Annotated in this window: 51 protein-coding genes (2 of these 51 cut by a window edge); 37 read left to right on the top strand and 14 right to left on the bottom strand. The window is 60.7% G+C overall.

Going from position 1 to position 57,671, the window contains the following annotated elements; genetic code table 11:
- From ACQKEN_RS05155 to ACQKEN_RS05145, 3 genes are all read right to left on the bottom strand, one after another.
- Positions 1-643 carry the 5' portion of a putative RNA methyltransferase gene (locus tag ACQKEN_RS05155; protein ID WP_427684133.1) on the bottom strand. 167 nt of this gene lie to the left of the window's left edge, so the window shows 643 of its 810 coding nt (coding positions 1-643); the start codon lies at positions 641-643; its stop codon lies beyond the left edge, outside the window.
- Positions 643-1,794 (bottom strand): succinyl-diaminopimelate desuccinylase, encoded by a 1,152-nt coding sequence (dapE, locus tag ACQKEN_RS05150; RefSeq protein WP_122622951.1) that lies wholly within the window; start codon positions 1,792-1,794, stop codon positions 643-645. Before dapE ends, ACQKEN_RS05155 begins: the two co-directional genes overlap by 1 nt.
- 103 nt (positions 1,795-1,897) lie before the next feature.
- Positions 1,898-4,486, bottom strand: coding sequence for a glycosyltransferase family 2 protein (locus tag ACQKEN_RS05145; RefSeq protein ID WP_427684131.1), 2,589 nt, complete (start codon positions 4,484-4,486; stop codon positions 1,898-1,900).
- 232 nt (positions 4,487-4,718) lie between these two features.
- Between ACQKEN_RS05145 and tcdA the strand changes: the two genes are divergently transcribed.
- On the top strand, positions 4,719-5,537 hold the full coding sequence (gene tcdA / locus ACQKEN_RS05140) for a tRNA cyclic N6-threonylcarbamoyladenosine(37) synthase TcdA (RefSeq protein ID WP_427684129.1): 819 nt from the start codon (positions 4,719-4,721) through the stop codon (positions 5,535-5,537).
- Between the two features lie 417 nt (positions 5,538-5,954).
- Here tcdA and ACQKEN_RS05135 read toward each other — a convergent pair whose 3' ends face one another.
- From ACQKEN_RS05135 to ACQKEN_RS05120, 4 genes are all read right to left on the bottom strand, one after another.
- Positions 5,955-6,359 carry a SufE family protein gene (locus tag ACQKEN_RS05135; RefSeq protein ID WP_427684127.1) on the bottom strand — a complete coding sequence of 135 codons (405 nt, stop codon included), beginning with the start codon at positions 6,357-6,359 and terminating at the stop codon, positions 5,955-5,957.
- A complete protein-coding gene (locus ACQKEN_RS05130; RefSeq protein WP_427684125.1) occupies positions 6,356-7,561 on the bottom strand; it encodes an aminotransferase class V-fold PLP-dependent enzyme in 1,206 nt (401 codons plus the stop codon). Before ACQKEN_RS05130 ends, ACQKEN_RS05135 begins: the two co-directional genes overlap by 4 nt.
- Positions 7,562-7,626: 65 nt before the next feature.
- Positions 7,627-8,661 (bottom strand): 2,3,4,5-tetrahydropyridine-2,6-dicarboxylate N-succinyltransferase, encoded by a 1,035-nt coding sequence (dapD, locus tag ACQKEN_RS05125; RefSeq protein ID WP_237259165.1) that lies wholly within the window; start codon positions 8,659-8,661, stop codon positions 7,627-7,629.
- A gap of 31 nt (positions 8,662-8,692) precedes the next feature.
- Positions 8,693-9,055 (bottom strand): ArsC family reductase, encoded by a 363-nt coding sequence (locus ACQKEN_RS05120; protein WP_427684123.1) that lies wholly within the window; start codon positions 9,053-9,055, stop codon positions 8,693-8,695.
- A gap of 253 nt (positions 9,056-9,308) precedes the next feature.
- On the opposite strand from ACQKEN_RS05120, the gene ACQKEN_RS05115 reads away from it, so the two are divergent.
- Complete coding sequence (locus ACQKEN_RS05115) at positions 9,309-10,955, top strand: Na+/H+ antiporter (RefSeq protein ID WP_427684121.1); 1,647 nt, start codon at positions 9,309-9,311, stop codon at positions 10,953-10,955.
- A 41-nt stretch (positions 10,956-10,996) separates the two neighbouring features.
- Here ACQKEN_RS05115 and dapC read toward each other — a convergent pair whose 3' ends face one another.
- From dapC to map, 3 genes are all read right to left on the bottom strand, one after another.
- The gene (dapC, locus tag ACQKEN_RS05110) at positions 10,997-12,193 is read right to left on the bottom strand and encodes a succinyldiaminopimelate transaminase (protein WP_427684119.1); all 1,197 of its coding nucleotides are present in this window, start codon (positions 12,191-12,193) and stop codon (positions 10,997-10,999) included.
- Between the two features lie 95 nt (positions 12,194-12,288).
- Complete coding sequence (locus tag ACQKEN_RS05105) at positions 12,289-14,988, bottom strand: [protein-PII] uridylyltransferase (protein WP_427684117.1); 2,700 nt, start codon at positions 14,986-14,988, stop codon at positions 12,289-12,291.
- Positions 14,989-15,072: 84 nt separating this feature from the next.
- Positions 15,073-15,855 carry a type I methionyl aminopeptidase gene (gene map, locus ACQKEN_RS05100; protein WP_427684115.1) on the bottom strand — a complete coding sequence of 261 codons (783 nt, stop codon included), beginning with the start codon at positions 15,853-15,855 and terminating at the stop codon, positions 15,073-15,075.
- Positions 15,856-16,194: 339 nt separating this feature from the next.
- On the opposite strand from map, the gene rpsB reads away from it, so the two are divergent.
- From rpsB to ispD, 23 genes are all read left to right on the top strand, one after another.
- Positions 16,195-16,935 (top strand): 30S ribosomal protein S2, encoded by a 741-nt coding sequence (gene rpsB, locus ACQKEN_RS05095; protein ID WP_037014262.1) that lies wholly within the window; start codon positions 16,195-16,197, stop codon positions 16,933-16,935.
- Positions 16,936-17,122: 187 nt separating this feature from the next.
- Positions 17,123-17,986, top strand: coding sequence for a translation elongation factor Ts (gene tsf, locus ACQKEN_RS05090; protein ID WP_122537362.1), 864 nt, complete (start codon positions 17,123-17,125; stop codon positions 17,984-17,986).
- A gap of 223 nt (positions 17,987-18,209) precedes the next feature.
- Positions 18,210-18,953 (top strand): UMP kinase, encoded by a 744-nt coding sequence (pyrH, locus tag ACQKEN_RS05085; protein WP_037014256.1) that lies wholly within the window; start codon positions 18,210-18,212, stop codon positions 18,951-18,953.
- Complete coding sequence (gene frr / locus ACQKEN_RS05080; RefSeq protein WP_065989845.1) at positions 18,950-19,507, top strand: ribosome recycling factor; 558 nt, start codon at positions 18,950-18,952, stop codon at positions 19,505-19,507. Before pyrH ends, frr begins: the two co-directional genes overlap by 4 nt.
- Before the next feature lie 16 nt (positions 19,508-19,523).
- Positions 19,524-20,279, top strand: a complete 756-nt coding sequence (uppS, locus tag ACQKEN_RS05075) for a polyprenyl diphosphate synthase (protein WP_427684111.1) — start codon at positions 19,524-19,526, stop codon at positions 20,277-20,279.
- On the top strand, positions 20,279-21,097 hold the full coding sequence (locus ACQKEN_RS05070; protein ID WP_427684110.1) for a phosphatidate cytidylyltransferase: 819 nt from the start codon (positions 20,279-20,281) through the stop codon (positions 21,095-21,097). Before uppS ends, ACQKEN_RS05070 begins: the two co-directional genes overlap by 1 nt.
- Positions 21,094-22,284, top strand: coding sequence for a 1-deoxy-D-xylulose-5-phosphate reductoisomerase (gene ispC / locus ACQKEN_RS05065; RefSeq protein WP_427684108.1), 1,191 nt, complete (start codon positions 21,094-21,096; stop codon positions 22,282-22,284). Before ACQKEN_RS05070 ends, ispC begins: the two co-directional genes overlap by 4 nt.
- Before the next feature lie 87 nt (positions 22,285-22,371).
- On the top strand, positions 22,372-23,724 hold the full coding sequence (gene rseP / locus ACQKEN_RS05060) for an RIP metalloprotease RseP (protein WP_427684107.1): 1,353 nt from the start codon (positions 22,372-22,374) through the stop codon (positions 23,722-23,724).
- 75 nt (positions 23,725-23,799) lie between these two features.
- Positions 23,800-26,178, top strand: coding sequence for an outer membrane protein assembly factor BamA (gene bamA / locus ACQKEN_RS05055; protein WP_427684106.1), 2,379 nt, complete (start codon positions 23,800-23,802; stop codon positions 26,176-26,178).
- Positions 26,179-26,224: 46 nt separating this feature from the next.
- On the top strand, positions 26,225-26,728 hold the full coding sequence (locus tag ACQKEN_RS05050) for an OmpH family outer membrane protein (protein WP_037014235.1): 504 nt from the start codon (positions 26,225-26,227) through the stop codon (positions 26,726-26,728).
- A gap of 4 nt (positions 26,729-26,732) precedes the next feature.
- The gene (lpxD, locus tag ACQKEN_RS05045; protein WP_346630081.1) at positions 26,733-27,788 is read left to right on the top strand and encodes a UDP-3-O-(3-hydroxymyristoyl)glucosamine N-acyltransferase; all 1,056 of its coding nucleotides are present in this window, start codon (positions 26,733-26,735) and stop codon (positions 27,786-27,788) included.
- A gap of 112 nt (positions 27,789-27,900) precedes the next feature.
- A complete protein-coding gene (gene fabZ, locus ACQKEN_RS05040) occupies positions 27,901-28,341 on the top strand; it encodes a 3-hydroxyacyl-ACP dehydratase FabZ (RefSeq protein WP_427684105.1) in 441 nt (146 codons plus the stop codon).
- Positions 28,338-29,114, top strand: coding sequence for an acyl-ACP--UDP-N-acetylglucosamine O-acyltransferase (gene lpxA, locus ACQKEN_RS05035; RefSeq protein ID WP_427684104.1), 777 nt, complete (start codon positions 28,338-28,340; stop codon positions 29,112-29,114). The genes fabZ and lpxA overlap by 4 nt, the downstream gene beginning before the upstream one ends.
- A 2-nt stretch (positions 29,115-29,116) precedes the next feature.
- On the top strand, positions 29,117-30,253 hold the full coding sequence (gene lpxB, locus ACQKEN_RS05030; RefSeq protein WP_427684102.1) for a lipid-A-disaccharide synthase: 1,137 nt from the start codon (positions 29,117-29,119) through the stop codon (positions 30,251-30,253).
- 11 nt (positions 30,254-30,264) lie between these two features.
- On the top strand, positions 30,265-30,906 hold the full coding sequence (gene rnhB / locus ACQKEN_RS05025; protein ID WP_427684100.1) for a ribonuclease HII: 642 nt from the start codon (positions 30,265-30,267) through the stop codon (positions 30,904-30,906).
- 71 nt (positions 30,907-30,977) lie between these two features.
- Positions 30,978-34,499 (top strand): DNA polymerase III subunit alpha, encoded by a 3,522-nt coding sequence (gene dnaE / locus ACQKEN_RS05020; protein ID WP_427684098.1) that lies wholly within the window; start codon positions 30,978-30,980, stop codon positions 34,497-34,499.
- 127 nt (positions 34,500-34,626) lie between these two features.
- Positions 34,627-35,574 carry an acetyl-CoA carboxylase carboxyltransferase subunit alpha gene (locus ACQKEN_RS05015; protein ID WP_065989826.1) on the top strand — a complete coding sequence of 316 codons (948 nt, stop codon included), beginning with the start codon at positions 34,627-34,629 and terminating at the stop codon, positions 35,572-35,574.
- An 80-nt stretch (positions 35,575-35,654) separates the two neighbouring features.
- Entirely contained in the window at positions 35,655-36,992 is a 1,338-nt protein-coding gene (tilS, locus tag ACQKEN_RS05010; protein WP_427684097.1) for a tRNA lysidine(34) synthetase TilS, read from the top strand.
- 272 nt (positions 36,993-37,264) lie between these two features.
- On the top strand, positions 37,265-38,896 hold the full coding sequence (locus ACQKEN_RS05005; RefSeq protein ID WP_037014220.1) for a CTP synthase: 1,632 nt from the start codon (positions 37,265-37,267) through the stop codon (positions 38,894-38,896).
- A 14-nt stretch (positions 38,897-38,910) separates the two neighbouring features.
- Entirely contained in the window at positions 38,911-39,756 is an 846-nt protein-coding gene (gene kdsA / locus ACQKEN_RS05000) for a 3-deoxy-8-phosphooctulonate synthase (RefSeq protein ID WP_122622970.1), read from the top strand.
- Positions 39,757-39,926: 170 nt separating this feature from the next.
- Positions 39,927-41,213, top strand: coding sequence for a phosphopyruvate hydratase (gene eno, locus ACQKEN_RS04995; protein ID WP_074891281.1), 1,287 nt, complete (start codon positions 39,927-39,929; stop codon positions 41,211-41,213).
- 159 nt (positions 41,214-41,372) lie between these two features.
- On the top strand, positions 41,373-41,651 hold the full coding sequence (gene ftsB / locus ACQKEN_RS04990; RefSeq protein ID WP_037014212.1) for a cell division protein FtsB: 279 nt from the start codon (positions 41,373-41,375) through the stop codon (positions 41,649-41,651).
- A 10-nt stretch (positions 41,652-41,661) separates the two neighbouring features.
- Entirely contained in the window at positions 41,662-42,372 is a 711-nt protein-coding gene (gene ispD / locus ACQKEN_RS04985) for a 2-C-methyl-D-erythritol 4-phosphate cytidylyltransferase (RefSeq protein WP_427684094.1), read from the top strand.
- Positions 42,373-42,498: 126 nt separating this feature from the next.
- Here ispD and ACQKEN_RS04980 read toward each other — a convergent pair whose 3' ends face one another.
- A complete protein-coding gene (locus ACQKEN_RS04980) occupies positions 42,499-43,404 on the bottom strand; it encodes a LysR substrate-binding domain-containing protein (protein WP_427684255.1) in 906 nt (301 codons plus the stop codon).
- A gap of 109 nt (positions 43,405-43,513) precedes the next feature.
- Here ACQKEN_RS04980 and ACQKEN_RS04975 point away from each other — a divergent pair, with 109 nt between their 5' ends.
- From ACQKEN_RS04975 to rpoS, 8 genes are all read left to right on the top strand, one after another.
- Positions 43,514-44,626, top strand: a complete 1,113-nt coding sequence (locus tag ACQKEN_RS04975; protein WP_122537380.1) for an S-(hydroxymethyl)glutathione dehydrogenase/class III alcohol dehydrogenase — start codon at positions 43,514-43,516, stop codon at positions 44,624-44,626.
- Positions 44,627-44,715: 89 nt separating this feature from the next.
- The gene (gene fghA, locus ACQKEN_RS04970; RefSeq protein WP_427684253.1) at positions 44,716-45,567 is read left to right on the top strand and encodes an S-formylglutathione hydrolase; all 852 of its coding nucleotides are present in this window, start codon (positions 44,716-44,718) and stop codon (positions 45,565-45,567) included.
- Between the two features lie 106 nt (positions 45,568-45,673).
- Complete coding sequence (gene ispF / locus ACQKEN_RS04965; protein WP_122622973.1) at positions 45,674-46,147, top strand: 2-C-methyl-D-erythritol 2,4-cyclodiphosphate synthase; 474 nt, start codon at positions 45,674-45,676, stop codon at positions 46,145-46,147.
- The gene (gene truD, locus ACQKEN_RS04960) at positions 46,144-47,202 is read left to right on the top strand and encodes a tRNA pseudouridine(13) synthase TruD (RefSeq protein ID WP_427684092.1); all 1,059 of its coding nucleotides are present in this window, start codon (positions 46,144-46,146) and stop codon (positions 47,200-47,202) included. The genes ispF and truD overlap by 4 nt, the downstream gene beginning before the upstream one ends.
- Positions 47,190-47,939 carry a 5'/3'-nucleotidase SurE gene (surE, locus tag ACQKEN_RS04955; RefSeq protein ID WP_427684090.1) on the top strand — a complete coding sequence of 250 codons (750 nt, stop codon included), beginning with the start codon at positions 47,190-47,192 and terminating at the stop codon, positions 47,937-47,939. The genes truD and surE overlap by 13 nt, the downstream gene beginning before the upstream one ends.
- 41 nt (positions 47,940-47,980) lie before the next feature.
- Positions 47,981-48,616 carry a protein-L-isoaspartate(D-aspartate) O-methyltransferase gene (locus ACQKEN_RS04950; protein ID WP_172610991.1) on the top strand — a complete coding sequence of 212 codons (636 nt, stop codon included), beginning with the start codon at positions 47,981-47,983 and terminating at the stop codon, positions 48,614-48,616.
- A gap of 178 nt (positions 48,617-48,794) precedes the next feature.
- Positions 48,795-49,688 carry a peptidoglycan DD-metalloendopeptidase family protein gene (locus ACQKEN_RS04945; RefSeq protein ID WP_427684089.1) on the top strand — a complete coding sequence of 298 codons (894 nt, stop codon included), beginning with the start codon at positions 48,795-48,797 and terminating at the stop codon, positions 49,686-49,688.
- 103 nt (positions 49,689-49,791) lie between these two features.
- A complete protein-coding gene (gene rpoS / locus ACQKEN_RS04940; protein WP_065989798.1) occupies positions 49,792-50,796 on the top strand; it encodes an RNA polymerase sigma factor RpoS in 1,005 nt (334 codons plus the stop codon).
- A 557-nt stretch (positions 50,797-51,353) separates the two neighbouring features.
- On the opposite strand, the gene fdxA is transcribed toward rpoS, so the two are convergent.
- Both fdxA and mutS read right to left on the bottom strand, forming a co-directional pair.
- Positions 51,354-51,677: a ferredoxin FdxA gene (fdxA, locus tag ACQKEN_RS04935; protein WP_427684086.1), complete on the bottom strand. Its 324-nt coding sequence runs from the start codon at positions 51,675-51,677 to the stop codon at positions 51,354-51,356.
- Between the two features lie 239 nt (positions 51,678-51,916).
- Complete coding sequence (mutS, locus tag ACQKEN_RS04930) at positions 51,917-54,484, bottom strand: DNA mismatch repair protein MutS (protein ID WP_427684251.1); 2,568 nt, start codon at positions 54,482-54,484, stop codon at positions 51,917-51,919.
- Positions 54,485-54,744: 260 nt separating this feature from the next.
- Here mutS and ACQKEN_RS04925 point away from each other — a divergent pair, with 260 nt between their 5' ends.
- The 4 genes from ACQKEN_RS04925 to recX all read left to right on the top strand — a co-directional run bounded on the left by ACQKEN_RS04925 (position 54,745) and on the right by recX (position 57,106).
- Positions 54,745-54,876: a hypothetical protein gene (locus tag ACQKEN_RS04925; RefSeq protein WP_427684084.1), complete on the top strand. Its 132-nt coding sequence runs from the start codon at positions 54,745-54,747 to the stop codon at positions 54,874-54,876.
- A gap of 88 nt (positions 54,877-54,964) precedes the next feature.
- A complete protein-coding gene (locus tag ACQKEN_RS04920; protein WP_427684249.1) occupies positions 54,965-55,480 on the top strand; it encodes a CinA family protein in 516 nt (171 codons plus the stop codon).
- An 85-nt stretch (positions 55,481-55,565) separates the two neighbouring features.
- Positions 55,566-56,630, top strand: a complete 1,065-nt coding sequence (gene recA, locus ACQKEN_RS04915) for a recombinase RecA (protein WP_065989790.1) — start codon at positions 55,566-55,568, stop codon at positions 56,628-56,630.
- 8 nt (positions 56,631-56,638) lie between these two features.
- Positions 56,639-57,106: a recombination regulator RecX gene (gene recX, locus ACQKEN_RS04910; protein ID WP_074891258.1), complete on the top strand. Its 468-nt coding sequence runs from the start codon at positions 56,639-56,641 to the stop codon at positions 57,104-57,106.
- Positions 57,107-57,154: 48 nt separating this feature from the next.
- Here the strand turns inward: recX and ACQKEN_RS04905 are convergent, their stop codons facing one another.
- A protein-coding gene (locus ACQKEN_RS04905; RefSeq protein WP_427684083.1) for an LOG family protein crosses the window boundary here: on the bottom strand, positions 57,155-57,671 show its final stretch. Its footprint extends 599 nt past the window's final position; 517 of the gene's 1,116 nt are visible here — the last part of the coding sequence; the start codon falls outside the window, past its right edge; its stop codon occupies positions 57,155-57,157.

Here is a 57,671-nt window from a genome sequence, read left to right as displayed (position 1 = left end):
GGGTTTCGCTGTGCTGCAGACTCATGCCTTCCGGCACCAGCGCCAGGTGTTTGTCATCGCTGTAATCGCGGACCTCGTCGTACAGGCGCTGGCGCAATTCCATCAGGTGGTCATTGGTCGGTCCCACACGCATCAGGCCGCCACCCGGCGACAGCAGGCGCTTGGCCTCGGCCCAGTCCAGCGGGCTGAACACGCTGGCGATGAACTGCATGCTCGCCTCCGGCAGTGGCACGCGCGCCATGCTGGCAATCAACCAGGTGATGTTCGGATCACGCTTGCAGGCGCGCTTCACCGCTTCGCGGGAGATGTCCAGCGCATAGCCGTCGGCGTTGGGCAGACCCTGGGCGATCTGTGCGGTGTAATAACCCTCGCCGCAACCGATGTCGACCCAGTGCGCGGGGGCGCGCTCGGCGGCCAGTTCGGCCAGACGCTTGGCGACCGGCGCGTAATGCCCGGCGTTGAGAAAGTCGCGCCGCGCCTCGACCATGGCCTGATTGTCGCCAGGGTCGCGGCTGTTCTTGTGCTGCACGGGCAGCAGATTCAGATACCCCTGACGGGCGCGGTCGAAGCGGTGCCCGGCCGGGCACACGACGCCGTTATCCGCTGAATCGAGCGGGACGGAGCAGATCGGGCAGGTCAGCATCAGGCGAGCAACTTGACCAGGGTCTGGTAGTAGATCTCGGTCAGCACGTCGAGATCGCTGGCGAGGATGCGTTCGTTGACCTGATGAATCGTCGCATTGACCGGCCCCAGTTCGACCACCTGGGTGCCGAGGGTGGCGATGAAGCGACCGTCCGACGTACCGCCGCTGGTCGACGCACGGGTGTCGCGACCGGTGACGTGTTTGATGCTCGCGGACACCGCGTCCAGCAGCGCGCCCGGTTCGGTGAGGAACGGCAGGCCGGACAGCGCCCATTCCACGTGCCAATCCAGGTCATGCTTGTCGAGAATAGTGGCCACGCGTTGCTTGAGGCCTTCGACGGTGGATTCAGTGGAGAAGCGGAAATTGAACACCGCCACCAGATCCCCCGGGATCACGTTGGTGGCGCCGGTGCCGGAATTCAGGTTGGAAATCTGGAAGCTGGTCGGCGGAAAGAAATCATTGCCGTGGTCCCAGTGTTCGGTGGCCAGCTCAGCCAGTGCAGGCGCTGCCAGATGAATAGGGTTCTTCGCCAGATGCGGGTAGGCGACGTGGCCCTGAATGCCTTTGACGGTCAGGGTTGCGCCCAGTGAACCGCGACGGCCGTTCTTGACCACATCGCCGACCAGCGTCGTGCTCGACGGTTCGCCAACGATGCACCAGTCGAGCCGCTCATTGCGTGCCGCCAGGCGCTCGACCACCGCTTTGGTGCCATGGTGGGCCGGGCCTTCTTCGTCGCTGGTGATCAGGTAGGCAATCTTGCCTTTATGGTTGGGGTGATCGGCAACGAAGCGCTCGGTGGCAACGATCATCGACGCCAGACTGCCTTTCATGTCCGCCGCGCCACGGCCGCAGAGCATGCCGTCTTCGTCGATCAGCGCGCTGAACGGATCATTCTGCCAGGCCTGAACCGGCCCGGTCGGCACCACGTCGGTGTGGCCGGCGAAGCACAGCACCGGACCGTCCTGGCTGCCGTGGGTCGCCCAGAAGTTATCCACATCCTGAATACGCATGGGCTCCAGGGCAAAACCGGCATCGCTCAGGCGTTTCATCATCACGGCCTGGCAGTCGGCGTCCAGTGGCGTAACGGATGGGCGACGGATCAGGTCGCAGGCGAGTTGCAGCGTGGGCGAGAGGTCGGCTGGGGCTGTCATGAAAAGTCCGAGATATTGAGTGAAGGCAAGGCGATAAACCGGCGAATAGCTTAAAGCAAAACGGCGACCCGAAGGCCGCCGTTTAGTACAGCGCCCCATTGTTTCAGGCGGTAGCGGCTTCGTCTGCCGGTTTCGGTTTTGGCAGTGAAGACAGAAACGCCATGATCAGCGCCGCCAGATACGGCAGCGATTGCACCAGCAGCATGATGACCCAAAAGCGCATGTCGTTGCTCGGCAGACCCTGCACCAGACAGATGCCCAACGCAGCGCCCCACAGCATCAGCATGATGAACAGCTCTTCACGGGCCTCGGAAATCGCCACCAGCAAGCCATGGCTTTCGGCGTTTTTCGGGGTGCGGAAGAACGGAATGCTGGTGGTGAAGAAACCGTACAGCACCGCTTTGGCGATGGTGTGAGACAGCGCCAGCCCCGCAAGCGCCGCATAGAACGCGTCCGTGAGATTCACGCCCACGGCGCGGCGGTAAAGGAAGATGATCTTGCCGACCTTGAAGAAGAACAGCGCCAGCGGCGGGATCGCGAAAATCAGCAGCGGCGGGTCAACACGGTTGGGCACGATGATCATCGCCGACGACCAGAGCAGTGCGCCGACCGTGAAGAAGATGTTCATGCCATCGGCGACCCACGGCAGCCAGCCCGCGAGGAAGTGATAACGTTGGCCGCGGGTCAGCTCGGTGTCCTTGCCACGCAGCAGGCTGGCGGCGTGACGCTTGATGATCTGAATCGCGCCATAGGCCCAGCGGAAACGCTGCTTTTTGAAGTCGATGAAGGTGTCGGGCATCAGGCCCTTGCCGAAGCTGTTATGGGCGTACGCCGCCGAATAGCCTTTTTCGAACACGCGCAGGCCCAGCTCCGCGTCTTCGCAGATGCACCAGTCTGCCCAGCCAAGCTCTTCAAGCACCGAGCGACGGGTCATGGTCATGGTGCCGTGCTGAATGATCGCGTCGCGGTCGTTGCGGGTGACCATGCCGATGTAGAAGAAGCCTTTGTATTCGGAGTAGCAGAGCTTCTTGAACGCGCTTTCGTGTTGATCGCGGTAGTCCTGCGGCGACTGCACCACGGCGATTTTCGGATCGGCGAAGTGCGGCACCATGTGCTTGAGCCAGTTGCGGTCGACGCAGTAGTCCGAGTCGATCACGGCAATCACTTCGGCGTCCGGCGCGGTGTGCGGGATCAGGTAGTTCAGGGCGCCGCCCTTGAACCCGGCCAGCGGTGCGACGTGGAAAAACTTGAAGCGTGGGCCGAGCATTTCGCAATGGGCTTTGACGGGCTCCCACACGGCGGGGTCCTTGGTGTTGTTGTCGATCAGCAACACCTCGAAATCCGGGTAATCCAGCGCGGCCAGTGCGTTGAGGGTCTGTTTGACCATCTCCGGCGGCTCGTTGTAGCAGGGCACGTGAATAGACACTTTCGGTCTGTAGGCCGAGTCCCCTTCAACGGGCAGGAATTCGCGGCGGCGCTTGTGCGTCCACACCGCTTCGGCCAGTTCGTGGGCCTCGGTCAGCAGCACAATGAAGACGCCGAACGCGCCCAGCGCCAGTAAAAATCCGACCAGCAGACTGAACCAAGTGCTGTATTGCTGGCTGTAGTCGTAGCCGATCCAGACCAGCACCGAGCCGCACAGGAAGGCGATAAAGGTCAGGAATGTCCGGCCACGCTGACGCAGCGCCGAGCCATCAATCAGCAGTAAGGCGAGGGCAAGCATCGCCAGTACGGCCGAGCCGATCGCCAGCACGCGCCACTGCGGGATCGCCACGACCGGGCCTTCGAAATTGAATTTCTGCTGGCGGGCGGCGTTGTACACGCCCCAGTACGCGCCGACCGAGCCTTCGTCGCTGGCTTTCCACGGCTGATCGAAGGCCTCGATCACGAAGTAGTTGAAGCCTTGACGGTTGAGCTTGTTGACCAGCGTGCGCAGGTAGACCGCCTGATCCGCCTGGGTGGCGTCTGCACCGCCGCGCATGTGGCCATTGCTCGGCCAGCCGACTTCAGAGAGCAGCAGCGGTTTTTTCGGGAACATGCGTTTCAGTTCGCGGGCGCGGTCGAGCACGTACTGCCCGGCTTTATCCATCGGGATGTATTCCCAGTACGGCAGGATGTGCGCGGCGATCAGGTCAACGTGCTTGGCCAGTTCCGGGTACTTCTCCCAGATATGCCATTGCTCGGACGTGGTCACCGGGACTTTCACGGCAGCACGCACGCGGTCGAGCGCCGCCATCAGGTCTTTGGGTTTGATCTCTTCGCGGTACAGCGCTTCGTTGCCGACCACCACGCGAACCACACTGCGCGTCGTGTTCGCCAGCTCGATCGCCGTGGTGATTTCGCGCTCGTTGCGCTCCAGGTCCGGGCTGATCCAGATGCCGAGGGTCACCCGCAGGCCGAACTCCTCGGCCAGCTTGGGGATGTCCTTGAGGGTGCCGTCCACCGAGTAGATACGGATGTTGTCCGTTTGCTTGCTCATCAGCTCCAGGTCCTGACGCATTTCTTCGTCGGACGGGTAGAGATCTTTTTGTGGATTCTGCCCCAGCCGGAAAGGCGAATAGGAGAAGCCGGAGATCTGCTCAGGCCAGTTGGGGGCGGTCACGGGGCGGTTGATCAGCGCCCAGAAGCCGGTGAACAGCGCGGCAATCGCCACGACGACAACGAGGTTGAGTCCAAATTTACGGGATGACATAGATGCTTCTGGTTCCAAGAGGGGAACGGGGAGGAGTGACAGGGTACAGCGGGTCGAAACTTTGGCAACCGACACGTGTTGAAGTTCTGTTCGGCGGGGCCTGCAGGGCTTCGACTGTGCGCTGCGGGCAAGCCGTGAAAGACGCGACTTTCAGACCAAATGTCTGCAACTCGGCGCTTTGCGAATGGCCGTCAGGCCCTATAATGCGCGCCGGTTTTTTGGGGTATTGGTCATGAGCACAGAAGATCCGCGTTTCGCTGGCGTCGCCCGCCTGTACGGCACCGAGGGCCTGGAACGCCTGCGCGCGGCCCACGTGGCGGTGGTCGGCATCGGCGGCGTGGGTTCATGGGCGGCGGAAGCCATGGCGCGCTGTGGCGTGGGCGAGATTTCGCTGTTTGATCTGGACGACGTCTGCGTCAGCAACAGCAACCGCCAGTTGCACGCCCTGAGCAGCACCGTTGGCCGCGCCAAGGTCGAGGTCATGGCCGACCGCCTGCGGGAGATCAATCCCGATTGCGTCGTTCATGCCGTCGCCGACTTCGTCACCCGCGACACCATGGCCGAATACATCACGCCGGACATCGACTGCGTGCTCGACTGCATCGACAGCGTCAACGCCAAGGCCGCGCTGATCGCCTGGTGCAAACGGCGAAAGATCCAGATCATCACCACCGGCGGCGCGGGCGGGCAGATCGACCCGACCTTGATTCAGGTCTGCGACCTCAACCGCACGTTCAACGACCCGCTGGCGTCCAAGGTGCGTTCGACCCTGCGCCGCGACTACGGTTTTTCCCGTACGGTCACTCGCCATTACAGCGTGCCGTGCGTGTTCTCCACCGAGCAACTGCGCTATCCCAAGCCGGACGGCAGCATTTGCCTGCAGAAAAGCTTCGTCGGCGATGGGGTGAAGCTGGACTGCGCAGGGGGTTTTGGCGCGGTGATGATGGTGACGGCCACGTTCGGGATGGTCGCGGCGACCAAGGCCGTAGACAAAATCGTCGCAGGCGTGCGACGGCCGTCGGAGCGTGCCAAAGCACAGTCAACGGACTGACGGCAGAGGATGTGGGAGCATGCTTGCTCACGAAGACGGTAGTTCAACCGCTGAATATTTAGCGGATGTGCCGGCCTCTTCGCGGGCAAGCGCGCTCCTACAGGTCTTTCGTCCAGCGCGGATTTTCGGTGGACCATGATCAACTGTAGGAGCGCGCTTGCCCGCGAATGCGATCTGCCTGTGCCATCAATCCCAACAGACCCACCCCGTTCGCGGGCAAGCTCGCTCCTACACTGTCTCTCGGCAACGCACACAATCTTCGGGCTGCACAAAGTCCGTAGGAGCCGGCTTGCTGGCGAACGCGTCGGATCTGAAAAGAAGATGTCAACTGACGTCGCCTTCGCGAGCAAGTTGGAGCGACAGCCCGGTCACTCCCACAAGGTCGGCGGTTCATGCGCGATGGTTTGAAGGCTGATCTCAGCCGGCTAACTGCCGCATCTTCTGCAACACCGCATTCAACCCATTGCTGCGTGACGGCGACAGCTGACGGCTCAATCCCAACTGCGTGAACCACTCCACCAGATCCACCTGCTGCAGCGCTTGCGACGACAGGCCGTTGACCCGGGCCAGCAGCAACGCCACCAGCCCCCGAATCAACCGCGCATCGCTGGCGGCGCGGAACTGCCAGTGCCCGTCGATCACGTCGCCCACCAGCCAGACCTTGCTCTCGCAGCCGTCCACCAGATGCTCGTCGGTTTTTTCTTCGTCGCTCATGGGTGGTAAGCGGTCGCCCCATTGCATCAACAGTCGTGCGCGCTGCTCCCAGCTCAATGACCCGTTGAAGGTCTCCAGTGCGGTGTGCGCATCGGTCGGCAGGCTCATCGCAACAACTCCAGGGCCTGATCCAGTGCAGTGAAAAACCGCTCCAGGTCCTCGGAATCGTTGTACAGCCCCAGCGACACACGGATTGCGCCGGAGAGGCCCAAACCACTGATCAACGGGATGGCGCAGTGGTGGCCGGCGCGAACGGCAACGCCTTGCTCGGTCAGCAGGTGCGCAAGATCGGCGTTGTGTACGCCCTCGACCACAAAACTCACCAGCGCCACATGGGGATCGCCCAGCACCTGCACGCCGTCGCGCAGCACCAGCCCGGCGCGCAGCCGCTCGTGCAGGCGCGCTTCGTATTCGGTGACGGCGGACTGATTGAGGCCGTTGAGGTAATCCAGCGTGGCGCCGAGGCCGATCACCGCGCTGATGGGCGGCGTGCCCGCTTCGAAGCCCAGTGGCGCAGGGCGGAACGTGGCCGTCTGGTAACCGGTCTGCAGGACCATTTCGCCGCCGAACTGCCAGTGCTGCAACTGCGCCAATGCGTCATGTCGCCCGAACAGCACGCCCACGCCATCAGGGCCGTACAGCTTGTGGCTGGAAAACACGTAGAAGTCGCAGCCGATGTCCTGCACATCGTGTCGGCCATGGACGACACCTTGGGCGCCATCAATCACCGTCAGTGCGCCCTGCGCCTGGGCCAGCGCGACGAGTTGCCGGACCGGTTGCCAGGTGCCGAGTACGTTGGACAACTGACTGACCGCCAGCAAACGGGTGCGTGGCGTGATCAGTTTGGCGGCGGCCTCAACATCAATCACGCCGGCCTCGGTGACGGGCAGCACCACCAGCTTCAGGTCGCGACGCAGGGCCAGTTGCTGCCAGGGCAACAAATTGGCGTGATGCTCCAGCGCACTGATGACAATCTCGTCGCCGGCCTGAAATACGTGATCCAGGCCATAGGCGAGCAGGTTGAACGCGGACGTGGCGCCGTGGCTGAAAACGATCTGCCCGGACGCGCCGGCATTCAGCCATTCGCCGGCCTTGCGCCGGGTGTCCTCGAAGGCCTGGGTCGCCATGGCCCCCGGCAGGTGCTGGGCGCGATGCACATTCGCCGCGCCATTAGCGTAGTAATGCACCGTGGCGTCGATCAGGGCTTGGGGTTTTTGTGCAGTAGCGGCGCTGTCCAGGTAGGTCTGGCCTTGCCGCTGCAGGGCGTCGATGGCCGGAAAGTCAGCGCGCCAGGGAGAAATGAGGGGCATATCAGTCACGCTCTTTGGGGCGGGTTCGGCGCCCCGTGGGACACCGAACCCGCACGCAGCATCGATCAGTTGTGAGCGTGCAGCGCTTCGTTCAGCTCGATGGCCGACTTGTGGGATTTGCATTCCACGGCGCCGGTCTGCGAGTTGCGACGGAACAACAGGTCCGGTTGACCGGCCAGTTCACGGGCCTTCACAACCTTGACCAGCTCGTTCTTGTCATCCAGCAGCGCCACTTTGGTGCCCGCCGTGACGTACAGACCGGCTTCCACGGTGTTGCGGTCGCCCAACGGAATGCCGATGCCGGCGTTCGCACCGATCAGGCAGCCTTCGCCGACCTTGATCACCATGTTGCCGCCGCCCGACAGCGTGCCCATGGTCGAACAGCCGCCGCCCAGGTCCGAACCCTTGCCGACGAACACGCCAGCCGACACACGGCCTTCGATCATGCCCGGGCCTTCGGTGCCGCCGTTGAAGTTGACGAAACCTTCGTGCATCACGGTGGTGCCTTCGCCGATGTAGGCGCCCAGGCGCACGCGCGCGGTGTCAGCGATACGCACACCGGCCGGCACCACGTAGTCAGTCATCTTCGGGAATTTGTCGACCGAGAAGACTTCCAGCAGATGGCCTTTCAGGCGGGCTTCCAGCTGACGCTCGGCCAGCTCGCCCAGGTCAATGGCGCCCTGGCTGGTCCACGCGACGTTCGGCAGCAGCGGGAACACACCGGCCAGACTCAAGCCGTGGGGCTTGACCAGACGATGGGAGAGCAAATGCAGCTTGAGGTAAGCCTCGGGAGTGGAGGTCAGCGCGGCGTCTTCGGCCAGCAACGTGGCAACCAGAGGCTTGTGGCTTTCGGCCAGTCGGGTCAACAGCGCGGCCTGAGTGTCGTCGATGCCTTTGAGGGCATTGGCCAGACGCGAGGACAGATCGGTGTTGAAGGCGATGGCCTGATTGCCACCGGTGTAACCCAGGATCGGTGCGACGGCGGCGACGATTTCAGCCGACGGGTTGAGCAGCGGCAGGGCGTAGAAAACTTCCAGCCAGGTGCCTTGACGGTTTTGTGTGCCAACGCCAAAGGCCAGGCTGAACAGAGAAGTGGACATGCAGATACCTCGTTATTTAGGGCTATCTCAATCAGGCGATAGCCGCAGCGTACAGTTCGGGTTTGAAGCCAATCAGGGTTTTGTCGCCAAGATCCAGCACCGGGCGCTTGATCATCGAGGGCTGAGCGAGCATCAGCTCAATGGCCTTTTCCTGATCGAGGTCGGCTTTTTGCGCCTCGTCCAGCTTGCGAAAGGTCGTGCCGGCGCGGTTGAGTACCGTCTGCCAGCCGTGCTCGTTGCACCAACGTGTCAGGTGGGCGCGGTCGATGCCCTGGGTCTTGTAATCGTGGAAATCGTAATTCACCGATTTTTCATCGAGCCAGGTGCGCGCCTTCTTCATCGTGTCGCACGCCTTAATGCCAAACAGGTGCAACGCTTGGTTTTCCTTGGCCATGAGCCTGCTCCCTTTGGGACGGTTGAAAAAAACGGTGGAGGATTATGCCACGTACACGCCGGGTAAGCGCGGCGGGCCGACGCTTTGTCTATTTGAGGTAGGTTTACGGGCGATGAACGCTGGCGACGCCGGCCGACCACGACTGATGTATCAGAACCCCATGACCGTCGCAGCCGCTAAGATGAGCACTTTGCAGCGCGCATCGGGTCTGTTGCCGATGTCAGTCATGAGTCAAAGCTTGGGGAAACACGCAATGCAAACAGCCTATACCGTCCTTATCTTGTTGACGCTGGTAGGTGTCTCGCGATTGCTGGCCCGGTTGATTCCGCTGCCGTTGCCGCTGGTTCAGATCGCCGCGGGCGCCTTGCTGGCCTGGCCGACGCTGGGCCTCCACGTGGCGCTCGACCCTGAGCTGTTCCTGTTTCTGTTCCTGCCGCCGCTGCTGTTTTCCGATGGTTGGCGGATGCCCAAGCGCGATCTGTGGCGCTACCGCGGCGCGATCCTGACCCTCGCGGTCGGGCTGGTGATTTTTACGGTGATCGGCGCCGGTTACTTCATCCACTGGCTGCTGCCTTCCATTCCCTTGCCCGTCGCCTTTGCGTTGGCGGCCGTGCTGTCGCCGACTGACGCCGTGGCGGTCTCGGCTATCGCTCAGGACCGGTTGCCCGCGCCGATCATGCGTATGCTTCAGGGCGAAGCGTTGATGAATGACGCGACCGGGCTGGTCACTTTCAAGTTCGCGCTGGCAGCCGCCATCACCGGGGCGTTTTCCCTGACCGATGCCAGCCTGAATTTCGTGCTGGTCGCCTGTGGTGGTCTGGCCGTGGGCGTCGCGCTGAGTTGGGTGGTGGGGCGTCTGCGCAGTTGGATGATCACCCGGGGCTGGGATGATCCAGCGACCCACGTCGTCTTCATGTTGCTGCTGCCGTTCGCCGCTTACGTGCTGGCCGAGCGCCTGGAGCTGTCCGGAATTCTGTCGGCGGTGGCGGCAGGGATGATGCAAAGCTGGGTCGATCTGCTGCCGCGCCAGACCAGCACCCGATTGCTGAATCGCAGCGTGTGGACCCTGTTGGAATTTGCGTTCAACGGCCTGATCTTCCTGCTGCTGGGCTTGCAGTTGCCGGACATCATCACCGCCGTTACCCACCACGAAGCCACCCTGTGGCCGACCCTGTTGTGGCGTTGCCTTGATGTGCTGGCGATTTTCGTCGTGCTGGCGGTGTTGCGTTACATCTGGGTGCAGAGCGTCTGGCGGCTGATGATCCAGATTCGGCGCTGGCGCGGCAGGGGCGACGGCACACTGGATCTGTCGACCCGTTCGTCATTACTGCTGACCGTGGGCGGGGTGCGCGGTGCTGTCACGCTCGCGGGTACGTTGTCGGTGCCGATACTGATCAGCGCCGGCGTCGACTTTCCCGAGCGTGACTTGCTGATTTTCATTGCGGCAGGAGTGATCCTGCTGTCCTTGGTGTCGGCGAGCATTGGCTTGCCGCTGCTCCTGCGTGGGCAGGTCAGTGAGCCGGACATGCGCATGAAGCGCGAAGTGCGAGACGCCTGGAAGCACACGGCTCAGGCGGCCATTCAGACACTGGAGAACGAGGCGATCCCGGCAGCGACGGATTCGCCTGACGCCGCGCAGGCGGTGCTCGCCATGGAAGTGAAGGCGAGGATCATGTCCGAATACCGCCAGCGTCTGGATATATTCAATGACACCGCCGAGGCTCAAGCTTTGGCGTTCCAGATGGATCAACTGGAGAAACGCATGCGCCTTAACGCCCTGCGTGCTCAGCGCCTGAAGCTGTACGACCTGCACCGCCATCACCAGATCGGCGATGACGTGCTGCGGCTAGTGCTGGCAGAACTCGATTTGAACGAAGCCAATCTGGGTCTGGCGCACTGAGGCTGGAGGCTGGCCTCAGTGCGTAGAGTGTCAGCGAGAAATCAGCGGCTCGTCACAAAATCCCGAATGCGCTGCGCGGCTTCGATGCACTCGGCCAGCGGTGCAACCAGTGCCATGCGCACGCGGCCGGCGCCGGGATTGAAGCCGTCGACGTCGCGGGACAGGTACGAGCCGGGTACCACGGTCACGTGTTCAGTGACGAACAGGTCCCGGCAGAACTTCGCGTCATCAGTGCCGACGCTTGGCCATAGATAGAAGCCGCCGTCCGGGTGTTGCACGTCCATGACCGGGCTGAGAATTTCCAGCACGGCGTCAAACTTTTCCCGGTACAGCGTGCGGTTGGCGCACACGTGTTCTTCGTCGCTCCAGGCCGCGATGCTCGCCAGTTGCGTCTGTACCGGCATCGCGCAGCCGTGGTAGGTGCGATAGAGCAGGAACGCCTTGAGAATCTCGGCATCGCCGGCAACGAAACCCGAGCGCAGGCCCGGCAGGTTCGACCGTTTGGACAGGCTGTGAAACACCACGCAGCGCTTGAAATCCTGGCGGCCCAGTTCGGCGCAGGCGCTCAGCAGACCGGCCGGCGGAGTGGCTTCGTCGAAATACAGCTCGCTGTAGCACTCGTCGGCGGCAACCACGAAGTCGTGCTTGTCGGCGAGGGCGATGAGCTTTTTCAGGGTTTCCAGCGGGATCAGCGCACCGGTCGGGTTGCCCGGCGAGCACAGAAACAGAATCTGGCAGCGGTCCCAGACGTCAGCGCTGACGGCGTCGAAATCCGGGTTGAAACCATGTTCGGCCAGGCACGGCAGATAATGCGGAGTGGCGCCGGCCAGAAACGCCGCGCCTTCATAGATTTGGTAAAACGGATTGGGGCTGACCACCAGACCGTTGTCGTTGCGATTGACGACGGTCTGGGTGAACGCGAACAACGCCTCGCGGGTGCCGTTGACCGGCAGCACATGTTTGGTTGCATCCAGCCAGCCGGCGGGCACGCTGAAGCGGCGCTCGCACCAGTTGGCGATGGCTTCACGCAACGCAGGAATCCCGGCCGTGGTCGGGTAGACCGCCATTTGATCAAGGTTGTCGGCCAGCGCCTTGGCAACGAACTCTGGCGATTTGTGCTTGGGTTCGCCGATCGACAGGGCGATCGGACGCTTGTCCGGATTCGGCGTGACGGCACCGAGCAACGCGCGAAGTTTCTCGAAAGGGTAGGGCTGAAGCTGCTGCAGGGCGTTATTCATGTCGAATCGTTCTCAAGGCTGGGCGCCCGCACTCGTGTTCACGATGTGGCAAGGCGCCGTTGAATCAAGTCGTTAATCGTGCCGTCCTGGCGGTTTCAAATGCTGATGCGCAACTCGCTGCCGGGCTCGGGATTGACGCTGAGCTGCTCAACGATTTCATCCTGCAGGCGTCGACACAGTTGCGGATCGGACAGCGGCTGGTGGTTTTCATCGGTCAGGAAGAACACGTCTTCCACGCGCTCACCCAATGTGGCGATCTTGGCGTTCTGCAATGACAGGTCGAACTCCAGAAAGATCTTGCCCAGTCGCGCCAGCAGCCCGGGTCGATCCGGCGCACTGAGTTCCAGCACCGTGACCGGCCGTTGCGCGTCGTTGGAAATCGTCACCACGGGCGCGAAGGCAAAGTGCTTGAGCTGACGCGGCACCCGGCGCTTGATGATGGTCGGGTAATCGTCGGGGTTGCGCAACGCTTCGGTCAGGCCTTCGCGAATGGCCTTGATGCGCTCCGGATTTTCACCGATCGAACCGCCTTCGCTGTCGAGCACGATGTAGGTGTCGAGGGTGAACTGGCTGGTGGACGTGATGACCCGGGCGTCGTGAATGTTCAGGTTCAGCTGGTCCATGGCCGCCACGGTCACGGCGAAGAAGTCGTGCTGGTCGGGCGCATAAATGAAGATCTGCGTGCCGCCTTCGAACTCGCGCTGGGTGGTTTCCTTGATCAGCACCAACGGGCCGCCATCGGCTGGCTGCTGCAAAATCGCGTCGCTGTGCCAGGCCACGTCCCCTGCGGTGTGACGCAGGAAGTAGTCATCACCCAGTTGCGACCACAACTGCTCGACGTCATCGGGATCGGTGCCGCTGCGCACCAGAATATCCAGGGCAGCGGTTTGCGTGCGACGGATCTGCTCCTCGCGGTCGACCGGGTTCTCCAGCCCACGCTTGAGCGCGCGTTTGGTCTCGGTGTACAGCTGGCGCAACAGGCTGGCACGCCACGAGTTCCACAACGTCGGATTGGTCGCGTTGATGTCGGCGATGGTCAGCACGTAGAGGTAGTCCAGATGCACTTCATCGCCGACGAACTGGGCGAAGTCGTGAATCACCTGCGGGTCGGACAAGTCCTTGCGCTGGGCGGTGGTCGACATCACCAGATGGTTCTGCACCAGCCAGACAATCAGCTGGGTGTCCCAGTGGGGCAGGTGATGACGAATGCCGAACGCTTCGGCATCGATCGCGCCCAGTTCCGAGTGATCACCGCCACGGCCCTTGCCGATGTCGTGGTAAAGGCCGGCCAGATAAATAAGCTCGGGCTTGGGCAGTCTGGCCATGAGCTTGCTGGCCAGCGGGAATTTCTCTGACACCTGCGTGTATTGCAGCTTACGCAGGTGCTTGATCAGGTTCAGCGTGTGGGCATCGACCGTATAGATGTGGAACAGGTCGTGTTGCATCTGCCCGACGATGTGGCCGAACTCCGGCAGGTACAGCCCGAGAATGCCATAACGGTTCATCCGCCGCAGATTGCGATGGATGCCGATTTCGCATTTGAACAGCTCGATGAACAGGCTGGTGTTGCGGATGTCGTTGCGGAAATCGTCGTTGATCAGGTAGCGGTGTTCCCGCAGCAGCCGGATGGTGTCGGCCCGCACGCCCTTTATTTCCGGGCGCTGCGCCATCAGCACGAATATCTCGAGCATCGCGAACGGCGTGCGCTTGAAGACGTTCGGATGGGTCGCTTCGATGTAGCCGTCATGCAGCTGGAAGCGCGAGTTGATCGTCTCGGTGACCGTGCCTTCGTCGTCCGCGAGAATCACTTCTTCGAAGTGCTGGATGATCAGGTCGCTGAGCTGCGCAATGCTCATGACCTCACGGTAATACTTCTGCATGAAGCGCTCGATGGCCAGCTTGGCGTCGCTGTCTTCGTAGCCCAGCAGGCGCGCGATGCTGGTCTGGTAATCGAACAGCAGACGGTCTTCGGAACGCCCGGCCAACATATGGAGCGCGTAACGGACCTTCCAGAGAAATTCCTGGGAAGATGCCAGCAGCGCGTTTTCGCTCTCCAGCAGAAAACCTTCGTCGGCCAGTGCGTGCAGATTCAGCGTGCCGTATTGGCGACGGGCAACCCAGAGAATGGTCTGAATATCCCGCAGCCCGCCGGGCGAGCCTTTGACGTTAGGCTCGAGGTTGTACTCGGTGTCGAAATATTTGTGATGGCGGTTCTTCTGCTCGGCGCGTTTGGCCAGGAAGAACTCCTTGCTCGGCCACATTTCACGGGTGCTGGTGACGGCGAGCATGCGCTGACGCAGTCGCTCGGGGCCGGCAATCGTGCGGCTCTCCATCAAATTCGTGATGACGGTCAGATCGGCCCGGGCCTCGGTGACGCATTCGTCCACCGAGCGCACGCTTTGACCGACTTCCAGGCCGATGTCCCACAGCAGCGTCAGAAAACGCTCGATGGAATCGCGGAAAACTTCATGGTCGGCGCTGTCCAGCAGGATCAGCAGATCGATGTCGGAGTAGGGGTGCAGTTCGCCGCGACCGTAGCCGCCGACCGCCAGCAAGGCGATGTCGGCGTCTTCGCTCCAGTCGAACTGGTCCCAGGCCTGCTGCAGGATGTTATCGACGAACCAGGCACGGTCCTCGATCAGCCGGCGAATCTCCCGGCCCGACTTGAAGCGTCCGTCCAGCACTTCGCGCGCCTGACGAATGGCTTTCTTGAAGGCGGGTATGGGGCTGGCCTTCAGTGCCAGCTCGGCCTGAAACTGGCCGCGATCGAACAAATCTGGGTCCACCTGCGGCATCGAACTGCTTTCCTTCTATCTATACCGACCGTGCAAAACCGACCGTGCTGGCTGTACCGACCACAATGGCGAGTGACTCAGCGATCAGGCCGAGGTGCGGGCGATGGTGTCATCGCTGCGCAGGGTGAAGATTTCATAGCCGGTCGCGGTCACCAGAATGGTGTGTTCCCACTGTGCCGACAGCTTGCGATCCTTGGTGATGGCTGTCCAGCCGTCGCCGAGCAGGCGTGTGTCGGCCTTGCCCTGATTAATCATCGGCTCGATGGTGAAGGTCATGCCTTCCTTCAGCTCCATGCCGTCGCCGGCCTGGCCGTAGTGCAGCACTTGAGGCTCTTCGTGGAAGACCCTGCCGATGCCGTGGCCGCAGTATTCGCGGACGACCGAGAAGCCGTTTTTCTCGGCGTGCTTCTGGATCACTTCGCCGATATCGCCCAGGTGCGCGCCGGGCTTGACCACTTCGATGCCTTTATAAAGGCACTCTTGGGTGACGCGGGACAGACGCTCGGCCCACTCAGGCACTTTGCCTACGTGAAACATCTTGCTGGTGTCACCGTGGTAGCCGTCCTTGATGACGGTCACGTCGATGTTCAGCACGTCGCCATTCTTGAGCGGCTTCTCGTTCGGGATGCCGTGGCAAACCACATGGTTAATGGAGGTGCAGATGGATTTCGGGAAGCCCTTGTAATTCAGTGGCGCCGGAATGGCCTTCTGCTCGTTGACGATGTAGTCGTGGCAGATGCGGTCCAGTTCTTCGGTGGTCACGCCCGGCTTTACATAGGCGCCAATCATTTCCAGCACATCGGCAGCCAGGCGGCCGGCAATTCGCATCTTCTCGATGTCTTCGGGGGTTTTCAGTGTCACGGTCATTAAACAGGCTCTCTCAGCGCGGCGCAGCCACGGCTTGATACGGAAAAAACGCGATTCTACCAGACCGTCGTCAGCCGGGTTATCATCGCGTCCTCCATCGACGCGGGCAGGCTGTCCAACCGCTTGCACGACGGGGGCAAAAGCGTCGGAAAAACAGGCTCTTATTTCGAGTTCCGTTATCCAGTCTTTTGTGATATAAAATGCGCCGCTTTACGGGGTCTGCCCCGAAAGCTCTAACCCACACACGTGTCGACACGATGACCTGGGTGCCTTCGGCTCAAGCCGCTGGTTGGTCATTGGGATACGTGGAGGCCTAACCCGACTTATCAAGGAACTATCATGTCCCAAGTCAACATGCGCGATATGCTGAAGGCCGGTGTGCACTTCGGTCACCAGACCCGTTACTGGAACCCGAAAATGGGTAAATACATTTTCGGCGCGCGCAACAAGATCCACATCATCAACCTTGAAAAAACCCTGCCAATGTTCAACGAAGCTTTGACTTTCGTTGAGCGCCTGGCTCAGGGCAAAAACAAGATCCTGTTCGTCGGCACCAAGCGTTCCGCCGGCAAGATCGTTGCTGAAGAAGCAGCACGTTGCGGTTCGCCGTACGTCGATCACCGCTGGTTGGGCGGCATGCTGACCAACTTCAAGACCATCCGCGCTTCCATCAAGCGTCTGCGTGATCTTGAAATCCAGGCAGAAGACGGCACGTTCACCAAGCTGACCAAGAAAGAGGCGCTGATGCGTACTCGCGATCTGGAAAAGCTGGATCGTAGCCTGGGTGGTATCAAGGACATGGGCGGTCTGCCAGACGCTCTGTTCGTTATCGACGTTGATCACGAGCGCATCGCGATCACCGAAGCCAACAAGCTGGGTATCCCGGTTATCGGCGTTGTCGACACCAACAGCAGCCCTGAAGGCGTTGACTACATCATCCCTGGCAACGACGACGCAATCCGCGCCATCCAGCTGTACATGGGTTCGATGGCTGACGCTGTGATCCGTGGTCGCAACAACAATGCTGGCGGCACCGACGTTTACGCTGAAGAAGCTCCAGCGGCAACTGTTGAAGGCTGAGTAACAAACGCCTGGCGTTGACTCAGTACGCAAAAAGGGGGCTTGGCCCCCTTTTTGCCACCTCGAAAACCATCTGACGTTGCCATCGATCTTATTGTCATGTGCAGCAGTCACCATGGATTTTCAAGAATTTGAACGCCCGTACTGCGGGTGGAATGGTTGAAGACCTATCCAAGAGGATTTTGAAATGGCAGAGATTACTGCAGCGTTGGTCAAAGAACTGCGCGAGCGTACCGGCGAAGGCATGATGGATTGCAAAAAGGCCTTGACCAAGGCTGGCGGCGACATCGAAAAAGCCATCGACGATATGCGTGCTTCGGGCGCAATCAAGGCAGCCAAGAAAGCAGGCAACGTTGCTGCTGAAGGCGCCATCTCCATCAAGGACGACGGCAAAGCTGCTGTCCTGATCGAAGTCAACTCCCAGACCGACTTCCTGGCTCTGCAGGACGACTTCAAGGCATTCGTCGCTAAAAGCGTCGAGAAGGCCTTCGCTGACAAGCTGACCACCGTTGAGCCTCTGGTTGAAGCGATGGAAGCTGATCGTCTGGTGCTGGTCGGCAAGGTTGGCGAGAACGTCAACATCCGTCGTCTGGCGCGCATCGAAGGCGACGTGCTGGGTTCTTACCTGCACGGCAACAAGATCGGCGTGGTTGTCGTCCTCAAGGGCGGCGATGCAGAGCTGGCGAAAGACATCGCCATGCACGTAGCGGCGACCAACCCTGAGTTCCTGCTGCCTTCGGACGTTTCGCCAGAAGCGATCGAGCGCGAGAAGAATGTCTTCATGCAGTTGAACGAAGACAAGCTGAAAGGCAAGCCTGCTGAAATCGCCGAGAAGATGGTTGGCGGCCGTATCAGCAAGTTCCTGGCTGAAGCCAGTCTGGTCGAGCAGGCGTTCGTCAAGAACCCGGAAATCAAGGTCGGTGAACTGGCCAAGAAAGCCGGTGCTGAAATCGTTTCCTTCACCTACTTCAAAGTAGGCGAAGGCATCGAGAAGCCAGTCGACAACTTCGCTGAAGAAGTCGCTGCTCAAGTAGCTGCAAGCAAGCAATAAGACGGTTTTCCAACTGTCGCCCCGAAGAGGCTGCCCGCTAACGCGCGCAGCCTCTTTGTCAAAGCGGTAAGCGGAATTGTTATTGCTGCACTGAATTTGTTTTTTGCAGGGGGCTGGGCCTACGAGGCTGCATTTCCCTGAAGCAGTGACCTAGAGTTAGCGCAGGCCGAAAACGGCCCGCAACTCGAACGATTTTTTTCAAACGCCGCAGGAGAGATTCGCAATGGCTCAGCAGGGCAGTGGCTATCAAGCTCGCTATAAACGCATTCTACTCAAGCTCAGCGGCGAGGCCCTGATGGGGTCGGAAGAGTTCGGCATCGACCCCAAGGTGCTGGATCGCATGGCGCTGGAAGTCGGTCAACTGGTCGGTATCGGCGTTCAGGTCGGTCTGGTCATCGGTGGCGGTAACCTGTTCCGCGGCGCAGCGCTGAGCGCGGCCGGTATGGATCGGGTCACGGGCGACCACATGGGCATGCTGGCCACCGTGATGAACGCGCTGGCCATGCGTGACGCGCTGGAGCGAGCCAATATCTCGGCCATCGTGATGTCAGCCATTTCCATGGTGGGCGTCACCGATCACTACGATCGTCGCAAAGCCATGCGTCACCTGAATGCCAAGGAAGTCGTGATCTTCGCGGCCGGTACCGGCAATCCGTTCTTCACCACGGATTCGGCAGCGTGCCTGCGCGCAATCGAGATCGACGCTGATGTCGTGCTGAAAGCAACCAAGGTCGATGGTGTGTACACTGCCGATCCATTCAAGGACCCGCATGCCGAGAAGTTCGATCGTCTGACCTATGACGAAGTGCTGGATCGCAAGCTGGGTGTAATGGATCTGACAGCCATCTGTCTGTGTCGTGACCACAAGATGCCACTGCGTGTCTTCAATATGAACAAGCCCGGCGCCCTGCTGAACATTGTGCATGGCGGCGCGGAAGGTACTTTGATCGAGGAAGGCGAACAATGATCAACGAAATCAAGAAAGACGCTCAAGAGCGGATGAAGAAATCCCTTGAGTCCCTGGCCCACGCATTCGGCCAGATCCGTACCGGCAAGGCGCACCCGAGCATTCTCGGCAGCGTCATGGTGCCGTACTACGGTTCCGACACCCCGTTGAGCGGCGTCGCCAACGTGACCGTGAAGGACTCCCGTACGCTGCAGGTCGTGGCGTTCGAGCGCAACATGCTCTCTGCGGTCGACAAGGCCATTCAGAGCGCGGGTCTGAACCTCAACCCGACCAACCTGGGCGAGATGCTGTTGATCTCCATGCCTGCCCTGACGGAAGAGACCCGCAAGGGCTTCACCAAGCAGGCGCGCAGCGCCGCAGAAGACGCCCGCGTTGCCGTGCGTAACATCCGCCGTGACGCGTTGGGTGAGCTGAAGAAGCTGGTCAAGGACAAGGAAATCAGCGAAGACGAGGAGCGCCGCGCCGCTGCCGACATCCAGAAGCTGACGGACAAGGCTGAGGCGGACATCGACGCCGCGACCAAGTCCAAAGAAGCGGACCTGATGGCCGTATAAGGGCCGGGAAGCTTTCATGGATAAGACAAAGCTGGCTGCGCCGGCATCGGTGCCGCGTCATGTCGCGATCATCATGGATGGGAACAACCGCTGGGCCAAGAAGCGCCTGCTACCGGGTGTAGCAGGCCACAAGGCCGGCGTGGACGCTGTTCGTGCGGTGATTGAGGTCTGTGCCGAGGCCAAGGTCGAGGTGCTGACCTTGTTCGCGTTTTCCAGCGAAAACTGGCAGCGCCCGGCGGAAGAGGTCGGCGCGCTGATGGAGTTGTTTTTCACGGCGCTGCGTCGCGAGACCAAGCGCCTGAACGAGAACGGCATCAGCCTGCGCATTATCGGCGACCGTTCGCGGTTTCACCCCGAGCTGCAGGCTGCCATCCGCGAAGCCGAGCAGCGTACGGCTGAAAACAGCCGCTTCGTCCTGCAGATCGCCGCCAATTACGGCGGTCAGTGGGATATCGCTCAGGCTGCGCAGCGGCTGGCCCGTGAAGTTCAGGCGGGCCACCTGCGTCCGGACGACATCACACCCGAACTGCTGCAGACGTGCCTGTCCACTGGCGACCTGCCGTTGCCCGACCTGTGTATCCGCACGGGCGGCGAGCATCGCATCAGCAATTTCCTGCTCTGGCAGCTGGCCTATGCCGAGCTGTATTTCTCCGACCTGTTCTGGCCGGACTTCAAACACGATGCCATGCGCACTGCGCTGGCCGATTTCGCTTCTCGCCAACGCCGCTTCGGGAAAACCAGCGAGCAGGTAGAAGCTGGAGCCCGCGCTTAATGCTTAAACAACGAATCATCACTGCGCTGATCCTTGCGCCGCTGGCCCTGTGCGGTTTCTTCCTGCTGGCAGGCGGCAGCTTTGCATTGTTCATCGGAGCGGTCGTCGTACTCGGCGCCTGGGAATGGGCGCGTCTTGCCGGCTTCGAAGCGCAATCGGCCCGCGTTCTGTACGCCGTGGTGGTCGCTGCGCTGCTGTTTCTCTTGTACCTGTTGCCCGACCTCGCACCCTGGTTGCTGGTGGCGGCGCTGATCTGGTGGCTGGTGGCAACCTGGCTGGTCCTCACCTATCCCGCGTCCAGCGAGCATTGGTCCAGTGCCCTCTGCAAACTGCTGATCGGTTTGCTGATACTGCTGCCGGCATGGCAGGGGCTGGTGCTGATCAAGCAAATGCCGCTGGGCAACTGGCTGATCCTGTCGGTGATGATTCTGGTGTGGGGTGCCGACATCGGCGCCTACTTCTCCGGCAAGGCATTTGGCAAGCGCAAGCTGGCGCCGAAGGTCAGCCCGGGCAAAAGCTGGGAAGGCCTTTATGGTGGTCTGGCCACGTGTCTGGTGATCACTGCGGTGGTAGGTGTGTACCGCGGCTGGTCGCTGGGTGAAATCATCTTCGCCCTGGTATGTGCAGCGATCGTCGTGCTGATCTCGGTCGTCGGTGATCTCACCGAGAGCATGTTCAAGCGCAAATCCGGGGTCAAGGACAGCAGCAACCTGCTGCCGGGCCACGGTGGTGTGCTGGATCGCATCGACAGCCTGACCGCCGCCATCCCGGTTTTCGCCTTGCTGCTCTGGGCTGCCCAGGACTGGGGCGTGATGTGAGTACGCCTCAGCTCATTACCGTGCTCGGTGCAACGGGCTCGGTCGGGTTAAGCACGCTGGACGTCATCGCGCGGCATCCGGCGCGGTACCAGGTGTTTGCCCTGACCGGTTACACGCGTCTCGCCGAGCTGTTGGCGTTGTGCGTTCGCCATACCCCGCAGTTTGCCGTGGTGCCGACGACGGCCGCCGCCCGCCAGTTGCAGGACGACCTGCGCGCAGCCGGTCTCGACACTCGTGTGCTGGTGGGGGAGGGCGGGCTCTGCGAAGTGTCTGCTCACCCTCTGGTGGATACCGTGCTGGCCGCCATCGTCGGTGCCGCCGGTTTGCGCCCGACCCTTGCCGCTGTCGAAGCGGGCAAGAAAGTCCTGCTGGCCAACAAGGAAGCGCTGGTCATGTCCGGCGCCTTGTTCATGCAGGCCGTTCGCCGCAGTGGCACGGTACTGCTGCCGCTCGACAGCGAGCACAACGCGATCTTCCAGTGCCTGCCCCGTGATTACGAAAGCGGTCTCGAGAAGGTCGGCGTCAGACGCATTCTGTTGACCGCATCGGGTGGCCCGTTCCGTCAGACGCCGCTGGCCGAGCTGGAGCATGTCTCCCCGGATCAGGCCTGCGCCCATCCCAACTGGTCCATGGGTCGCAAGATTTCCGTCGATTCCGCCAGCATGATGAACAAGGGTCTTGAGCTGATCGAAGCCTGCTGGCTGTTCGACACGACGCCCGCGCGGATCGAGGTGGTGATTCACCCTCAGAGCGTGATCCATTCGATGGTCGATTACGTGGACGGCTCGGTGCTGGCGCAGTTGGGTAATCCCGACATGCGTACGCCGATTGCCCACGCACTGGCCTGGCCCGAGCGTATCGACTCGGGCGTCGCGCCGCTGGATCTGTTCAGCATCGCACGGCTGGACTTCGAAGCACCGGACGAAGTGCGCTTCCCATGCCTGCGTCTGGCACGGCAAGCTGCCGAGGCGGGCGACAGTGCGCCTGCCGTGCTGAACGCGGCCAATGAAGTGGCGGTTGCTGCGTTTCTGGACAAGCGCATTCGCTATCCGGAAATCGCGAGTATGATCGACGAGGTTTTGAACCTTGAACCTGTTGTCGCCGTGTCCGCGCTGGAGACGGTGTTCGAGATCGATGCACGTGCCCGCGCGCTGGCCGGGCAATGGCTGGATCGCAATGGCCGCTAGGCAGTCGGTCCCGGCAGTAATGTTTTCTATGATTCGCAGGCAATGTGGGTTTCAACGCACCGCTAGATCGGTACCCGGAGAGCAGCGATGAGCGCGCTATACATGATTGTCGGCACCCTGGTTGCGCTGGGCGTGCTGGTGACGTTTCACGAATTCGGTCATTTCTGGGTGGCGCGTCGCTGTGGCGTCAAGGTCCTGCGTTTCTCGGTGGGCTTCGGCATGCCGTTGCTGCGCTGGAGTGACCGCAAGGGCACCGAATATGTCGTCGCGGCGATTCCCCTCGGCGGCTACGTGAAGATGCTCGACGAACGGGAGGGTGATGTTCCCCCCGAGCTGGCTGATCAGTCATTTAACCGCAAGTCGGTTTATCAGCGCATCGCCATCGTGATTGCCGGGCCGGTCGCCAACTTTCTCCTGGCGATTGTTTTTTTCTGGGTACTTGCAATGCTGGGCAGCCAGCAGGTCCGGCCTGTCGTCGGCGGTGTCGAGCCAGGCAGTATTGCGGAGAAGGCCGGGCTGAGTTCCGGTCAGGAAATCGTCTCGGTGGATGGCGAGGCCGTCACCGGATGGGCGGGTGTGAACCTGCAACTGGTGCGTCGCCTGGGTGAGAGCGGCAGCATCGCGTTGAAGGTTCGCGAGCAGGGTTCCGACGTGGAAACCCCGCGTTCGTTGGTGCTCAACGACTGGCTCAAGGGCGCAGCCGAGCCGGACCCGATTCGTTCCCTGGGTATCAGGCCTTGGCGTCCGGCCCTGCCGCCTGTTCTGGCAGAACTCGATCCGAAAGGCCCCGCACAAACAGCCGGCCTGAAAACCGGTGACCGCTTGCTGGCCTTTAATAACGAACCTGTCGACGAATGGCAGAAGGTCGTGGACTGGGTTCGTGTCCACCCCGATACGCGGATTTCAGTCAGCGTGGAGCGTGACGGCGCGCGGCTGGATGTGCCCGTCGATCTGGTGACCCGTGGCGAAGGCACTGCGGCGACCGGGTATCTCGGTGCCGGCGTGAAAGGCGTGGATTGGCCGCCGGAGATGTTGCGCGAGGTCAGCTATGGCCCTGTAGCCGCCGTCGCAGAAGGCGCGCGGCGTACCTGGACCATGAGCGTGCTGACCCTCGATTCGCTCAAGAAAATGTTGTTCGGCGAGCTGTCGGTAAAAAACTTGAGCGGACCGATAACCATTGCTAAAGTGGCGGGCGCTTCGGCCCAGTCAGGCGTAGGTGACTTCCTGAATTTCCTCGCTTATCTGAGCATAAGCCTGGGCGTTCTCAATTTGCTGCCCATACCAGTGCTGGATGGGGGGCACTTGCTGTTTTATCTGATCGAGTGGGCGCGTGGTCGACCACTGTCAGAGAAGGTGCAGGGCTGGGGGGTTCAGATCGGTATCAGTCTGGTGGTTGGAGTGATGTTGCTCGCACTGGTCAACGATCTGGGACGACTGTAAAAGCTACGCCGAATTGTGAATCTGCCGCATTTTGCGGCAGTTTGTTTATTGCCAGTTGGAATAAGAAAGGACTTCATGAAACGTCTGCTGCTAACTGCGGTTCTTGCCGTACTGATGATCGCCGAAGTTCACGCCGAGTCCTTCACTATCTCCGATATCCGTGTCAACGGTCTGCAGCGGGTTTCCGCCGGCAGCGTGTTTGGCGCGCTGCCGTTGAACGTGGGTGAGCAGGCCGATGATGGGCGTCTTGTCGACGCCACTCGCGCGCTGTTCAAAACCGGATTTTTCCAGGACATCCAGCTGGGCCGCGACGGCAACGTCCTGGTCATCACAGTTGTCGAGCGTCCGTCGGTTTCGAGTATCGAGATCGAAGGCAACAAAGCGATCACCACTGAGGACCTGATGAAGGGTCTGAAGCAGTCGGGTCTGGCCGAAGGCGAAATCTTCCAGCGCGCCACGCTGGAAGGCGTGCGCAACGAGCTGCAACGTCAGTACGTTGCACAGGGCCGCTATTCCGCAGAAGTTGCCACTGAAGTCGTGCCGCAGCCGCGTAACCGTGTGGGTCTGAAGATCAACATCAACGAAGGTGCGGTCGCCGCCATCCAGCACATCAACGTGGTGGGTAACTCGGTCTTCCCCGAAGACGATCTGGTTGATCTCTTCGAACTGAAGACCACCAACTGGCTTTCCTTCTTCAAGAATGACGACAAGTACGCCCGTGAGAAACTCTCCGGTGACCTGGAACGTCTGCGTTCTTACTACCTCGACCGCGGCTATATCAACATGGATATCGCCTCGACCCAGGTATCCATCACGCCCGACAAGAAAAGCGTGTACATCACCGTCAACATTCATGAAGGCGAGAAGTACAGCGTCAAGTCGGTCAAGCTGAGCGGTGACCTCAAGGTCCCTGAAGATCAGGTCAAATCGCTGCTGCTGGTCAAGCCGGGCCAGGTGTTCTCCCGCAAGGTGATGACCACGACCTCCGAGCTGATCACCCGCCGTCTGGGTAACGAGGGTTACACCTTCGCCAACGTCAATGGCGTGCCGACGCCGAACGATGAAGACCACACGGTCGATATCACTTTCGTCGTCGATCCGGGCAAGCGTGCTTACGTCAACCGCATCAACTTCCGTGGCAACACCAAGACAGCGGACGAAGTGCTGCGTCGCGAAATGCGCCAGATGGAAGGCGGCTGGGCTTCTACTTACCTTATCGACCAGTCCAAGACCCGTCTTGACCGTCTGGGTTTCTTCAAGGAAGTGAACGTCGAAACCCCGGCGGTGCCTGGCACCGACGATCAGGTAGACGTGAACTATGCCGTTGAAGAACAGGCGTCCGGTTCGATCACCGCCAGCGTCGGCTTTGCACAGAGCGCCGGTCTGATCCTTGGTGGCTCCATCAGCCAGAACAACTTCCTGGGTACGGGTAACAAGGTCACCATTGGTTTGACCAAAAGTGAATACCAGACCCGCTACAACTTCAGCTACGTCGATCCGTACTTCACGCCGGACGGTGTGAGCCTTGGCTACAGCGCGTTCTACCGCAAGACCGACTACAGCGACCTCGACGTTGACGTGGCGAGCTACTCGGTGGACAGCCTGGGTGGCGGTATCAACATGGGCTACCCGATCAGCGAGACTTCTCGTCTGAACTTCGGCCTGTCGGTACAGAAGGATGAAATCAGCACCGGTAAGTACACCGTTGATGAGATCTTCGATTTCCTCGAGAAGGAAGGCGACAGCTTCACAAACTTCAAGGCTTCGGTGGGCTGGTCCGAATCGACGCTGAACAAAGGCACGTTGCCGACCCGTGGCAGCTCCCAGAGCCTGACCCTGGAAACAACCATTCCGGGCAGCGACCTGTCGTTCTACAAACTTGATTACCGCGGTCAACTGTTCCACCCGATCACCAATAACTACACCCTCCGTCTGCACTCGGAGTTGGGTTACGGTGATGGCTACGGTTCGACCTCCGGTTTGCCGTTCTATGAGAACTACTACGCCGGTGGTTTCAACTCTGTTCGCGGCTTCAAGGACAGCACCCTGGGTCCTCGCAGCACACCGAGCAAACTCAACCCGGCCAAAGGTACCGCACTGGACCCGGATCAGGACCCACTGCCGTTTGGTGGTAACGTGCTGATCACTGGCGGTGCCGAGATCCTGTTCCCGCTGCCGTTCATCAAGGACCAGCGTTCGCTGCGCACCTCGATCTTCTGGGACGTAGGTAACACCTTCAGCACCAATTGTGGTGCTCAGAAGCTTACTGCCGACAATGAAAAGGTCCAATGCAACAGCCCTGATCTTTCCGGCCTGGCCAGCTCCGTCGGTGTCGGCGTGACGTGGGTCACTGCGTTGGGTCCGTTGAGTTTTGCCCTGGCGTTGCCGGTCAAGAAACCGGACGACAGCACCGAAACCCAGGTCTTCCAATTCTCTCTCGGTCAGACCTTCTAAGGGTCTGATCACTGCTAACGACAACGGATTCTGTAGGAGTTACATCGTGCGTAAGTTGACCCAATTGGCATTGCTGGCAACGGTTCTGATCGCAGGCCCGGCATTTGCTGACATGAAAATCGCTGTACTGAACTACCAGATGGCCCTGCTCGAATCCGACGCAGCCAAGCGCTACGCAGTGGACGCAGAGAAAAAATTCGGTCCTCAGCTGACCAAATTGAAAGCTCTGGAAAGCAGCGCCAAAGGTATCCAGGACCGTCTGGTCGCCGGTGGCGACAAAATGGCCCAGCCTGAGCGCGAGCGTCTGGAGCTGGACTTCAAGCAAAAGGCCCGCGACTTCCAGTTCCAGTCCAAAGAACTGAACGAAGCCAAGGCCGTTGCTGACCGCGACATGCTCAAGCAGCTCAAGCCGAAGCTGGACCAGGCGGTAGAAGAAGTCATCAAGAAAGGCGGCTTTGACCTGGTGTTCGAGCGCGGTGCCGTGATTGACGTCAAGCCGCAATACGACGTCACTCGCCAGGTGATCGAGCGCATGAATCAGCTGAAGTAAGTTAATGACCGCGACCATCACACTCGGCCAATTGGCCGAGTTCCTCGGCGCCACCCTGCGTGGCCCGGCGGACAAGCAAATCACAGGACTGGCAACCTTGCAGGAAGCCGGTCCTGATCAGGTCAGCTTTCTGGCCAATCCTCAGTACCGAAAATTCCTCGCGACCACCCAGGCCGCTGCCGTGCTGCTCAAGCCGGCGGATGCTGAAGGGTATGCCGCTGACGCATTGCTGGTGCCTGATCCGTATCTGGCCTACGCCCGTATTTCCCATCTATTCGATCCCAAGCCCAAGGCTGCCGTCGGTGTACACCCGACCGCCGTGGTAGCGCCGGATGCGTTCGTCGATCCGGCGGCCAGCGTTGGCGCTTATGCGGTCATCGAGAGCGGCGCACGGATTGCGGCCGGCGTGACCATTGGCGCGCATTGCTTCATCGGTGCCCGCAGCGTGATTGGCGAGGGCGGCTGGCTTGCCCCGCGCGTCACGCTCTATCACGACGTGCGGATCGGGCAGCGTGTGGTCATTCAGTCCGGTGCGGTGTTGGGCGGCGAAGGTTTTGGTTTCGCCAACGAGAAAGGCGTCTGGCAGAAGATCGCGCAGATTGGCGGCGTGACCATCGGTGACGATGTCGAGATTGGCGTGAACACAGCCATCGACCGTGGCGCCATGGATGACACCCGCATCGGCAATGGCGTGAAGCTGGATAACCAGATTCAGATCGCTCACAACGTCCAGATCGGCGACCACACGGCCATGGCCGCGTGCGTCGGCATTTCGGGCAGCGCCAAGATCGGCAAGCATTGCATGCTCGCAGGCGGTGTCGGGCTGGTGGGGCACATCGAGATTTGCGACGGGGTTTTCGTCACCGGCATGACCATGGTCACCCGGTCGATCACCGAGCCCGGTTCGTATTCTTCGGGCACGGCGATGCAGCCGGCTGCGGAGTGGCGCAAGAGCGCGGCACGCATGCGTCATCTCGACGACATGGCGCGACGCCTGCAGCACCTGGAAAAGATTGTCGAGGCAGTGACCTCAGGCGGTAAAGCTTCATCTGATGGCTGATACCTTTTTCTTATCAAGCGTGCACAGCCGATAAACTGCCTCCTTGATTTGCTAGAGGAGTGACGCGCGTTAGTCGCGCCCTCCCACTCTTTACTACAGGCTTCCTTTCGAAATGATGGACATCAACGAAATCCGCGAATATCTGCCGCACCGTTACCCGTTCCTGCTTGTGGACCGTGTGGTGGAGCTGGATGTCGAGACCAAGACCATTCGTGCCTACAAGAATGTCAGCATCAACGAGCCTTTCTTCAACGGTCACTTTCCTCAGCACCCGATCATGCCGGGCGTGCTGATTATCGAGGCCATGGCTCAAGCTGCCGGCATCCTGGGCTTCAAGATGCTCGATGTGAAGCCTGCCGATGGCACCCTGTATTACTTCGTCGGCTCCGACAAACTGCGCTTCCGCCAGCCAGTGCTGCCAGGCGATCAGCTGATCCTCGAAGCGAAGTTCCTGAGCTGCAAGCGTCAGATCTGGAAGTTCGAGTGCCAGGCATCGGTTGATGGCAAGCCGGTCTGCTCGGCCGAAATCATCTGTGCGGAACGTAAACTATGAGTTTGATTGACTCTCGCGCAATCATCGATCCGACGGCCGTGCTGGCCGACAATGTGGAGGTCGGCCCGTGGTCGATCGTCGGACCTGGTGTGGAAATCGGCGAGGGTACAGTGATCGGTCCGCATGTGATCCTGCGCGGCCCGACCAGGATCGGCAAACACAACCACATCTACCAGTTTTCATCGGTGGGTGAGGACACGCCTGATCTGAAATACAAAGGTGAAGCGACGCGTCTGGTGATCGGTGACCACAACGTCATCCGCGAAGGCGTGACGATCCACCGGGGCACCATTCAGGACCGTGCGGAAACCACCCTGGGTGACCACAACCTGATCATGGCGTACGCGCACATCGGTCACGACAGCGTTATCGGCAACCACTGCATTCTGGTCAACAACACCGCGTTGGCCGGCCATGTGCACGTGGATGACTGGGCCATTCTGTCCGGGTTCACCCTGGTGCATCAGTACTGCCACATCGGCGCGCACAGCTTTTCCGGCATGGGCACGGCGATCGGCAAGGACGTTCCGGCGTTCGTCACCGTGTTCGGCAACCCGGCCGAAGCCCGTAGCATGAACTTCGAAGGCATGCGCCGTCGCGGCTTCTCCGAGGAAGCGATCCATGCGCTGCGCCGCGCCTACAAGACCGTCTACCGTCAGGGCCTGACCGTGGAGCAGGCGATCGTCGAGCTGAGCGAACCTGCTGCACAGTTCCCTGAAGTCGAGCTGTTCCTCAAGTCCATCCAGTCCTCGACCCGCGGCATCACCCGCTGACCATGGCTCGCTTGCGTATTGCGCTGGTGGCCGGAGAGGCCTCCGGCGACATTCTCGGCTCCGGCTTGATGCGTGCGATCAAGGCGCGGCATCCGGACGCCGAGTTCATCGGTGTCGGCGGACCGCTCATGGAAGCCCAGGGCATGACCTCGTACTTCCCGATGGAGCGCCTGTCGGTGATGGGGCTCGTGGAAGTGCTGGGTCGCCTGAAAGAGCTGCTCGCCCGTCGCAAGTTGCTGGTTCAGACCCTCATCGATGAAAAGCCGGACGTGTTCATCGGCATCGATGCCCCGGACTTCACCCTCAATATCGAACTCAAGCTGCGTCAGGCCGGCATCAAGACCGTTCATTATGTCAGCCCGTCCGTGTGGGCGTGGCGGCAGAAGCGTGTCCTGAAGATCCGCGAAGGCTGCGACCTGATGCTGACCTTGCTGCCGTTCGAAGCCCGATTCTATGAAGAGAAGGGCGTGCCGGTGCGCTTTGTCGGGCATCCGCTGGCCGACACCATCCCGTTACAGGCAGATCAACGGGCCGCGCGCGATGAACTTGGCCTGGGCGAAGGCCCGGTGGTGGCGTTGATGCCGGGCAGTCGCGGTGGCGAAGTCGGTCGTCTCGGTGCCCTGTTTTTCGACGCGGCGGAGCGCTTGCTGGCCGCGCGTCCCGATCTCCGTTTCGTCCTGCCCTGTGCCAGCCCTCAGCGCCGTAAGCAGATCGAGCAACTGCTGCAAGGGCGCGAACTGCCGCTGACCCTGCTCGACGGCCAGTCTCACGTGGCGCTGGCCGCCTGCGATGCCGTGCTGATCGCCTCCGGGACCGCCACCCTCGAAGCGCTGCTGTACAAACGACCGATGGTGGTTGCCTATCGCCTGGCGCCACTGACTTACTGGATACTCAAGCGGATGGTGAAAAGCCCGTACGTGTCGCTGCCGAACCTGCTGGCCCAGCGTTTGCTGGTTCCGGAGCTTCTGCAGGACGCGGCGACCGCCGAGGCCCTGGCGCAGACGCTGCTCCCGTTGCTGGACAACGGCGACGCACAGACAGCCGGCTTCGACGCGATTCACCGAACCTTGCGTCGCGATGCCTCCAATCAGGCCGCCGAAGCGGTGTTGAACCTGATTGGCGCAACGCCTTCACAATGAGCAGGCAATCAATGCAAATGGGTCTGGACTTCAATCTTGTCGAGGATCTTGTCGCCGGTGTCGACGAAGTCGGCCGCGGCCCACTGTGTGGCGCCGTGGTCACCGCGGCGGTCATTCTTGACCCCAAGCGCCCCATCGTGGGCCTGAACGATTCGAAGAAACTCACCGAAGCCAAGCGCGAAAGACTGTTCGACGAGATCTGCGAGAAGGCGCTGTGCTGGCACATCGCGCGGGCTGAAGTCGAAGAGATCGATGAGCTGAATATTCTTCACGCCACCATGCTGGCGATGAAGCGTGCGGTGGAAGGCTTGATCATCACGCCGAAGCTGGCACTGATCGATGGTAACCGCTGCCCGCAGCTGTCGGTCCCCAGCGCGCCGGTCATTCAGGGCGATGCCCACGTGCCGGCCATTGCCGCCGCCTCGATTCTGGCCAAGGTCAGTCGCGACCGGGAAATGGCGCGCATGGAGCTGCTCTATCCGGGCTACGGCATTGGCGGCCACAAGGGCTATCCCACGGCCGTGCACCTTGAGGCCCTGGCGCGTCTGGGGCCGACGCCTATTCACCGGCGCTCCTTTGGCCCGGTCCGTCAAGCGTGGGCGGCGCGGGACATGATGGTCTCCACCGGCTTCATGTCGCTGCCACTCAGTTGATCGCAGGCTGATGTTTTCCTGAATGGCCGGTACAATCCGGCCTTCGTTTTTTGTGCACCATAGGATCACCCATGCCGGCTTCTTTCGTTCATCTACGCCTGCACACCGAATACTCCCTCGTTGATGGTCTGGTCCGTGTAAAACCCTTGGTCAAGGCGCTTACGGCCATGAACATGCCGGCCGTGGCGGTGACCGACCAGCACAACATGTGTTCGCTGGTGAAGTTCTACAAAGCGGCCATGGGCGCGGGCATCAAGCCGATCTGTGGCGCCGACATCTGGCTGGCCGGGCGCGACCGCGATGCACCGCTCAGCCGTTTGAGCCTGCTGGTGATGAACCCGAAAGGTTACCTGAACCTCACCGAACTGATTTCCCGTGGTTTCATGCACGGCCAGCGCAATGGCCTGGTGGTGATCGAGCGCGAATGGGTGGCCGAGGCCAGCGAAGGGCTGATTGCCCTGTCTGCGGCGAAGGAAGGCGAGATCGGCATGGCCCTGCTCGGTGGCAACCCGGCCGAAGCCGACGAGTTGTTGAAGGAGTGGCTAACGGTTTTTCCGGACCGCTTCTACATCGAAATCCAGCGCACCAACCGCATCAATGACGAAGAACACCTGCACGCCGCCGTCGCCCTGGCCGAGCGCCATGGCGTGCCGCTGGTTGCTAGCAACGACGTGCGGTTCATCAAGCAGGAAGATTTCGAAGCCCACGAAACCCGCGTGTGCATCGGCGAGGGCCGGGCGCTGGACGATCCGCGTCGCTCACACAATTACAGCGATCAGCAGTACCTGAAGAGCGCCGAGGAGATGGCCGAGCTGTTCAGTGATCTGCCGGACGCCCTCGCCAACACCGTCGAGATCGCCAAGCGCTGCAACATCGACGTCAAGCTGGGCACGCACTTTTTGCCCAACTTCCCGATCCCCGATGGCATGACCATCGACGAGTATTTCCGCAAGGTGTCCTTCGAAGGGCTGGAAGAGCGCCTCGCGGTGCTCTGGCCGAAGGAGACCACGCCGGACTACGAGGCCAAGCGACAGGTCTACGTCGATCGCCTGAATTTCGAGCTGGATATCATCATCCAGATGGGATTCCCCGGTTACTTCCTGATCGTTATGGACTTCATCCAGTGGGCGAAGAGCAACGGTGTGCCGGTAGGTCCGGGCCGGGGGTCGGGTGCCGGTTCGCTGGTGGCCTACGTGCAAAAGATCACCGACCTTGACCCGTTGGAATACGACCTGCTGTTCGAACGTTTCCTCAACCCCGAGCGGGTCTCCATGCCCGACTTCGACGTCGACTTCTGCATGGACGGTCGCGATCGGGTCATCGAGTACGTGGCCGAGAAATACGGCCGCAACGCGGTCAGCCAGATCATCACCTTCGGTTCCATGGCCGCGAAGGCGGTGGTCCGGGACGTGGCGCGGGTGCAGGGCAAGTCCTACGGATTGGCCGATCGTCTATCGAAGATGATCCCCTTCGAAGTCGGCATGACGCTGGAAAAAGCCTACGAGCAGGAAGAGATCCTGCGCGACTTCCTTAAGGTGGACGAAGAAGCGGCAGAAATCTGGGAAATGGCGCGCAAGCTCGAAGGCGTTGTGCGTAACGTCGGCAAGCATGCGGGCGGCGTGGTCATCGCGCCCACCAAGCTGACAGACTTCTCGGCGATCTACTGCGATGAAGAGGGCGGCGGTCTGGTCACCCAGTTCGACAAGGATGACGTCGAGGCCGCCGGTCTGGTGAAGTTCGACTTCCTGGGTCTGCGCACCCTGACCATCATCGACTGGGCACTGAAAACGATTAACCGTGACCGCGCCAAGGTCGACGAAGAGCCCCTCGACATCGCGTTCATTCCGCTGGACGACATGCCGACCTACGAGCTGCTGCAGCGTGCCGAAACCACGGCCGTGTTCCAGCTTGAATCCCGCGGCATGAAAGAGCTGATCAAAAAGCTCAAGCCCGACTGCCTGGAAGACTTGATCGCACTGGTGGCCCTGTTCCGTCCCGGCCCGTTGCAATCGGGCATGGTCGACGACTTCATCAACCGCAAGCACGGTCGTGCGGAGCTGTCGTACCCCCACGTCGATTACCAGTACGAAGGCCTCAAGCCTGTGCTTGCGCCGACCTACGGCATCATCCTGTATCAGGAACAGGTGATGCAGATTGCTCAGGTCATGGCCGGCTACACCCTCGGCGGCGCTGACATGCTGCGTCGTGCAATGGGCAAGAAGAAACCCGAGGAGATGGCCAAGCAGCGCGGCGGTTTCATCGAGGGCTGCAAGACCAACAACATCGACCCGGACCTGGCCGGCAACATTTTCGACCTGGTGGAGAAATTCGCCGGTTACGGCTTCAACAAGTCGCACTCGGCGGCCTACGGGCTGGTGTCGTACCAGACCGCCTGGCTCAAGCGTCACTACCCGGCGCCGTTCATGGCGGCGGTGCTTTCAGCGGACATGCACAACACCGACAAGGTCGTGACCTTGATCGAAGAAGTGCGGATCATGAAGCTGCGCCTTGATGCGCCGGACGTGAACAACTCCGAGTTCAAGTTCACCGTGAACGACGACGGCCGTATCGTCTATGGCCTCGGCGCGATCAAGGGCGTGGGCGAAGGCCCGGTGGAAGCGATCACCGAAGCGCGTCAGGAAGGCCCGTTCGCCGACCTGTTCGATTTCTGCGCCCGCATCGACCTCAAGCGCGTCAACAAGCGCACCCTCGACGGCCTGATTCGCAGTGGTGCGCTGGACCGTCTGGGGCCTTTTTTCTACGACGAGCCGAAACAGTACCAAGCCAACATCGACCGCAACCGCGGCGTCCTGCTGGCTGCCCTCGAAGAAGCCATCCAGGCGGCCGAGCAGACTGCGCGCAGTCACGACAGCGGCCATGCCGATCTCTTCGGCGGCCTGTTCGTCGAAGCCGACGCCGATGTTTACGCGAACCATCGCAGCGCCAAAGAGGTCACGCTCAAGGAGCGGCTGCGCGGCGAAAAAGAGACCTTGGGCCTGTACCTGACCGGGCATCCGATCGATGAATACGAAGGCGAGATCCGCCGGTTCGCGCGTCAGCGCATCGTTGATCTGAAGCCCTCGCGGGAAACCCAGACCATCGCTGGCCTGATTATCGCGTTGCGGGTGATGAAGAATAAAAAGGGCGACAAGATGGGCTTCATCACCCTGGACGACCGTTCGGGGCGTATCGAAGCGTCACTGTTTGCCGACTCGTTCCAGGCCGCCCAGTCGCTGCTGCAAACCGACGCGATGGTGGTGGTGGAAGGGGAGGTCAGTACCGATGATTTCTCCGGTGGCCTGCGGTTGCGCGCCAAACGGGTGATGAGCCTGGAAGAAGCGCGCACCGGGCTGGCGGAGAGTCTGCGACTGAACGTGCGGGCCGAAGCGCTCAAGGGCGATCGGCTACGCTGGCTGGGCGAGCTGTGCAAAAAGCACCGCGGCGCGTGCCCGATCACCCTCGACTACACCGGGCAGGAAGCCAAGGCACTGCTGCAGTTCGGCGAAGCGTGGCGAATCGATCCCGCAGACAGTCTGATCCAGGCGCTGCGTGACCAGTTCGGACGAGAGAACGTCTTCCTGCAGTATCGCTGACACCGATCAGCTCAATATTGATGACTCGACACTTTAAACTCGACCGAAAGGCGCCCGCTCCATTAAGGTATGGCGCTTATCGGATCAACCGGCCGGCCTCTTGGCCGTCGACCCAAGACGGATGCCTATGAACCCGAATTTTCTGGATTTCGAACAGCCGATCGCTGACCTGCAAGCCAAGATTGAAGAGCTGCGTCTGGTAGGCAATGACAACTCGCTGAACATCGGCGATGAAATCTCTCGACTGCAAGAGAAGAGCAACACGCTCACCGAAAGCATTTTCGGCAACCTGACCAGTTGGCAGATCGCGCGCATGGCGCGTCATCCGCGTCGTCCGTACACGCTGGACTACATTCAACACATCTTCACCGAGTTCGACGAGCTGCATGGCGATCGCCACTTCTCCGACGACGCCGCCATTGTCGGCGGTATTGCCCGCTTGAACGACCAGCCGGTGATGGTGATCGGTCATCAGAAAGGCCGCGAAGTGCGCGAGAAGGTTCGCCGCAATTTCGGCATGCCGCGTCCCGAAGGCTACCGCAAGGCCTGCCGTCTGATGGAAATGGCCGAGCGCTTCAAGATGCCGATCCTGACCTTCATCGACACGCCGGGCGCTTATCCTGGCATCGACGCAGAAGAACGTAACCAGAGCGAAGCCATCGCCTGGAACCTGCGCGTGATGGCGCGCCTCAAGACGCCGATCATTGCCACCGTGATTGGCGAAGGCGGTTCGGGCGGCGCACTGGCCATTGGCGTGTGCGATCAACTGAACATGCTGCAGTATTCGACCTACGCGGTGATCTCGCCGGAAGGCTGCGCCTCCATCCTGTGGAAAACTGCAGAAAAAGCGCCGGACGCTGCTGAAGCGATGGGCATCACTGCCGAACGCCTGAAAGGCCTGGGCATCGTTGACAAGGTCATCAACGAGCCTCTGGGTGGCGCGCACCGTGATCCGGCCGCTGCCGCTGCATTGATCCGCGAAGAATTGAGCAGCCAACTGAGCATGCTCCAGAAGTTCGATAACGACGCGCTGTTGGCCCGCCGTTACGACCGCCTGATGAGCTATGGCCTTTAACCGGACCGTTCTGCAAGAAGAGCGTCACCGAACCCGGTGACGTCTCCCGGTCCGGCGAGCTTTAAGCAGGGTTAACCAGCATGAGCAAACCGGACAGCATCAAACTCGCACTCTCCAGACGTCTGCTGTTGCGCCTCGAACCCTGGCGCGCTGCAGCCGCCTGGCGCGTTGCATTCTCCGGTGGGCTCGATTCCACTGTCCTGCTTCACCTGCTGGCCGAACTGGCCAGGGTTCACGCGCTTCCTCCTCTGACCGCTGTTCACGTCAACCATGGCCTTCAGGCTGTGGCGGCCTCGTGGCCGGTGCATTGCCGGCAGATGTGTCAGATTCTGGGTGTGCCGATGGAGGTTATCGACGTCCAGGTACGCCCTGGCGCAAGCCTTGAGCAAGCGGCACGCGACGCTCGATACGCCGCGTTCAACTCGACCCTCGGGGTGGGCGAGGTGCTGCTCACTGCCCAGCACCGTGACGATCAGGCTGAAACACTGCTGTTCCGCCTGCTGCGCGGCGCCGGGGTGCGCGGACTGGCGGCCATGCCGGCACAGCGTCCTTTGGGCACAGGGCACTTGTTTCGGCCGCTGCTGGACGAATCCCGCGCTATTCTCGAGGCCTATGCCCGGGAGCAGGGTTTGAGCTGGATCGAGGATCCGAGCAACAAGGACAGCCGCTTTTCGCGCAACTACCTGCGCAGCCATGTGCTGCCACTGGTGACCACCCGCTGGCCCCAAGCGATCACGAGCATGGCCCGCAGCGCGGCACATCTGGCCGAAGCCCAGCAGTTGCTGGACGAGCTGGCCGTGCAGGACCTCGTCCTCGCCGATACGCCGTGCCCCTGGCCCTGGCTGGACATGCCCTCCCTTGAACTCGCACCGCTCGAAGCCCTGTCACCCGCCCGCCAGCGCAACGCATTGCGTCACTGGCTGGCGCCGCTCACTCGATTGCCCGATACCGATCACTGGGTGGGCTGGGATTCGTTACGCGATGCGGGGCCGGACGGTAGGCCCATCTGGCGGCTGGCCGATGGTCAGATGCACCGTGCCGAGGGGCGCATCTGGTGGCTGTCGGGGATCTGGCTGAAAAACGTCGCCGGCTCGCAGCACTGGTCGCTGGCCTCGCAACCTCTCACGCTGCCGGGCAACGGCATGTTGCAGATCCTCGGCGCTGCGCCTGCGGGCGGCTTGCATGTGCACTACCGCCAGGGCGGCGAAACCTTCGATGTTCCGGAGCGAGGCCGACGAGACCTTAAACGGCTGCTCAACGAGAAGGGCGTGCCGGTGTTTCTGCGCGGCCGATTGCCGCTGTTGTACCGCGGCGAGCAGTTATTGGCCGTGGCAAACCTTCCGGGACTGGACGCCAGCCCCCGTGGCGACTGGCGATTGCACTGGTTGCCACCGACGAATGACCAAAGTTTGAGCTGAATGGTCGTTTCCGGTAGACTACGCTCCCTTCTTGATACAGCTTATGTCGATCCTTCCGGAACGATGCAAGTTGCCGATTACCAGCCAGTTTTTACTGGGCGATTCTCAAAAATGTGGCGAGCCACGGACAGACCTTTTCAAGGCCGGTCGTTGACTTGGGCGCGACAGATTCGAAAATGCACAGTGAAACACGCAGGTTGTCGGGGGCTTCGGCCTTCCTTCGCTTTCCCCGGCGGCTCTGACCGCTTTAACGCAGACTTCTAGGGTTTTTCATGACGCGCTACATCTTCGTCACGGGCGGTGTTGTTTCTTCATTGGGGAAAGGCATCGCCTCGGCTTCATTGGCGGCCATCCTGGAGGCGAGGGGACTTAAGGTCACCATGCTCAAGCTGGACCCCTACATCAACGTCGACCCCGGCACCATGAGTCCGTTCCAGCACGGTGAGGTGTTCGTCACCCACGACGGCGCCGAAACTGACCTGGACCTGGGTCACTACGAGCGTTTCATTCGCACCACCATGACCCAGAACAACAATTTCACCACCGGCCGTGTGTACGAACACGTCCTGCGCAAAGAGCGCCGTGGTGATTATCTGGGCGCGACCATTCAGGTGATCCCGCACATCACCGACGAAATCAAGCGTCGCATCATCAAGGGCGCCGGCGATGCCGACGTCGCCATGGTCGAAATCGGCGGCACCGTGGGCGACATCGAGTCGCAACCGTTCCTCGAAGCGATCCGTCAGCTGCGTTTCGAAGTGGGCGCCAAGCGCGCCATGCTCATGCACCTGACACTGGTTCCGTACATCGCCACCGCGGGCGAAACCAAGACCAAGCCGACTCAGCATTCGGTGAAGGAACTCCGTTCGATCGGCCTGCAGCCAGACGTACTGGTGTGCCGCTCCGACCACCCGATCGACATCTCGTCGCGCCGCAAGATCGCGCAGTTCACCAACGTTGAAGAGCGCGCGGTCATCGCCCTCGAAGACGCCGACACCATCTACAAGATCCCGGGCATCCTGCACTCCCAGGGCCTTGACGATTTCGTCGTCGAGCGCTTCGGCCTGCAGTGCGGCAGCGCCGACCTGTCCGAGTGGGAAAAGGTCGTCGACGCCAAGCTCAATCCGGAACACGAAGTCACCATCGCGATGGTCGGCAAGTACATGGAGCTGCTGGATGCGTACAAGTCGCTGATCGAAGCGATGAGTCACGCCGGCATCAGCAACCGCACCAAGGTCAACCTGCGCTATATCGATTCCGAAGACATCGAGAATCAGGGCACCGGCCTGCTCGAAGGCGTCGACGCGATTCTCGTCCCGGGCGGCTTTGGTCTGCGCGGCGTCGAGGGCAAGATCACGGCCGTGCAGTTCGCTCGCGAAAACAAGGTGCCGTACCTGGGCATCTGCCTGGGCATGCAGGTGGCAGTCATCGAGTTCGCCCGTAACGTGCTGGGCTGGAAAGACGCCAACTCCACCGAGTTCGATCGCGCCAGCCAGCACCCGGTCGTCGGTCTGATCACCGAGTGGGAAGACGCCACCGGCGCTGTCGAAACCCGTACCGAAACCTCGGACCTGGGCGGCACCATGCGTCTGGGCGCACAGGAATGCCTGCTTGAACCGGGCTCTCTGGTGCACGATTGCTACGCCAACGACGTCATCGTCGAGCGCCATCGCCACCGTTATGAGGTGAACAACAAGCTGCTGCCGCAACTGGTCGAAGCCGGCCTGAAGATCTCCGGTCGCTCCGGCGACGGCGCGCTGGTGGAAGTGGTCGAGTCCGCTGACCATCCATGGTTCGTGGCCTGTCAGTTCCACCCCGAGTTCACCTCTACACCTCGCGATGGCCACCCGTTGTTCAGTGGTTTCGTCAAGGCAGCGCTTGCCCAACACCAGAAGAACGGCTGATAGGGATTTATCACATGGCACAGAAAATCATCCGCGTCGGCTCTATCGACATTGCCAACGACAAACCCATGGTTCTGTTCGGTGGCATGAACGTCCTGGAATCGCGCGACATGGCGATGCAGGTCTGTGAAGAATACGTGCGAGTGACCGAGAAACTCGGCATTCCGTACGTGTTCAAGGCCAGCTTCGACAAGGCCAACCGTTCGTCCGTGACCTCCTATCGCGGCCCGGGCCTTGAAGAAGGCATGCGGATTTTCCAGGACATCAAGCAAGCGTTCGGCGTGCCGATCATCACCGACGTGCACGAGCCTGAGCAGGCCGCTGCGGTGGCGGAAGTCTGCGACATCATCCAGTTGCCGGCCTTTCTGTCCCGTCAGACCGACCTGGTCGTGGCCATGGCCAAGACCGGCGCCGTGATCAACATCAAGAAAGCCCAGTTCCTCGCGCCCCACGAGATGAAGCACATCCTCGCCAAGTGCGTGGAAGCGGGCAACGATCAGTTGATCCTGTGCGAGCGGGGTTCGAGCTTCGGCTACAACAACTTGGTCGTCGACATGCTCGGTTTCGGCATCATGAAATCGTTCGAATACCCGGTGTTCTTCGACGTGACCCACGCCTTGCAGATGCCCGGCGGTCGCTCCGATTCCGCCGGTGGCCGTCGCGCCCAGGTCACGGATCTGGCCAAGGCCGGGATGAGTCAGGGCCTTGCCGGTCTGTTCCTGGAAGCCCATCCGGATCCGGACAACGCCAAATGCGACGGTCCTTGCGCCCTGCGTCTGGACAAGCTGGAGCCGTTTCTGGCTCAGCTCAAGGCGCTCGACGAACTCGTTAAAAGCTTCCCGACGATCGAAACGGCATAAAACCCGCTTCTCCGGCGCCGAGCCCTCCGGTAGAGTGCCGCTCGTTGTTTTCCCGACCAAAGGGTCGGGAAAATTGTCGTTTCAGGGCCTGCCCGTTGTCCTAGAGCCCTGAGACGCCGAATCGTTTTCCCAGCTGCGTCGTTTTCGTCAATCTTGGAGTGTTAACAACAATGGCAAAAATCGTCGACATCAAAGGTCGTGAAGTTCTCGACTCCCGTGGCAATCCCACCGTGGAAGCAGACGTGCTCCTCGACAACGGCATCATCGGCAGCGCCTGCGCGCCGTCCGGTGCTTCCACCGGCTCGCGTGAAGCGCTCGAGCTGCGTGATGGCGACAAGAGCCGTTACATGGGCAAGGGCGTTCTGAAGGCTGTGGCCAACATCAATGGCCCGATCCGCGACCTGCTGCTGGGCAAAGACCCGGTTGACCAGAAAGCCCTCGATCACGCGATGATTGAGCTGGACGGTACCGAAAACAAAGCCAGCCTGGGGGCCAACGCGATCCTCGCCGTGTCGCTGGCCGCTGCCAAGGCAGCTGCTCAGGATCAGGACCTGCCGCTGTACGCGCACATCGCCAACCTGAACGGCACGCCGGGTGTTTACTCGATGCCGGTTCCGATGATGAACATCATCAACGGTGGCGAGCACGCTGATAACAACATCGACATCCAGGAATTCATGATTCAGCCAGTGGGCGCCAAGACCTTTTCCGAAGGCCTGCGCTGGGGCACCGAGATTTTCCACCACCTCAAAGCGGTGTTGAAAGCACGTGGCCTGAACACTGCCGTGGGTGACGAAGGTGGCTTCGCGCCGAACCTGAACTCCAACGGCGACGCGCTGGACGCCATCGCCGAAGCCGTTGCCAACGCGGGCTACAAACTGGGCACCGATGTGACCCTGGCGCTGGACTGCGCAGCGAGCGAGTTCTACAAGAACGGCAAATACGTGCTGAGCGAAGAAGGCGAGTACGACTCGGCCGGTTTCGCCGACTACCTGGCTGACCTGGTCAGCAAGCACCCGATCATCTCCATCGAAGACGGTCTGGACGAGTCGGACTGGGATGGCTGGAAAGTCCTTACCGACAAGATCGGCGACAAGATCCAGCTGGTGGGCGACGACCTGTTCGTGACCAACACCAAGATCCTGAAAGAAGGCATCGACAAGAAGATCGGTAACTCGATCCTGATCAAGTTCAACCAGATCGGTACGCTCACCGAAACGCTGGAAGCCATCCAGATGGCCAAAGCTGCGGGTTACACCGCCGTGATCTCGCACCGTTCCGGTGAAACTGAAGACTCCACCATTGCCGACCTGGCCGTGGGCACCGCCGCTGGCCAGATCAAGACCGGTTCATTGAGCCGTTCCGACCGTATCGCCAAGTACAACCAGCTGCTGCGTATCGAAGAGCAACTGGGCGCCAAAGCGGTGTACCGTGGTCGCGGCGAGTTTCGCGGCTGATTGCAAAGATGGTAAAAAGGCAGCAGGCGTTGTAGGAGAAGTCACTGAAACGTGACTTCTCTTGTCGTCCTGATCCATAAGCCCGGTGACCACCGGGCTTATGGGCATTTGAAATGGTCGGTTTTGCTGTCTTTATTCGCCGGGTAACAGATATTCACAATGCGCAGTCCTAACTGGTTGTTCCTCGTTCTGCTTTTGATGCTCGCTGGCTTGCAGTATCGCCTATGGGTAGGTAATGGCAGTCTCGCGCAGGTGGCCAGTCTGACGCAGCAAATCGCCGATCAACACGCCGAAAACGATGCTTTGCTGGAGCGCAATCGGGTCCTCGACGCGGAAGTGCTGGAGCTGAAAAAAGGCCTCGAAACCGTTGAAGAGCGGGCCCGTCATGAACTGGGCATGGTCAAGGACGGCGAAACCCTCTATCAGTTGGCACAGTGACGTTGGCGTAATGACTCAATCCCTTCCTGCCTTCTGGGCAGTGATTCCCGCAGCGGGCGTTGGCGCGCGCATGGCGGCAGACCGTCCCAAGCAATACCTGCAACTGGGCGGCCTCACGATTCTTGAACACAGCCTGCTTTGCTTTCTCGATCACCCCCGGCTCAAGGGCCTGGTGGTCAGTCTGGCTGTGGATGACCCGTATTGGCCTACGTTGCCTTGCGCGCTGGATTCCCGTATTCAGCAGGTCGCGGGCGGCAGAGAGCGTGCGGACTCGGTGCTCAATGCGTTGCTGCACCTGCACGCCAACGGCGCCGATGACAACGATTGGGTGCTGGTGCATGACGCTGCGCGCCCGAATCTGGCGCGTTCGGACCTCGACACCTTGCTGGGTGAACTGGCGGAAGATCCGGTCGGCGGCTTGCTCGCGGTGCCGGCGAAAGACACCCTCAAGCGTGCCGACGCCAATGGCCGCGTGACCGAAACCGTGGACCGCAGCCTGATCTGGCAGGCCTACACGCCGCAGATGTTTCGTCTGGGTGCGCTGCACCGGGCGCTGGCGGACAGTCTGGTGTCGAATGTGGCGATCACCGATGAAGCTTCGGCCATCGAGTGGGCCGGGCAATCGCCGCGTCTGATCGAAGGGCGCGCGGACAACATCAAGGTCACCCGCCCGGAAGACCTTGAATGGCTGCGTCAGCGTCGAGTCGAATTCAACGGCTGATCTGTTTGCAATAAAGGCGGGTACATTCGCTGACTTTGCTTGTGTAGGAGCGCGCTTGCCCGCGAACGCGGTAGGTCTGCACCGTCGTTGCAGCCTGCCCCAGTGCATTCGCGGGCAAGCGCGCTCCTACAAAGGATCGGCATGATTGCTGTACTCATCCCGCGACGCCAATCCCGTCTTCAGATAATCCACCAGCTTTCTCACCTTGGGCGACAGATGCCGCTGCTGCGGGTACAGCGCCCAGACCGCGGTGTTGGGCGGCTGATGGCCTTCCAGCAACGACATCAGCGCACCCCGCTTGAGATGTTCCAGCACGTAGTAATCCGGAAGCTGACACAGCCCGACCCCGCGCAACGCCGCATCCAGCACCGCCTGACCACTGTTGCAGCGCCAGTTGCCTTGCACCCGCTGGGAAAATTCCCGCCCGTTTTGCTGCAACAACCAACTGTCCGAGCTGCCGATCAGGCAGTTGTGTCGCGCCAGTTCCGACACGCTGTGGGGCCGGCCGTACCGTTCGAGATAAGCGGGTGAGGCGCACAGGTACATCTTGCGTGGCGCCAGTCGGGCGGCCATCAATCGTGACTCCTGCAAGCGACCCAGCCGGATCGCCAGGTCCAGGCCTTCATGCACCAGATCCAGCGTGTTGTTGGTCAGCTCGATGTCCACGCGCAGTTGCGGGTATTCCTCCATGAAGCGTGTCACCAGCGGTGCGATGAACCGCTCGCCGTACGCCACGGCGCAGGTCATCCGCAGCAGCCCCTTCGGCTCGCTGGTCAGGTCCGTGACCGCACGCAGCGCTTCTTCGCGTCCGTCCTGCAAACGCTGGCAGTGATGCAGAAACGTCTGACCCGCTTCGGTCAGCGCGACCTTCCGGGTGCTGCGATAGAGCAGGCGTGTCTGCAAACGCTCTTCGAGCCGGGCGATCTGGCGACTGATGTGCGACGACGAAACCCCCAGCCGCTCAGCAGCGGCGGTGAACTGCCCACATTCCGCGACGGCAACGAACTCATCCAGACCTTCCCAGCAATTGATCTGCATCGATTGTCCCTGTACAGCATTAATGTTTTGCTTTCAGGCGGATTATTCATCAGCCAGCACTGTATTACACTCCGGGCTCGTATTTATTTAGCTGGAGATCATGATGATCAAGTCACGTGCTGCCGTTGCCTTCGCGCCCAATGAACCACTGCAGATCGTCGAAGTGGACGTTGAAGCCCCGAAAGCCGGCGAAGTGTTGATTCGTACCGTCGCATCCGGCGTTTGCCACACCGATGCCTACACCCTGTCCGGCGCCGATTCCGAAGGCGTCTTCCCGTGCATCCTCGGGCACGAAGGCGGCGGCGTCGTTGAAGCCATCGGCGAAGGCGTGACCTCCCTCGCGGTGGGCGACCACGTCATTCCGCTGTACACCGCCGAATGCCGCGAGTGCAAATTCTGTAAATCCGGCAAAACCAACCTCTGCCAGAAAGTCCGCGCCACCCAAGGCAAGGGCCTGATGCCCGACGGCACCACCCGCTTCAGCTACAACGGCCAGCCGATCTATCACTACATGGGCTGCTCGACGTTCTCCGAATACACCGTGGTCCCGGAAATCTCCCTGGCGAAAATCCCCAAGGAAGCGCCGCTGGAGAAGGTCTGCCTGCTGGGTTGCGGCGTGACCACCGGCATCGGCGCGGTGCTGAACACGGCCAAGGTCGAGGAGGGCGCCACTGTTGCGGTCTTCGGTCTCGGCGGTATCGGCCTGGCGGCGATCATTGGCGCAAAAATGGCCAAGGCCTCGCGCATCATCGCGGTCGACATCAACCCGTCCAAATTCGACGTGGCCCGTGAACTGGGGGCGACGGAATTCGTCAATCCGAAAGACCACGACAAGCCGATTCAGGAAGTGATCGTCGAAATGACCGACGGCGGCGTCGATTACAGCTTCGAGTGCGTAGGCAACGTCAACCTGATGCGTGCGGCACTGGAATCCTGCCACAAAGGCTGGGGCGAATCGGTGATCATCGGCGTCGCCGGCGCGGGTCAGGAAATCTCCACCCGTCCGTTCCAGCTGGTGACCGGTCGCGTCTGGCGCGGTTCGGCCTTCGGTGGCGTCAAAGGCCGCACCGAACTGCCAAGCTACGTCGAAAAAGCGCAGGCCGGCGAGATCCCGCTGGACACCTTCATCACCCACACCATGGGCCTGGACCGGATCAACGAAGCCTTTGACCTGATGCACGAAGGCAAAAGCATTCGTACGGTCATTCATTTCTGACAAGCAGCGGTAAGCGACAAGCTTCAAGCCGCAAGTGGAGGTGAGTCAGGACTCCTTGCTGCTTACCGCTTGAAGCTTGCCGCCCGGAGATCCCCATGAGTCTGGAAAACATTTCGTGCCAGAAAAGCTTTGGCGGCTGGCACAAGCGTTACAAACATCACTCCGAGGTGCTCGGCTGCGACATGGTGTTCGCGGTGTATCTGCCGCCGCAAGCGGAGCAGGGCGGCAAGTTGCCCGTGGTCTATTGGCTGTCCGGACTGACCTGCACCGATGAAAACTTCATGCAGAAGGCCGGTGCGCTGCGCGTGGCGGCGGAGCTGGGACTGATCATCGTGGCGCCGGACACCAGCCCGCGCGGCGCCGACGTGCCGGATGATCCTGACAACGCCTACGACTTCGGCCTGGGCGCCGGCTTTTACCTGAACGCCACCGAGCAACCGTGGGCGCGGCACTACCGCATGTACGATTATGTGATCAGCGAGCTGCCCGCGTTGATCGAGGCGCACTTCCCGGCCTCGGACAAACGCAGCATCAGCGGACATTCCATGGGTGGCCATGGCGCGCTGGTCGGCGCGTTGCGCAACCCGGGCCGCTATCAATCGGTGTCGGCATTCTCGCCTATCTGCAATCCGATGGATTGCCCCTGGGGGCAGAAAGCCTTTTCCCGTTACCTGGGCGAAGACCGTTCGCGCTGGCGTGAATGGGACGCCAGCGTGCTCATCGCCGAGGCCACCGAGCGCTTGCCGTTGCTGGTGGATCAGGGAGATCGCGACGACTTCCTCGGCAATCAGCTCAAGCCGGAATCACTGGTTCAGGCTGCAAAGGCGGCCGGTCATCCTCTGGAATTGCGCATGCAGCCGGGGTACGACCACAGCTATTACTTCATCGCCAGCTTCATCGAAGACCACTTGCGCCACCACGCCCGAGCCCTGGCCGGCTGACGAGTTCGCCTTCAATTGCAGCGTCTCGGGCAATTGAGCGCGGGCCGGCCCTAATCTCGGTCAAAGTAGGTAGAATCACGCCCTGACTTTTTCAGGGCGTTTTTTTATGCGTATTGGCCACGGCTACGATGTGCACCGTTTCGCTGAAGGCGATTTCATTACCTTGGGCGGCGTGCGGATTGCGCACACGTCGGGTTTGCTCGCGCATTCCGATGGCGATGTAGTGCTGCATGCGTTGAGCGACGCCCTGTTGGGTGCTGCCGCGCTGGGCGACATCGGCAAGCACTTCCCGGACACCGATCCGCAATTCAAGGGCGCCGACAGCCGGGTTCTGCTTCGTCACGTGCTCAAGCAAGTGCAGGGCAAGGGCTGGAAGGTCGGCAACGTCGACGCCACCATCGTTGCCCAGGCGCCGAAGATGGCCCCGCACATCGAAAGCATGCGCGCCTTGATTGCCGAAGACCTGCAAGTCGATATCGACCAGGTCAACGTCAAGGCCACCACCACTGAAAAGCTTGGCTTCACCGGCCGCGAAGAAGGCATCGCCGTGCACGCCGTTGCGTTGTTGATCAGCGCATGACCGAGCTCGAACTGCTGGGTCCGAGCGCCTACGGCGATGCGTTGGGTACTGCCGTGCTGAAGGCGACCGCCGAAGACTTCCAGGTTGATGAAGTCCTCGACATCCCGCTTTCCGGGGATGGCGAGCACCTGTGGCTGTGGGTCGAAAAACGCGGACTGAACACCGAGGAAGCCGCCCGGCGTCTGGCCAAGGCGGCCGGCGTGCCGTTGCGAACCGTCGCCTACGCCGGTTTGAAGGACCGTCAGGCGTTGACCCGCCAGTGGTTCAGCATTCAGCTGCCGGGCAAGGCCGATCCGGACATGTCGGTGGCACAGAACGATTCTCTTAAGATCCTCGACAGCAAACGCCATAAGCGCAAATTGCAGCGGGGCGCCCACGCCGCCAATGGTTTTACGCTGCGTCTGACGCAATTGCAGGCCGACAAGGCCGCGCTCGACGCACGTCTTGAGTCGATCAAACAACACGGCATCCCCAATTATTTTGGCGCCCAGCGTTTCGGCCATGAAGGCGGGAACCTCGGTGAAGCCCGGCACTACGCCGAGCGTCAGGCCCTGCCCGAGCAGCGCAATGTGCGCTCTCGGTTGCTCTCCACCGCCCGCAGCTACCTGTTCAATCAGGTCCTGGCCGCGCGGGTCGTCGATGGCAGCTGGCAACGAGCGCAAGTGGGCGATCTGCTGGCGTTCACCGACAGCCGCAGCTTTTTCCCCGCAGGGGAAGCCGAATGCAGCGACCCGCGGCTGGCGATCCTCGATCTGCACCCGACAGGGCCGCAGTGGGGCGAGGGAGATTCCCCGGCGTCCGGCGCCACCGCCGAGCTTGAAAACAGCATCGCGGCGCGCGAGGCGTCGCTCTGTAACTGGTTGATAAAAGCGGGAATGGAGCATGAACGGCGCATCCTGCGACTGCCCATCGGGCGGTTGACGTGGCATTATCCCGAGCCTGACATTCTGCAACTGGAATTCGTCCTGCCGGCCGGATGCTTCGCCACCGCATTGGTGCGCGAACTCGTCGATCTCGCGCCAGCAGGGCAGACGGACAGCTCATGCGTATTCTGATTTCAAATGATGACGGGGTTATGGCCCCCGGGCTTGCTGCGCTCCATGGCGCGCTGGCCGGGTACGCCGAGTGCGTGGTGATTGCCCCCGATCAAGACAAAAGCGGCGCGAGCAGTTCGCTGACGCTGGACCGGCCGTTGCACCCGCACACCCTGGACAACGGCTTCATCAGCCTTAACGGCACGCCCACCGATTGCGTCCATCTCGGACTCAACGGCCTGCTGCCCGATGAGCCGGACATGGTCGTTTCGGGCATCAATCTGGGGGCCAATCTGGGTGACGATGTGCTCTATTCAGGCACCGTCGCTGCGGCGCTGGAAGGCCGTTTTCTGCAACGCCCGTCATTTGCCTTTTCATTTTTGTCACGTCAGGTCGATAACCTGTCAACCGCCGCGCACTTTGCCCGGCTTCTGGTCGAAGCCCACGAGCGCCTCGACCTTCCACCCCGTACCGTATTGAATGTGAACATCCCTAACCTGCCGCTGGCACACGTGCGTGGTATCCAGCTGACCCGTCTTGGTCATCGCACCCGTGCGGCGGCGCCTGTGCGCGTGGTCGACCCGCGCGGAAAGGCCGGTTACTGGATCGCTGCTGCCGGAGATGCCGAGGACGGCGGGCCGGGCACCGATTTCCACGCCGTGATGCAGGGTTACGTGTCGATCACCCCGTTGCAGCTGGATCGTACCTATCAGGACGGTTTCAACAGCCTGAACGCATGGCTGGAGGGAATGGCCTGATGTCGCGTGAGCAAGATGATCTGTTACGACGTGGCGTGGGGATGACTTCCCAGCGTACCCGCGAGCGTCTGATTCAACGGTTGTGCGAAGAAGGCATCGCCAACACCCAGGTGCTGGACGTCATTCGCAAGACCCCTCGACACCTGTTCGTCGACGAGGCCCTGGCGCACCGCGCGTACGAAGACACCGCGCTGCCGATCGGCAACAACCAGACGATCTCCCAGCCTTATATGGTGGCGCGCATGAGCGAGCTGCTGTTGGCGGCAGGTCCCCTGGATAAGGTGCTGGAGATCGGTACTGGCTCGGGCTATCAGACCGCGGTGCTGGCGCAACTGGTGGAGCGTGTGTTCTCCGTCGAGCGCATCAAGGTGCTGCAGGACCGCGCCAAGGAACGCCTCGTCGAGCTGAATCTGCGCAACATGGTGTTTCGTTGGGGCGATGGCTGGGAAGGCTGGCCGGCGCTCGCGCCCTATAACGGCATCATCGTCACCGCAGTGGCCACCGATGTACCTCAGGCGTTGTTGGACCAACTGGCACCCGGCGGTCGTCTGGTGATTCCGGTGGGTTCGGGCGAAGTGCAGCAACTGATGCTGATCATCCGCGAGGAAAACGGCTTCTCCCGGCATGTGCTGGGCGCCGTTCGTTTCGTCCCGTTGCTCAACGGACCGCTGGCCTAAGCGCTATTTTGCGGCGGCAATGAATTCCACAAGACGCAGCCGGTCTACAGGCTGGCGTTTTGCGACGATGCTTCGGTTGTTTGCCGCAGCGCCGTTTCACACCATATTTTTCGTGGCTGCCTGTCTTTTCATGACGCAGGGCAGTTTCTTCTTCAGTCACCGGTAAAGGGAGTGGCGGGTGAGTCTCACAGTCATTCGGCAGCGTAGTGCTTCAACAAGTTTTCAGCGTCTGGTGATTGGAGTTGCCCTGAGTATCCTTCTGGTCGGCTGCTCCAGCACGCCATCGGGCGGCGTGCGGGTTGTCGACCGAAACGGCAAGTCGACGGTGCCGACACGTCAGCCGGTCACCACCGGTCAGTACGTCGTGAAGCGCGGCGACACGCTGTTTTCCATTGCATTCCGTTACGGCTGGGACTGGAAAGCGCTGGCCGCACGCAATAATATTCCAGAGCCGTTCACCATTCATGTGGGTCAGACGATCCGTTTCGACGGGCGCGCCAGCTCGCCGTCCACGGCAGTGGCTTCTGGTTCGGCCAGCGTTCCGCAGACCACCACGAGCAGTTCGACATCGCCTTCCGGGTCGCTGAAAACCACCGTGATTTCAAGGCCCGTAGGCGCTGTCGCCGCCACGACGCCTCCGCCGACCAGCAACTCGACGACCACGCCAGTCAACACAACGGTGGTCACTGGCGCCCGCTCGCCAAGCGGCTGGACATGGCCGACCAGCGGCGTTTTGATCAGCAAGTTCTCTTCAAACGGTAGTTTGAATAAAGGAATTGATATCGCTGGTGATTTGGGACAGCCTGTTTTGGCCGCGTCTGATGGGACCGTGGTATACGCCGGGAGTGGATTAAGGGGCTACGGCGAGTTGGTCATCATCAAACACAGCGATACCTACGTCAGTGCATACGGACATAACCGTCGGCTCTTGGTTCGGGAGGGACAACAGGTCAAGGCAGGGCAAAGTATTGCCGAGATGGGCTCGACGGGAACGGACCGGGTGAAACTGCATTTCGAGATTCGCCGCCAGGGTAAACCTGTAGATCCACTGGAATTCTTGCCACGTCGCTGATCGGTTGTCAGCCTGTTCCTGCGTAGAGGGGATAGGCTCAAGTGCTGCCATGGAAGAAGGCGTCACTGGAGCTTGAGGTCGAACTCACCAAAGGACTATAACAATGGCTCTCAGCAAAGAAGTGCCGGAGTTTGACATAGACGACGAGGTCCTCCTGATGGAGCCCGTAATCGTCCTGGATTCTGCAACGGATGAGAAGCCAGCTACACCTTCTGTTCGTGCAAAACCCAAAAACTCTGCAGCGCTCAAACAGCATAAGTACATTGATTACACGCGGGCACTGGATGCTACGCAGCTGTATCTCAATGAAATCGGCTTTTCTCCCCTGCTCTCCCCGGAAGAAGAAGTTCACTTTGCGCGACTGTCGCAAAGCGGCGATCCGGCTGGGCGTAAACGCATGATTGAGAGCAATCTGCGGCTGGTCGTGAAAATCGCCAGACGCTACGTCAATCGTGGTCTGTCATTGCTGGACCTGATCGAGGAGGGCAATCTGGGCCTGATTCGAGCGGTCGAAAAATTCGATCCAGAGCGCGGATTCCGGTTCTCGACCTACGCCACCTGGTGGATTCGTCAGACCATCGAGCGCGCGATCATGAATCAGACGCGCACGATTCGTCTGCCGATCCATGTCGTCAAAGAGCTCAACGTCTACCTGCGCGCCGCCCGGGAGCTGACGCAAAAGCTGGATCACGAACCCTCTCCCGAAGAAATCGCCAACCTGCTGGAGAAGCCGGTCGGTGAGGTCAAGCGCATGCTGGGCCTCAACGAGCGCGTGTCTTCGGTGGACGTGTCGCTGGGTCCTGATTCGGACAAGACGCTGCTCGACACGCTGACCGACGATCGTCCTACCGATCCATGTGAGCTGCTTCAGGACGATGATCTGTCCCAGAGCATCGATCAATGGCTCTCCGAGCTGACCGACAAACAGCGTGAAGTCGTTGTCCGTCGCTTCGGGTTGCGCGGGCATGAAAGCAGCACCCTTGAAGACGTCGGGCTGGAAATCGGCCTTACCCGCGAGCGTGTAAGGCAGATACAAGTGGAAGGGCTGAAACGCCTTCGCGAGATTCTCGAGAAGAATGGTTTATCCAGCGAGTCACTCTTTCAATAGGCGCTGAGGGTTGGCGCAAGTTACATCAGGCAATACGAAAGCCCCGACGCGTCGGGGCTTTTTTATGTCGGTTGAATGTACTTTTGATGGACTTTCCATGACGGCTTCTTGATACGGAAACGATCATTTTCACAATCGGGTAAGTGATGCTTACTCAGGCTGTAAGCCGTTTCTTACACGTTATGTGAGTTATCGTCTCTTCTTTAGCGGATCATGTCTCCGTCAGTTGAAAGCCGATGGTTATCTCATTGATTTAATTGTTAATTTCAAACTAGCGCCGGCCAGCGGCTGAATTTTCCTGAAAACTCTGAGCCCTTGCCCTGATCGTTTAAATCACTAATATCAGTCCTGTACCGACGGATTGGTACAGGCGGTCAAGGAAGACTGCTCAAGGACATCGCAGGATGCGATTCATCAGGATGATGAACAAGGATTGAAGGGATTATGGAAAAAATGTGGGCGGGTCAGACCGCCCCTTTTTTCGTCTGCAGAAAAGTGAGGCTTTAGCAGAGCCCCATGAAAAAAAGCCCCGAAGGGCCTTTTTTATCAGCAAGCGCTTAGCGCTCCAGATCGGCGATCTTGCCGGTCTTGCCGTCCCACTCCTTGGCATCCGGCAGCGGGTCTTTGCGTTCCGTGATGTTGGGCCAGATGTCAGCCAGCTCTGCGTTCAGCTGAATGAAATTCTCCATGCCGGCCGGAATCTCGTCTTCCGAGAAGATCGCATTCGCAGGGCATTCAGGCTCGCACAGGGCGCAGTCGATGCACTCGTCCGGGTGAATCACCAGGAAGTTCGGGCCTTCGTAGAAGCAGTCCACCGGACAGACTTCTACGCAGTCGGTGTACTTGCACTTGATGCAGTTGTCGGTGACGACGAAGGTCATTTCTAATTCTCTCCTCAGGCGGCGGCAGCAAGGCCGTTCAGTCCGGCTTGCCAGGTACGGGACGTCCCCCGGCCGTAAAACTCAGCTTCTCGAGCAACGCGGCAGGCAGGGTGTCCTGCGCGGCGATGTCCGACCTTGGTTCGCTGCGTTCAAACGCGGCCAGGTGCGCTGTAAAGCCAGGCTAAAAGCTCACAGCGTCCCGAACCGCGCGGGATTCTAACAGCTTGTTACGAATCACGTTAGATGCGTGTCTTCATCGAATACAACAACTCAAGCGCCTGTCGCGGCGTCAGGTCGTCGATCTTCAGGTTCGACAACTCGTCCAGCACGGGGTGCGGCAGGCTTGCAAACATGTCGCTCTGCATCGGCAGCGGTGGTTTGCCAGGCTTGGCCCTGGGCTGCTCGTGGGGCAGGCTGGTGGTCTCCAGACGCAACAGATGCTCCTTGGCCCGCGTGATGACGCGCCCCGGCACGCCGGCCAGTTGCGCCACGGCCAGACCATAGCTCTGGCTCGCCGGGCCCGGCAGCACGCGGTGCAGGAAGACAATGCGCTCGTTATGCTCGGTGGCATTCAGATGCACGTTGGCCACCAGCGGCTCGCTTTCCGGCAACACGGTCAGCTCGAAGTAATGCGTCGCGAACAGCGTGTACGCGCGCAGCTGGGCGAGGCATTCTGCCGCAGCCCACGCCAGGGAAAGCCCGTCGAAGGTGCTGGTGCCACGTCCGACTTCATCCATCAGCACCAGGCTTTTGTCGGTGGCGTTATGCAGAATGTTCGCCGTCTCGCTCATCTCCACCATGAAGGTCGAGCGCCCGCCGGCCAGGTCGTCGCTTGAACCGATCCGCGTGAAGATGCGGTCGACCAGCGAGAGTTCGCAGCTCGCCGCCGGCACGAAGCTGCCGATATGCGCCAGCAGCACGATCAAAGCGGTCTGGCGCATGTAGGTGGATTTACCGCCCATGTTAGGACCGGTGATGACCAGCATGCGCGTGCTGTCGTTCAAGTCTAGGTCATTGGCCACGAATGGCGACGACAAGACCTGCTCCACCACGGGATGACGACCTTGCTCGATGCGCATGCACGGCTCATCGGTGAAGCGCGGCCGGTTCAGGTCCAGGTTCAGCGCACGCTCGGCCAGGTTGCTCAGCACATCCAGCTCGGCCAGTGCGGCGGCGGTGTCCTGCAGCGGCGCGAGGTGACTGATCAGGTCGTCCAGCAGCGTCTCATAAAGCATCTTTTCCCGAGCCAGTGCGCGGCTCTTGGCCGACAAGGCCTTGTCTTCGAATTCCTTGAGCTCAGGGGTGATGAAACGCTCCGCGCCTTTCAGCGTCTGGCGACGGATGTAGTCAGCCGGCGCCTGTTCCGCCTGCTTGCTCGGCAGCTCGATGAAGTAGCCGTGCACGCGGTTGTAGCCGACCTTGAGGTTGGCCAGCCCGGTGCGCGCCTTCTCCCGGGTTTCGAGATCGATGAGGAACTGCCCGGCGTTCTCGCTCAGCGACAGCAACTCATCGAGCTCGGCGTCGTAACCGGTCTTCAGTACGCCGCCGTCGCGAATGACGGCAGGCGGATTGTCGATGATCGCGCGTTGCAGCAGGTCGGCCAGCTCCGGGTAGGTACTCGCGGTTTTCGCCAATTGCTGAATGTGTGGCGCTTCAAGTTCGGCCAGTGCCAGCTGCAATTCGGGCAGGGCGCCGAGGGCATCACGCAGCCGCGCCAGGTCTCGCGGGCGGGCGTTGCGCAGGCCGATACGCGCAAGAATGCGCTCGATGTCGCCGATTTCTTTCAGTTGCGGCTGCAGGTTCTCGAAGCGGTAGCGCTCAAGGAAGCAGCCGATCGACTCTTGCCGGGCCTGAAGGATGCGCAGATCGCGCAGGGGACGGTTCAGCCAGCGAGTGAGCAGGCGCGTCGCCATGGCGGTCTGGCAGCGATCCATCACCGACTGCAGGGTGTTGTCGCGCCCGCCCGCCAGGTTGGTGTCGAGTTCCAGGTTGCGGCGGCTGGCGCCGTCCAGAATCACCGTGTCGTCGAGACGCTCATGGCGCAGGCTGCGCAAGTGAGGCAATGCCGTGCGCTGGGTTTCCTTGGCGTAAGCCAGCAGGCAGCCCGCTGCGCCGATTGCCAGGGTCAGGTTCTCGCAGCCGAAGCCTTTCAGATCCTGGGTGGAAAACTGCTGGCACAAACTTTTGTGCGCCGAATCGCGCTCGAAGTCCCACGGCGCGCGACGACGGGCACCGCGGCGTTTCTCTGCCGGCAGGCCTTGTGGCCAGTCATCGGGAATCAGCAGCTCGACCGGATTGATCCGCTCAAGCTCGGCCAGCAGGTTTTCCCAGCCCTTGATTTCCAGCACGGTGAAATTGCCGCTGGTGATGTCCAGAACGGCAAGGCCGAACAGGCGTTCGTCACCCAGTACGGCGGCGATCAGGTTGTCCCGACGCTCGTCCAGCAACGCTTCGTCGCTGACGGTGCCTGGGGTGATGATGCGCACCACCTGACGATCAACCGGCCCTTTGCTGGTCGCCGGATCGCCGATCTGTTCGCAGATCACCACCGACTCGCCCAGCTTCACCAGCTTGGCCAGATAGCCTTCCGCCGCGTGATAGGGGATGCCGCACATGGGAATGCTTTGCCCCGCTGACTGACCGCGGGCGGTCAACGTGATGTCGAGCAGCTTGGCCGCCTTCTTGGCGTCTTCGTAGAAGATCTCGTAGAAGTCACCCATGCGATAGAACATCAACTGGTCCGGGTGCTGATTTTTCAGCCGCCAGTATTGCTGCATCATGGGCGTGTGCGAGGAGAGGTCGGAAATTGCTTTATTCATCAGGTATTTAGGCAAATTCTGTAGGAGATTGAGGCAGATTTCGGGCGACGACGGGGATTCCACCTACGTGGCTCGGCGTCAGATCCGATTGCATTTTCGATGGCGGCAAGGTTACCACGCACGTTCGCGGGCCGCAGGTCCCGCTGATTCGTCACGGCGCGTTTCCGAACCGACACGAGACGCTTTGAGCTGGCTAGGATGTCGAGCACCGCCCGACGGGAGGCGGCATCATCGACAAGGATTGCCCTATGCAACGCAAGCGAGGACGAGATTCAACCAACGGCCGTTTCATCCCTCTGGAGGAGGCCAAGCGACGTCCGCGGGAAACCATCGTGGAAACCATCAAGAAACCCTGCTCCGAAAAACCGGAGCGCAAATAAGTGTCTTCCAGGCGTGATCCGGATTCAGGTCACGTCCTGTATTGCACATCCATTCTGCTGGTGTAGCGTGTCTGCTTTGCCTCGACCGATACGGAGAACCCTTTTGGACGACATCACTCACCTGGCAGCAACCCTGGGTCAGCAACTGTTGGCGACAGGCGCGCAGGTCAGCACGGCAGAATCCTGCACCGGAGGCGGCATCGCTGAAGCCATCACGCGTATCCCGGGAAGTTCGGCTTGGTTCGAGGCCGGCTATGTCACCTACTCCAACCGGCAGAAGACCCGACAACTGGCAGTGCCGGAAGCGTTGTTCGGCCAGGTCGGTGCCGTCAGCCGCGAAGTGGTTGAAGCCATGGCCAGGGGCGCGCAGGCAAACAGCGGCGCGCAGTTTTCCGTTGCGGTCAGCGGGGTGGCCGGGCCGGATGGGGGCTCGGCGGAGAAACCCGTCGGCACGGTGTGGGTGTGCTGGGGCGCGGCGGAACGATTGATCGCCGAGCGATTTCTGTTTGCAGGTGACCGTGATGCGGTCCGCCGACAAACGGTGAGTGCCGCGCTAGAGGGGCTTGTCCGGCTCTCTCGCGGAGAAATACCAAATCAGGGGTAGGCGCGCGTCAGACCCTGTGGAATAATACTGGCTACTTATACAGTTATATCGGCCGTCAAGGCCTAACCTATTACGAGAGGATTCAATGGACGACAACAAGAAGAAAGCCTTGGCTGCGGCCTTGGGTCAGATCGAGCGTCAATTCGGCAAAGGTGCCGTAATGCGCATGGGTGACCATGACCGCCAGGCTATTCCTGCTATCTCCACCGGCTCGCTGGGTCTCGATATCGCACTCGGTATCGGTGGCCTGCCAAAAGGCCGGATCGTTGAAATCTACGGCCCGGAATCTTCGGGTAAAACCACACTTACTCTGTCCGTCATCGCAGAAGCCCAGAAAATGGGCGCCACCTGCGCATTCGTCGACGCCGAGCACGCGCTCGATCCAGAGTACGCCGGCAAGCTGGGCGTCAATGTCGATGACCTGCTGGTCTCACAGCCAGACACTGGCGAACAGGCCCTCGAAATCACTGACATGCTGGTGCGCTCGAACGCGATCGACGTCATCGTCGTCGACTCCGTGGCCGCTCTGGTACCAAAAGCTGAAATCGAAGGCGAAATGGGCGACATGCACGTCGGCCTGCAAGCCCGACTGATGTCCCAGGCACTGCGCAAGATCACCGGTAACATCAAGACTGCCAACTGCCTCGTTATCTTCATTAACCAGATCCGTATGAAGATCGGCGTGATGTTCGGCAGCCCGGAAACCACCACCGGTGGTAACGCACTGAAGTTCTATGCGTCGGTCCGTCTGGACATCCGCCGTACAGGCGCGGTCAAGGAAGGCGACGAAGTCGTCGGTAGCGAAACCCGCGTCAAAGTCGTCAAGAACAAAGTGGCCCCGCCGTTCCGTCAGGCTGAGTTCCAGATTCTCTACGGCAAGGGCATCTACCGTAACGGCGAGATCATCGACCTCGGCGTGCTGCACGGTCTGCTGGAGAAATCCGGCGCCTGGTACAGCTACCAGGGCAGCAAGATCGGTCAGGGTAAAGCCAACTCCGCGAAGTTTCTGGCGGACAACCCGGAAATCGGCACCACCCTCGAAAGGCAGATTCGCGAGAAGCTGCTGACGGCAGCGCCTGATGTGAAAGCCCAGTCGTCCCGCGTAGCGGCAGACGATGTGGCTGAAGTCGAAGCTGACGCGGATATCTGATCCCCGCCATGCCCGCTGTGCTTGATACCCCCGTCGCTGTCAGGCGGACTGCAATGGACCTGCTCGCGCGACGCGAGCATGGTCGTGTCGAGCTGACGCGCAAACTGCGTCAGCGCGGCGCCCCTCCCGAACTGATTGATGCAGCGCTCGACCGTCTGACGGAAGAGGGTCTGCTGTCTGAATCCCGATACCTCGAAAGCTTCGTTTCCTACCGTGCCCGTTCTGGCCACGGCCCTTTGCGTATCCGCGAAGAGCTGGGGCAACGCGGCTTGCTGCGTGCGGACATCGAACAGGCACTGCGCGAGTGCGGCGTGGACTGGTGGGAAAAGCTGGAAGCGCTGTGGCAGCGCAAGTTCAGCGGCCAGCTACCCAGAGATGCCCGCGAGCGTGGGCAGCAAATGCGCTTTCTGAGTTATCGCGGTTATCCACCCGAGCTCATAGGGCGTTTGCTGAGTGGCAAGGGCAACGACGACTGATGCTTGATCTGCGTAAAGGCGCACAGAGGCGCCCTCACGCATTCATCATCACATCGATTTCACGGGTTCGGTTCCTCGAGCCTGCTGAGAATGTGCAGGTTTCGCCCAGTTTTCCTCCAGGTTTATGAAGTCCACCAGTTCGCGCAAGCGGCCATGGTTGCGGCCGGTGAAGGCGAACGCCAGACGCGTGAGGTGGCTGAACTGCGCTTCGTCATATTCGTCCTGATGGCCGTATTGCTGGAATTCGCCACTTAACCGCAGATCAGCGAATCGGTCCTGCAGGGCATTGAGTGCATGTTCGCTCAAGGCGTGATGCATGCGGATGACAAAGGTGTTCTTCAGCCAGCGGCTGGAGTGGAAGTTGGCGTAGAACCGATTGATTTCGGCAACGGCCTCATCGGCGCTGTACACCAGCTTCATCAGGTTCATGTCCGTGGGCAGGATGTATTTGTTCGCCTCCAGTTCGTTCGTGATGAAACTGAGTGCGCCTTCCCAGAACGTTCCGCCTGATGCATCCAGCAGCACGATCGGCACCAGCGGGCTTTTGCCGGTCTGGATCAGCGTC

Source organism: Pseudomonas sp. NPDC078416 (assembly GCF_050268485.1).
Taxonomy (GTDB): Bacteria; Pseudomonadota; Gammaproteobacteria; order Pseudomonadales; family Pseudomonadaceae; genus Aquipseudomonas.
Note: the sequence above shows the minus strand (reverse complement) of the source record. Positions and strands in the feature narration are given on the sequence as shown.

Coding starts and splice junctions, on each gene's coding strand:
- fabZ (WP_427684105.1), top strand. CDS start 27,901: ATGATGGACATCAACGAAATCCGCGAATATCTGCCGCACCGTTACCCG.
- pyrH (WP_037014256.1), top strand. CDS start 18,210: ATGGCTCAGCAGGGCAGTGGCTATCAAGCTCGCTATAAACGCATTCTA.
- ACQKEN_RS04925 (WP_427684084.1), top strand. CDS start 54,745: ATGCAACGCAAGCGAGGACGAGATTCAACCAACGGCCGTTTCATCCCT.
- dapD (WP_237259165.1), bottom strand. CDS start 8,661: ATGTCCACTTCTCTGTTCAGCCTGGCCTTTGGCGTTGGCACACAAAAC.
- rpoS (WP_065989798.1), top strand. CDS start 49,792: ATGGCTCTCAGCAAAGAAGTGCCGGAGTTTGACATAGACGACGAGGTC.
- ACQKEN_RS05130 (WP_427684125.1), bottom strand. CDS start 7,561: ATGCCCCTCATTTCTCCCTGGCGCGCTGACTTTCCGGCCATCGACGCC.
- ACQKEN_RS04950 (WP_172610991.1), top strand. CDS start 47,981: ATGACTTCCCAGCGTACCCGCGAGCGTCTGATTCAACGGTTGTGCGAA.
- ACQKEN_RS05120 (WP_427684123.1), bottom strand. CDS start 9,055: ATGGCCAAGGAAAACCAAGCGTTGCACCTGTTTGGCATTAAGGCGTGC.
- ACQKEN_RS05070 (WP_427684110.1), top strand. CDS start 20,279: ATGCTTAAACAACGAATCATCACTGCGCTGATCCTTGCGCCGCTGGCC.
- eno (WP_074891281.1), top strand. CDS start 39,927: ATGGCAAAAATCGTCGACATCAAAGGTCGTGAAGTTCTCGACTCCCGT.
- map (WP_427684115.1), bottom strand. CDS start 15,855: ATGACCGTGACACTGAAAACCCCCGAAGACATCGAGAAGATGCGAATT.
- dapC (WP_427684119.1), bottom strand. CDS start 12,193: ATGAATAACGCCCTGCAGCAGCTTCAGCCCTACCCTTTCGAGAAACTT.
- ACQKEN_RS05105 (WP_427684117.1), bottom strand. CDS start 14,988: ATGCCGCAGGTGGACCCAGATTTGTTCGATCGCGGCCAGTTTCAGGCC.
- surE (WP_427684090.1), top strand. CDS start 47,190: ATGCGTATTCTGATTTCAAATGATGACGGGGTTATGGCCCCCGGGCTT.
- ACQKEN_RS04975 (WP_122537380.1), top strand. CDS start 43,514: ATGATCAAGTCACGTGCTGCCGTTGCCTTCGCGCCCAATGAACCACTG.
- ACQKEN_RS05145 (WP_427684131.1), bottom strand. CDS start 4,486: ATGTCATCCCGTAAATTTGGACTCAACCTCGTTGTCGTCGTGGCGATT.
- fdxA (WP_427684086.1), bottom strand. CDS start 51,677: ATGACCTTCGTCGTCACCGACAACTGCATCAAGTGCAAGTACACCGAC.
- rnhB (WP_427684100.1), top strand. CDS start 30,265: ATGCAAATGGGTCTGGACTTCAATCTTGTCGAGGATCTTGTCGCCGGT.
- ACQKEN_RS05015 (WP_065989826.1), top strand. CDS start 34,627: ATGAACCCGAATTTTCTGGATTTCGAACAGCCGATCGCTGACCTGCAA.
- rseP (WP_427684107.1), top strand. CDS start 22,372: ATGAGCGCGCTATACATGATTGTCGGCACCCTGGTTGCGCTGGGCGTG.
- uppS (WP_427684111.1), top strand. CDS start 19,524: ATGGATAAGACAAAGCTGGCTGCGCCGGCATCGGTGCCGCGTCATGTC.
- kdsA (WP_122622970.1), top strand. CDS start 38,911: ATGGCACAGAAAATCATCCGCGTCGGCTCTATCGACATTGCCAACGAC.
- lpxD (WP_346630081.1), top strand. CDS start 26,733: ATGACCGCGACCATCACACTCGGCCAATTGGCCGAGTTCCTCGGCGCC.
- ispD (WP_427684094.1), top strand. CDS start 41,662: ATGACTCAATCCCTTCCTGCCTTCTGGGCAGTGATTCCCGCAGCGGGC.
- tilS (WP_427684097.1), top strand. CDS start 35,655: ATGAGCAAACCGGACAGCATCAAACTCGCACTCTCCAGACGTCTGCTG.
- ACQKEN_RS05005 (WP_037014220.1), top strand. CDS start 37,265: ATGACGCGCTACATCTTCGTCACGGGCGGTGTTGTTTCTTCATTGGGG.
- recA (WP_065989790.1), top strand. CDS start 55,566: ATGGACGACAACAAGAAGAAAGCCTTGGCTGCGGCCTTGGGTCAGATC.
- ACQKEN_RS05115 (WP_427684121.1), top strand. CDS start 9,309: ATGCAAACAGCCTATACCGTCCTTATCTTGTTGACGCTGGTAGGTGTC.
- ftsB (WP_037014212.1), top strand. CDS start 41,373: ATGCGCAGTCCTAACTGGTTGTTCCTCGTTCTGCTTTTGATGCTCGCT.
- tsf (WP_122537362.1), top strand. CDS start 17,123: ATGGCAGAGATTACTGCAGCGTTGGTCAAAGAACTGCGCGAGCGTACC.
- dnaE (WP_427684098.1), top strand. CDS start 30,978: ATGCCGGCTTCTTTCGTTCATCTACGCCTGCACACCGAATACTCCCTC.
- lpxB (WP_427684102.1), top strand. CDS start 29,117: ATGGCTCGCTTGCGTATTGCGCTGGTGGCCGGAGAGGCCTCCGGCGAC.
- truD (WP_427684092.1), top strand. CDS start 46,144: ATGACCGAGCTCGAACTGCTGGGTCCGAGCGCCTACGGCGATGCGTTG.
- tcdA (WP_427684129.1), top strand. CDS start 4,719: ATGAGCACAGAAGATCCGCGTTTCGCTGGCGTCGCCCGCCTGTACGGC.
- rpsB (WP_037014262.1), top strand. CDS start 16,195: ATGTCCCAAGTCAACATGCGCGATATGCTGAAGGCCGGTGTGCACTTC.
- bamA (WP_427684106.1), top strand. CDS start 23,800: ATGAAACGTCTGCTGCTAACTGCGGTTCTTGCCGTACTGATGATCGCC.
- dapE (WP_122622951.1), bottom strand. CDS start 1,794: ATGACAGCCCCAGCCGACCTCTCGCCCACGCTGCAACTCGCCTGCGAC.
- ispF (WP_122622973.1), top strand. CDS start 45,674: ATGCGTATTGGCCACGGCTACGATGTGCACCGTTTCGCTGAAGGCGAT.
- frr (WP_065989845.1), top strand. CDS start 18,950: ATGATCAACGAAATCAAGAAAGACGCTCAAGAGCGGATGAAGAAATCC.
- ACQKEN_RS05135 (WP_427684127.1), bottom strand. CDS start 6,359: ATGAGCCTGCCGACCGATGCGCACACCGCACTGGAGACCTTCAACGGG.
- lpxA (WP_427684104.1), top strand. CDS start 28,338: ATGAGTTTGATTGACTCTCGCGCAATCATCGATCCGACGGCCGTGCTG.
- recX (WP_074891258.1), top strand. CDS start 56,639: ATGCCCGCTGTGCTTGATACCCCCGTCGCTGTCAGGCGGACTGCAATG.